The 57,671-nt window shown below is 62.8% G+C and carries 45 protein-coding genes and 2 tRNA genes (2 of these 47 cut by a window edge); 23 read left to right on the plus strand and 24 right to left on the minus strand.

The window, feature by feature from the left end; all coding sequences use genetic code 11:
• Both HIM68_RS14000 and HIM68_RS14005 read right to left on the minus strand, forming a co-directional pair.
• Positions 1-613, minus strand: partial view of an MDR family MFS transporter gene (locus HIM68_RS14000; protein WP_172173512.1) — the 5' end (the start) only. Its footprint begins 836 nt before the window's first position; 613 of the gene's 1,449 nt are visible here — the first part of the coding sequence; its start codon is at positions 611-613; the stop codon falls past the left edge of the window.
• Positions 614-862: 249 nt separating this feature from the next.
• Positions 863-1,735, minus strand: a complete 873-nt coding sequence (locus HIM68_RS14005; RefSeq protein WP_216657147.1) for an endo alpha-1,4 polygalactosaminidase — start codon at positions 1,733-1,735, stop codon at positions 863-865.
• Positions 1,736-1,923: 188 nt separating this feature from the next.
• Here HIM68_RS14005 and HIM68_RS14010 point away from each other — a divergent pair, with 188 nt between their 5' ends.
• Positions 1,924-2,517 carry a CHAP domain-containing protein gene (locus HIM68_RS14010; protein ID WP_172173133.1) on the plus strand — a complete coding sequence of 198 codons (594 nt, stop codon included), beginning with the start codon at positions 1,924-1,926 and terminating at the stop codon, positions 2,515-2,517.
• 82 nt (positions 2,518-2,599) lie between these two features.
• Here the strand turns inward: HIM68_RS14010 and HIM68_RS14015 are convergent.
• The 9 genes from HIM68_RS14015 to dnaA all read right to left on the minus strand — a co-directional run bounded on the left by HIM68_RS14015 (position 2,600) and on the right by dnaA (position 13,878).
• Positions 2,600-2,672 (minus strand) — tRNA-Ala (locus HIM68_RS14015).
• A gap of 171 nt (positions 2,673-2,843) precedes the next feature.
• Positions 2,844-2,917, minus strand: a tRNA-Ile gene (locus HIM68_RS14020).
• A 149-nt stretch (positions 2,918-3,066) separates the two neighbouring features.
• Positions 3,067-3,927: a DUF3566 domain-containing protein gene (locus HIM68_RS19370; protein ID WP_229664213.1), complete on the minus strand. Its 861-nt coding sequence runs from the start codon at positions 3,925-3,927 to the stop codon at positions 3,067-3,069.
• The gene (gene gyrA / locus HIM68_RS14030; RefSeq protein ID WP_139467609.1) at positions 3,924-6,491 is read right to left on the minus strand and encodes a DNA gyrase subunit A; all 2,568 of its coding nucleotides are present in this window, start codon (positions 6,489-6,491) and stop codon (positions 3,924-3,926) included. The genes HIM68_RS19370 and gyrA overlap by 4 nt, the downstream gene beginning before the upstream one ends.
• A gap of 141 nt (positions 6,492-6,632) precedes the next feature.
• Positions 6,633-8,630 (minus strand): DNA topoisomerase (ATP-hydrolyzing) subunit B, encoded by a 1,998-nt coding sequence (gene gyrB / locus HIM68_RS14035; RefSeq protein ID WP_172173135.1) that lies wholly within the window; start codon positions 8,628-8,630, stop codon positions 6,633-6,635.
• Between the two features lie 219 nt (positions 8,631-8,849).
• The gene (locus HIM68_RS14040) at positions 8,850-9,362 is read right to left on the minus strand and encodes a DUF721 domain-containing protein (protein ID WP_101546518.1); all 513 of its coding nucleotides are present in this window, start codon (positions 9,360-9,362) and stop codon (positions 8,850-8,852) included.
• Positions 9,359-10,495 carry a DNA replication/repair protein RecF gene (gene recF, locus HIM68_RS14045; protein WP_172173137.1) on the minus strand — a complete coding sequence of 379 codons (1,137 nt, stop codon included), beginning with the start codon at positions 10,493-10,495 and terminating at the stop codon, positions 9,359-9,361. Before recF ends, HIM68_RS14040 begins: the two co-directional genes overlap by 4 nt.
• Positions 10,496-11,635, minus strand: coding sequence for a DNA polymerase III subunit beta (gene dnaN, locus HIM68_RS14050; protein ID WP_172173149.1), 1,140 nt, complete (start codon positions 11,633-11,635; stop codon positions 10,496-10,498).
• A gap of 557 nt (positions 11,636-12,192) precedes the next feature.
• Entirely contained in the window at positions 12,193-13,878 is a 1,686-nt protein-coding gene (gene dnaA / locus HIM68_RS14055) for a chromosomal replication initiator protein DnaA (protein WP_172173152.1), read from the minus strand.
• Between the two features lie 416 nt (positions 13,879-14,294).
• Between dnaA and rpmH the strand changes: the two genes are divergently transcribed.
• The 8 genes from rpmH to HIM68_RS19055 all read left to right on the plus strand — a co-directional run bounded on the left by rpmH (position 14,295) and on the right by HIM68_RS19055 (position 20,440).
• Positions 14,295-14,432, plus strand: a complete 138-nt coding sequence (gene rpmH / locus HIM68_RS14060; protein WP_039211706.1) for a 50S ribosomal protein L34 — start codon at positions 14,295-14,297, stop codon at positions 14,430-14,432.
• Positions 14,433-14,434: 2 nt separating this feature from the next.
• Entirely contained in the window at positions 14,435-14,800 is a 366-nt protein-coding gene (rnpA, locus tag HIM68_RS14065) for a ribonuclease P protein component (protein ID WP_172173155.1), read from the plus strand.
• Complete coding sequence (yidD, locus tag HIM68_RS18845) at positions 14,784-15,140, plus strand: membrane protein insertion efficiency factor YidD (RefSeq protein ID WP_248283866.1); 357 nt, start codon at positions 14,784-14,786, stop codon at positions 15,138-15,140. The genes rnpA and yidD overlap by 17 nt, the downstream gene beginning before the upstream one ends.
• A gap of 132 nt (positions 15,141-15,272) precedes the next feature.
• Positions 15,273-16,226, plus strand: a complete 954-nt coding sequence (gene yidC / locus HIM68_RS14075) for a membrane protein insertase YidC (protein WP_172173161.1) — start codon at positions 15,273-15,275, stop codon at positions 16,224-16,226.
• 8 nt (positions 16,227-16,234) lie between these two features.
• Entirely contained in the window at positions 16,235-16,792 is a 558-nt protein-coding gene (locus tag HIM68_RS14080; protein ID WP_172173164.1) for a R3H domain-containing nucleic acid-binding protein, read from the plus strand.
• On the plus strand, positions 16,785-17,483 hold the full coding sequence (rsmG, locus tag HIM68_RS14085; RefSeq protein WP_139467601.1) for a 16S rRNA (guanine(527)-N(7))-methyltransferase RsmG: 699 nt from the start codon (positions 16,785-16,787) through the stop codon (positions 17,481-17,483). Before HIM68_RS14080 ends, rsmG begins: the two co-directional genes overlap by 8 nt.
• A gap of 67 nt (positions 17,484-17,550) precedes the next feature.
• A complete protein-coding gene (locus tag HIM68_RS14090; RefSeq protein ID WP_253903970.1) occupies positions 17,551-18,447 on the plus strand; it encodes a ParA family protein in 897 nt (298 codons plus the stop codon).
• Positions 18,448-19,078: 631 nt separating this feature from the next.
• Complete coding sequence (locus tag HIM68_RS19055) at positions 19,079-20,440, plus strand: ParB/RepB/Spo0J family partition protein (RefSeq protein WP_367647542.1); 1,362 nt, start codon at positions 19,079-19,081, stop codon at positions 20,438-20,440.
• A gap of 2,725 nt (positions 20,441-23,165) precedes the next feature.
• Here HIM68_RS19055 and HIM68_RS14100 read toward each other — a convergent pair.
• From HIM68_RS14100 to HIM68_RS14130, 7 genes are all read right to left on the minus strand, one after another.
• Positions 23,166-24,254: an N-acetylmuramoyl-L-alanine amidase gene (locus HIM68_RS14100; protein WP_229664217.1), complete on the minus strand. Its 1,089-nt coding sequence runs from the start codon at positions 24,252-24,254 to the stop codon at positions 23,166-23,168.
• A 152-nt stretch (positions 24,255-24,406) separates the two neighbouring features.
• Entirely contained in the window at positions 24,407-24,724 is a 318-nt protein-coding gene (gene trxA / locus HIM68_RS14105) for a thioredoxin (protein ID WP_039211718.1), read from the minus strand.
• A gap of 123 nt (positions 24,725-24,847) precedes the next feature.
• The gene (gene trxB / locus HIM68_RS14110) at positions 24,848-25,834 is read right to left on the minus strand and encodes a thioredoxin-disulfide reductase (RefSeq protein WP_139467599.1); all 987 of its coding nucleotides are present in this window, start codon (positions 25,832-25,834) and stop codon (positions 24,848-24,850) included.
• 149 nt (positions 25,835-25,983) lie between these two features.
• Positions 25,984-28,413, minus strand: a complete 2,430-nt coding sequence (locus HIM68_RS14115) for a virulence factor MviN (RefSeq protein ID WP_172173167.1) — start codon at positions 28,411-28,413, stop codon at positions 25,984-25,986.
• Between the two features lie 22 nt (positions 28,414-28,435).
• Positions 28,436-30,055 carry a murein biosynthesis integral membrane protein MurJ gene (gene murJ, locus HIM68_RS14120; RefSeq protein ID WP_172173170.1) on the minus strand — a complete coding sequence of 540 codons (1,620 nt, stop codon included), beginning with the start codon at positions 30,053-30,055 and terminating at the stop codon, positions 28,436-28,438.
• Positions 30,056-30,058: 3 nt separating this feature from the next.
• Complete coding sequence (locus HIM68_RS14125; protein ID WP_367647543.1) at positions 30,059-32,371, minus strand: DUF6049 family protein; 2,313 nt, start codon at positions 32,369-32,371, stop codon at positions 30,059-30,061.
• Positions 32,368-32,856, minus strand: coding sequence for an NUDIX domain-containing protein (locus HIM68_RS14130; protein WP_025779589.1), 489 nt, complete (start codon positions 32,854-32,856; stop codon positions 32,368-32,370). The genes HIM68_RS14125 and HIM68_RS14130 overlap by 4 nt, the downstream gene beginning before the upstream one ends.
• Before the next feature lie 140 nt (positions 32,857-32,996).
• On the opposite strand from HIM68_RS14130, the gene HIM68_RS14135 reads away from it, so the two are divergent.
• The 8 genes from HIM68_RS14135 (at position 32,997) to rplI (ending at position 42,366) form a co-directional block, all read left to right on the plus strand.
• Entirely contained in the window at positions 32,997-34,472 is a 1,476-nt protein-coding gene (locus HIM68_RS14135) for a CCA tRNA nucleotidyltransferase (RefSeq protein WP_172173173.1), read from the plus strand.
• A 108-nt stretch (positions 34,473-34,580) separates the two neighbouring features.
• Entirely contained in the window at positions 34,581-36,287 is a 1,707-nt protein-coding gene (locus tag HIM68_RS14140; protein ID WP_172173176.1) for an AMP-binding protein, read from the plus strand.
• A 445-nt stretch (positions 36,288-36,732) separates the two neighbouring features.
• A complete protein-coding gene (locus tag HIM68_RS14145) occupies positions 36,733-39,150 on the plus strand; it encodes a transglycosylase domain-containing protein (protein ID WP_367647544.1) in 2,418 nt (805 codons plus the stop codon).
• A gap of 16 nt (positions 39,151-39,166) precedes the next feature.
• On the plus strand, positions 39,167-40,540 hold the full coding sequence (locus tag HIM68_RS14150) for a glycosyltransferase family 87 protein (RefSeq protein ID WP_216657148.1): 1,374 nt from the start codon (positions 39,167-39,169) through the stop codon (positions 40,538-40,540).
• A gap of 109 nt (positions 40,541-40,649) precedes the next feature.
• Positions 40,650-40,940, plus strand: a complete 291-nt coding sequence (gene rpsF / locus HIM68_RS14155; protein ID WP_025779601.1) for a 30S ribosomal protein S6 — start codon at positions 40,650-40,652, stop codon at positions 40,938-40,940.
• A 34-nt stretch (positions 40,941-40,974) separates the two neighbouring features.
• A complete protein-coding gene (locus tag HIM68_RS14160; protein WP_172173179.1) occupies positions 40,975-41,604 on the plus strand; it encodes a single-stranded DNA-binding protein in 630 nt (209 codons plus the stop codon).
• 47 nt (positions 41,605-41,651) lie between these two features.
• On the plus strand, positions 41,652-41,891 hold the full coding sequence (gene rpsR / locus HIM68_RS14165; protein ID WP_025779604.1) for a 30S ribosomal protein S18: 240 nt from the start codon (positions 41,652-41,654) through the stop codon (positions 41,889-41,891).
• A gap of 16 nt (positions 41,892-41,907) precedes the next feature.
• Positions 41,908-42,366 (plus strand): 50S ribosomal protein L9, encoded by a 459-nt coding sequence (gene rplI, locus HIM68_RS14170; protein WP_101546503.1) that lies wholly within the window; start codon positions 41,908-41,910, stop codon positions 42,364-42,366.
• A 522-nt stretch (positions 42,367-42,888) separates the two neighbouring features.
• On the opposite strand, the gene HIM68_RS14175 is transcribed toward rplI, so the two are convergent.
• The 6 genes from HIM68_RS14175 to HIM68_RS14200 form a co-directional block, all read right to left on the minus strand.
• A complete protein-coding gene (locus tag HIM68_RS14175) occupies positions 42,889-44,229 on the minus strand; it encodes a Dyp-type peroxidase (RefSeq protein ID WP_172173182.1) in 1,341 nt (446 codons plus the stop codon).
• 19 nt (positions 44,230-44,248) lie between these two features.
• Positions 44,249-45,562 (minus strand): iron uptake system protein EfeO, encoded by a 1,314-nt coding sequence (gene efeO, locus HIM68_RS14180; protein ID WP_172173185.1) that lies wholly within the window; start codon positions 45,560-45,562, stop codon positions 44,249-44,251.
• Positions 45,563-45,641: 79 nt separating this feature from the next.
• Positions 45,642-46,589 (minus strand): iron uptake transporter permease EfeU, encoded by a 948-nt coding sequence (gene efeU, locus HIM68_RS14185; RefSeq protein ID WP_172173188.1) that lies wholly within the window; start codon positions 46,587-46,589, stop codon positions 45,642-45,644.
• A gap of 419 nt (positions 46,590-47,008) precedes the next feature.
• Positions 47,009-48,184 (minus strand): acetylornithine deacetylase, encoded by a 1,176-nt coding sequence (gene argE / locus HIM68_RS14190; RefSeq protein WP_367647546.1) that lies wholly within the window; start codon positions 48,182-48,184, stop codon positions 47,009-47,011.
• A 262-nt stretch (positions 48,185-48,446) separates the two neighbouring features.
• Positions 48,447-49,325 (minus strand): bifunctional 2-polyprenyl-6-hydroxyphenol methylase/3-demethylubiquinol 3-O-methyltransferase UbiG, encoded by an 879-nt coding sequence (locus HIM68_RS14195; protein WP_172173194.1) that lies wholly within the window; start codon positions 49,323-49,325, stop codon positions 48,447-48,449.
• A 76-nt stretch (positions 49,326-49,401) separates the two neighbouring features.
• Entirely contained in the window at positions 49,402-49,614 is a 213-nt protein-coding gene (locus tag HIM68_RS14200; RefSeq protein WP_172173197.1) for a hypothetical protein, read from the minus strand.
• Positions 49,615-50,130: 516 nt separating this feature from the next.
• Between HIM68_RS14200 and HIM68_RS14205 the strand changes: the two genes are divergently transcribed.
• The 6 genes from HIM68_RS14205 to dnaB all read left to right on the plus strand — a co-directional run.
• Positions 50,131-51,447, plus strand: a complete 1,317-nt coding sequence (locus HIM68_RS14205; RefSeq protein WP_172173200.1) for a DUF445 domain-containing protein — start codon at positions 50,131-50,133, stop codon at positions 51,445-51,447.
• A gap of 170 nt (positions 51,448-51,617) precedes the next feature.
• Complete coding sequence (locus tag HIM68_RS14210; RefSeq protein WP_172173203.1) at positions 51,618-53,579, plus strand: AarF/ABC1/UbiB kinase family protein; 1,962 nt, start codon at positions 51,618-51,620, stop codon at positions 53,577-53,579.
• Positions 53,580-53,728: 149 nt separating this feature from the next.
• Positions 53,729-54,484 (plus strand): ABC transporter ATP-binding protein, encoded by a 756-nt coding sequence (locus HIM68_RS14215; RefSeq protein ID WP_172173206.1) that lies wholly within the window; start codon positions 53,729-53,731, stop codon positions 54,482-54,484.
• Positions 54,484-55,902 carry an FtsX-like permease family protein gene (locus HIM68_RS14220; RefSeq protein WP_216657149.1) on the plus strand — a complete coding sequence of 473 codons (1,419 nt, stop codon included), beginning with the start codon at positions 54,484-54,486 and terminating at the stop codon, positions 55,900-55,902. The genes HIM68_RS14215 and HIM68_RS14220 overlap by 1 nt, the downstream gene beginning before the upstream one ends.
• A gap of 11 nt (positions 55,903-55,913) precedes the next feature.
• Positions 55,914-57,296 carry an FtsX-like permease family protein gene (locus HIM68_RS14225; RefSeq protein ID WP_172173209.1) on the plus strand — a complete coding sequence of 461 codons (1,383 nt, stop codon included), beginning with the start codon at positions 55,914-55,916 and terminating at the stop codon, positions 57,294-57,296.
• A gap of 217 nt (positions 57,297-57,513) precedes the next feature.
• Positions 57,514-57,671: the beginning of a replicative DNA helicase gene (gene dnaB / locus HIM68_RS14230; RefSeq protein ID WP_039211746.1), read on the plus strand. Its footprint extends 1,180 nt past the window's final position; the window shows 158 of its 1,338 coding nt (coding positions 1-158); it begins with the start codon at positions 57,514-57,516; its stop codon lies off the right edge, out of view.

A 57,671-nucleotide genomic window follows, 5' to 3' on the forward strand; every position in this document is an offset into this window, starting at 1 on the left:
AGACGATGCCGCCGAAGGCGAAGACGGACAGAACGATGGAGATGACATCGATCGGGGCGTGCGTCGACTCGCCGAGGTTGGTCATCCACTTCGCGCCGAGTGCCAGTGCGATGAGCGCGATGGGCAGGATGATGCCGAAGAGCCAGCGCCAGCCCAGCGAATCGAGGACGATGCCCGACATCGTCGGTCCGATGGCCGGGGCCAGCGAGATGACAAGGCCGACTCGACCCATCATCCGACCGCGCGAATGCGCCGGGACCACGTTCATCATCGTGGTCATCAGCAGGGGCATCATGATGCCGGTTCCTGCGGCTTGGACGATCCGTCCGATGAGGAGCAGCAGGAAGCCCTGCGAAACGAGGCAGATGAGCGTGCCCGCAGAGAACAGGATCATCGCGGCCAGGAAGATCTGGCGGGTGGTGAAACGCTGCAGGAGGAAACCGGTCGTCGGAATGACGACGGCCATGGTGAGCATGAAAGCGCTGGTCAGCCACTGGCCGAGCTCCGGAGGGATGTCGAGGGCCTTGTTGAGTTCGGGAATGGCGATGGCCATCGTCGTCTCATTGAGAATGGCCACGAAGGCAGCCACCAACAGCAGCCAGATGACCTTCATACCGGCGGGGTCGATGGTGTCGTTATGCTGTGTCTGCGCGTGTGCGGGTGAGCTGTCGCTGGACAAGACGGTGCTCCGTTCGGATGTGTCTGAGGGGCCCGGGATGTGGGCGGAGGTCGCACGCAGATGCCGAATCGACGCGCAGACGAAAGTGTCAACAGCATCTCAGACTAACGTATTCCCGAATACCTCCGACAGTGGGGAGAACCCGAAATCGCGGCGATCTTCGTCACTGCTCGCTCGGTCTCCTCAGCAGGTGTCGTATCGGTACCCATGATCGCCTGCGGCGACGAGATCGCGGTCGCGCAGGATCATCAGCGGCGGACGATCCGGGACGGTGCAGGCGGCGGCGAAGTCCAGCCCCGCCTCGGCGAGGGTGTCGGGATATTCGATGGCGAGGACACGATCGCCGTAGATCTCGGTGTACGCAGTGCATTCGTCGAAGGCGGCGCATTCCTCGGCCACGGCGAAGTCGAAGCCGAGCTGAGAATGCGCGGTGTCGGCGAGCTCGGCGGCGTTCTTCTGTGCGACCGACAGACCATGGGCGTGGGCACGGTCGACATACGCGGCCGCGAGTTCCAGGGCACCGGTTCGGTCGATGTCGGGGAATCGGTCGGCCGTGTCGAGATTGTCGATCTCCACGGCGTCGAATCCGGATTCGGCGCAGCCGTCGATGACGGGTCCGATGACATCGAGGATCTGGGATCGTCGGTCTGCGGTCGAGGGGTCGAGGATGTGTTCGTCAGGCCAATCCGGGTCGACGACCAGGTCACCGACGGCATCGTGGAGCAGCAGGTCAGCGTGGTCGCGCCAGTCCGCAGCTTCGTCAGGTTGGGTCTGGAAGCCGTTGACGTAGCAGACGGAGTAGGCCCCGGTCAGCGGCGCGGCACTCGCGTCGCGGACGACGATATCGATGCGGCCCCGCGAATCCGGCAGCGAGTCATAGGATCCGCCGAGCTGGTAGTCGAAGGTTCCTGACGTCGGCAGCGAGGGAGCTCCTGAGGTCGGCATCGTCGATGGCGGCGAAGCGTTCGCTGAACAGCCGCCCATTGCCACCGCAATGCCGATGGCGACCGCGGCCGCCATCCACCGCGGTGAAATCGGGCTCAGCAGAGGTCTCATGGAAACACTGTAGACGGAGGCGGCCGGCATCGATGTCGCGGCGGAGTTCACACTCTCTTCGATTCGACGTATCGGATGTTCACTTAAGCGCTGTTAACGTCGGCAGAGGAGACGACCCGTCACCGAGGCGGATCGTCTCCTGGAAAGTCACTACCAGTCACACAGTCAAGCGGAACGAACGGATGAGAATGACTCTGAAGAACGTCACCACGAAGACCATGACAGCTGCGATGATCGCCGGAGCCGCCGTGCTCGGCTCCAGTTCGATCGCCTCCGCCGCCCAGCCGGCGGCACCGCCCGCCGCTTCCGCGGGAGCCGCCTCCGCCGCAGCCGAGAACTCGGCTGCGGACTCCGGCACCGCCTCGGCGAGCCCGGAGGCGGAGAAGAAGTTCTCGAACATCGGAGACTTCCTCAAGCACTACAAGGGCCAGTCGCTGGCGAACTCGCAGGGCGGCTACCAGGGAGAATGCGTCAGCCTCATCTCCCGGGCCCTCGAAGAGGTCCACGGCGTCGACCACGGAGCGTGGGGCAACGCCGTCGACTATCAGGCAGGCGGCTCCGGCGGTGACAAGATGAAGGCGAACGGCTTCACCTGGCACACCGACCAGAAGTTCAAGAACGGCGACATCCTCGTCTGGGGAGACGGCGACAACACCACAGCCTACGGTCACATCGGCATCTACTACGAAGGCCAGGTGTGGCACCAGAACTTCAACGGCGACCGCAGCCTGCACACCTATGACGGCCTCATCGACGGCTACTTGGGCTACTGGCGCGCCTGATAGGTTTTCGCAATGACGAAGGCTCCGAACCACATTGGTTCGGAGCCTTCGTTCTACGAGTGCTGTCTCAAAACTACTCGAGTGGAGGTAAGGGGACTCGAACCCCTAACCCTCTGCTTGCAAAGCAGATGCGCTACCAATTGCGCCATACCCCCGAAACGGGTTCACACCCTCACACCGAGTCGGTGTGTTCGGACCATTCGGCTTGGGCACTCTGGTTCTGGTGCCGCCACCCGAAGAACACTCCCAGTCCCACTAACGTGAGACCGCTGAGAATCCATCTTCTCATGATCCTCCTCGAAAGGAAATCCTGTTGTGACAGGACGTGGGCCTACCTGGACTTGAACCAGGGACCTCTTCGTTATCAGCGAAGCGCTCTAACCGCCTGAGCTATAGGCCCTCATCGGGTGAACCCGAAGTAAAACAATACCCATCGACCGCAGCTAAACACAAATCGACGCCCAGTGACCCCTCTCACACCCTCCCAGAACTACCTGACGGCGGCCCAGCAACCTCGCGCGAGGTTGCTGGGCCGCCGTCAGGTAGCAATTAGTCGTCGGTGAGGGTGAGGCTGAATCCGCCGGCGATGAGGGAGCCGATGTTGTAGATGAAGGCCGCAAGCGTCGACAGCGCCGTCATCAGCACGATGTTGATGACCGCGATGATGAAGCCGGCCGCGACGACTCGGCCGAAGCCGAAGATGCCGACGATCCGCTCGGCCGACTCTGCGCCGGCGAGCTCGCTCATCGTCGATTCGAGGCCGCTCATCACACCGGTCGCCTGCAGCACGACCCACAGGACGATGAAGGCGACGATCGTGGCGATGCCGATCGCCACGGACATGAGGAACGACATCTTCATGACCGACCACGGGTCGACCGCGGAGACGGTGAGGCGGACGGTGCGGGGGCCCTTTTTCTTCTTGCCCTTCCCGCTGTCGACCATGTTCTTCACACCCATCTTCACGCTGCCGGAGCTCGCGCGGACGGTGTTCGCGGCATTTCCCATCACCGAGGTGGCGCCGCGGTTGCCGCCGCCCGATCCCTGGGAGCCCGATCCCTGTGAACCGGAAGTCGGTGCGCCGGATCCCTGCGAACCGGTCTGAGCACCCGATCCCTGAGATCCGGTGTGTGCCGACGGCGTCGAGCCCGCCGAGGGTGCCCGGTTGGGCTTCGGCGAGGCCTTCGGAGCGGGAGGTGCGACGACGGTGGCGTTCTGGCTGTTCGGTCCCGAAGAGCCGCGACCGGGGCCGGATCCCTGTTTCGCGCCGGTTCCCGACCCGGAGTTCGAGCCTGAACCGCTTGCCGCAGCCGACTTGTCGTCCGACTTCGACGATCCGGCCGTCAGACGGGTCGAGCCGCTCGACGTGCGTATGATCTTGCCTGAGCCTGGCTGTTTGCTATCGCTCACTCTTCCACATCCTCGTTGCCGGTCTGAGGCTCTGCGACCTCACCTTCCGGGACTTCGGCATCGTCTTCGCTTTCGATCTCGTCTTCGACCTCGGCTTCGGGCCCACGGGTCACTGCGATAATACGATCTTTCTTATCCGGTTTCGCGAACACCACACCCATGGTGTTGCGTCCCTTCGCCGGAACTTCATCGATGCTCGACCGAACGATCTTACCGCGCTCCATGACCACGAGGACCTCCTCACCGTCTTCGACGATGAGTCCGCCTACCAAGTCTCCGCGCTGTTCGGTGATCTTCGCAACCCGGATTCCCAGACCGCCGCGCCCCTGCAGACGGTACTCGTCGACCGGGGTGCGCTTGGCGAACCCGGCTTCCGTGACGACGAAGACGTAGGTGTCCGGCCGAACGACGTCCATCGTGAGCAGCTCGTCGTCGTCCTTGAACTTCATACCTGTGACGCCACCGGTGACTCGGCCCAGGGGACGGATCGACTCGTCATCGGCGGCGAAGCGGATCGACATGCCCTTGCGCGAGATCAGCAGCAGGTGATCCTCAGCACCGACGATGCGGGCCGAGACCAGCTCATCGGGCTGACCCTTGTATTCGCGCAGGTTTATGGCGATGACACCGCCGGTGCGGTTCGAGTCGTACTCGCTCAGGCGGGTCTTCTTCACCACACCGGAACGAGTGGCGAGGATGAGGAAGTCGGCTACTTCGTAGTCCCGGATCGACAGCACCTGTGCGATCGTCTCACCTGGTTGGAGGGCGAGCAGGTTCGCTACGTGTTGGCCCTTGGCGTCCCGTGAGCCTTCGGGCAGCTCATAGGCCTTCGCCCGGTACACGCGACCGGTGTTCGTGAAGAACAGCAGCCAGTTGTGGGTCGAGGTGACGAAGAACTGTTCGACGACGTCGTCGCCGCGCAGTGCCGCGCCCTTGATGCCCTTGCCGCCACGGTGCTGGGCCCGGTAGAGGTGAGTCTGGGTCCGCTTCGCGTAACCGCCGCGGGTGATCGTGACGACGACCTCTTCCTCGGGGATGAGGTCCTCCATGGACACATCACCGTCGAATCCGGCGAGGATCTTCGTCCGGCGATCGTCACCGTAGCGCTCGACGATCTCGTCGAGTTCCTCGGACACGATCTCACGCTGGCGAGCCGGGGTTGCCAGGATGTGGTTGTACTCGGCGATCTGCTGCTCGATCTTCTCGGCCTCTTCCTGGATCTTCAGTCGCTCCAGTGCGGCCAGTCGGCGCAGCTGCAGGTCGAGGATCGCATTGGCCTGGAGTTCGTCGACCTCGAGCAGCTCCATCAGTCCGCTCCGCGCCTCGTCCGAGGACGGGGAGCGGCGGATCAGGGCGATGACCTCGTCGAGGGCGTCGAGGGCCTTGAGGTAGCCGCGCAGGATATGCGCGCGTTCTTCGGCCTTGCGCAGACGGAACTGCGTGCGACGGACGATCACTTCGATCTGGTGCTTGACCCACAGACGCAGGAAGGAGTCGATGCTCAGCGTGCGCGGCACGCTGTCGACGAGGGCCAGCATGTTCGCGGAGAAGTTCTCCTGCAGCGACGTGTGCTTGTACAGGTTGTTGAGCACGACCTTGGCCACGGCATCGCGCTTGAGCACGATGACCAGGCGCTGACCGGTGCGGCCCGAGGACTCGTCGCGCAGGTCGGCGATGCCGGCGACCTTGCCGTCCTTGACGTAGGAGGCGATCTTCGCAGCCAGGGTGTCCGGGTTGACCATGTACGGCAACTGAGTGACGACGAGGCAGGTCCGGCCCTGGATCTCTTCGACCTCGACGACGGCGCGCTGGGTGATCGATCCGCGACCGGTGCGGTAGGTGTCCTCGATGCCCTTGCGACCGAGGACCGTCGCGCCCATCGGGAAGTCGGGTCCCTTGACGATGCCGAGGAGGGCCTCGAGCGCCTCTTCCTTGCTCGCCTCCGGGTGGGACAGCAGCCACTGTGCGCCCTGGGCGACCTCACGCAGGTTGTGGGGAGGAATGTTCGTGGCCATACCCACGGCGATGCCTGCCGAGCCGTTGACCAGCAGGTTCGGGAACCTGGAGGGCAGGACCATGGGTTCCTGGTTGCGGCCGTCGTAGTTGTCCTGGAAGTCGACGGTGCCTTCTTCGATGTCCCGGACCATCTCCATGGCCAGAGGCGCCATCTTGCACTCGGTATAACGCGGTGCGGCCGCTCCGTCGTCGCCCGGGGAGCCGAAGTTGCCCTGACCGGCCACGAGCGGGTAGCGCATCGTCCACGGCTGCACGAGGCGGACCATGGCATCGTAGATCGCCGTGTCACCGTGCGGATGGTACTGGCCCATCACGTCGCCGACGACGCGCGAGCACTTGGAGAAGTTGCGGTCGGGGCGATACCCGCCGTCGAACATCGCGTAGAGCACGCGGCGGTGGACGGGCTTGAGTCCGTCACGGACGTCGGGCAGGGCACGTCCGACGATCACGCTCATCGCGTAATCGAGGTACGACCTCTGCATCTCGAGGTTGAGATCAACCTGTTCGATCCGGTTGATTTCTGTTCCGATATCGTTCTCGTCGGCCAATGTGGGCTCTTCCCTTGTGTTCGAACCGTGTCCGGCTGGATCTCAGCCGTGTGCGGCGGCGATTGGTGCGTGCAAAGAATGGGGGCGGTGCATCCGGTCTCCCACCCTCACCGAGGCGGCTGCCCCGGTGAGGACGGACGATCAGATATCGAGGAAGCGGACGTCCTTCGCGTTCTCCTGGATGAAGCGGCGACGCGAATCCACGTCATCGCCCATGAGGACGGTGAAGATCTCGTCGGCAACGATCGCATCGTCGAGCGACACCTGCTTGAGCAGCCGGTGGTCGGGATCCATCGTCGTCTCCCACAGCTCCTCGTAGTTCATCTCGCCCAGACCCTTGTAGCGCTGGATCGCGAGATCCTTGGGCAGTCGCTTGCCGGCGGCCCGCCCGGTCTCGAGCAGTCCGTCGCGTTCCTTGTCGGTGTAGGCGAACTGGTGCGGGGCGTTCGACCACTTGATGCGATAGAGCGGCGGGGTGGCGAGGTAGACGTAGCCGTGCTCGATGAGCGGCTTCATGTACCGGAAGATCAGCGTCAGCAGCAGGGTCGTGATGTGCTGACCGTCGACATCGGCGTCGGCCATGAGGACGATCTTGTGATAGCGCAGCTTCTCGAGATCGAACTCCTCACCGATGCCGGTGCCGAAGGCCGTGATCATCGCCTGGACCTCGTTGTTGCCCAGCGCACGGTCGAGTCGAGCCTTTTCGACGTTGAGGATCTTTCCGCGCAGCGGCAGGATAGCCTGAGTGTTCGGATTGCGGCCCTGAGTCGCCGAGCCGCCGGCCGAGTCACCCTCGACGATGAAGACTTCAGAGATCGACGGGTCCTTCGACTGGCAGTCCTTGAGCTTGCCGGGCATACCCGAAGACTCGAGCAGTCCCTTGCGGCGAGTGGCCTCACGAGCCTTGCGAGCGGCCAAGCGGGCCTGGGAGGCCTGCAGCGCCTTGCGCACAACGTCCTTGGCCTGGGCCGGGTTCGACTCGAACCAGTGTCCGAGTTCGTCGCGGACCACGCGCTGGACGAAGCCCTTGACCTCGGAGTTGCCGAGCTTCGTCTTCGTCTGCCCCTCGAACTGGGGATCGCCGAGCTTGACGGAGATGACGGCCGTGAGACCCTCGCGGATGTCATCGCCGGTGAGGTTCGGGTCCTTGTCGCGCAGCAGCTTCTGGTCCTTCGCATACGCATTGACCAGCGAGGTCAGAGCCGTGCGGAAGCCCTCCTCGTGGGTGCCGCCCTCATGGGTGTTGATGACGTTGGCGTAGGTGTGGACGGACTCGTTGTACGACGTCGTCCACTGCATCGCGATCTCGAGCGCGAGAGTCTGTTCGCCCTCTTCGGCTTCGAAGACGATGACATCAGGGTGGACGAGATCGGCCTTCTTCGTCGAGTTGAGGTACTCGACATAGTCGAGCAGACCGTTCGCGTACTCGTAGGTGACGGTGCGCGGCTTCCACTCGGTCGCCTCGTCCTCGTCGATCTGGACATCGCCGTCATCGACTTCGTTGTGGCGCTCATCGGTGAGGCTGATCTTCAGGCCCTTGTTGAGGAAGGCCATCTGCTGGAAGCGCGCACGGAGGTACTCGTAGGAGAAGTCCGTGGTCTCGAAGATCGAGCCGTCCGGCCAGAAGGTCACGGTCGTGCCCGTCTCATCGGTGGTTTCGCCGCGCTGCAGTTCGCCGTTGGGCACACCACGGTCGAAGTCCATCGTCCACACGTAGCCGTCGCGCCTGACCTCGACCTCGAGTCGTTCGGACAATGCGTTGACGACGGTCGAACCCACACCGTGGAGACCGCCTGCCACGGCGTATCCGCCGCCGCCGAACTTACCGCCGGCGTGGAGGATCGTGAGGATCACCTCGACGGTCGGCTTGCCTTCCGTCGGGTGCATCGCCACCGGCATTCCACGGCCGTCATCGGCGACACGGACGCCTCCGTCGGCGAGGATGGTGACCTCGATATGATCGCAGTAGCCGGCCATCGCCTCGTCGACCGAGTTGTCGACGATCTCCTGAACGAGGTGGTGGAGACCACGTTCCGAGGTCGAACCGATGTACATGCCGGGCCGTTTCCGGACTGCCTCGAGACCCTCGAGAACAGTGATGTCGCCGGCATCATAATGAGGCTGATCCTCGGTCGTCATATGACTCCTTGTTCGGATGGTCGCTATCAGCTCCCCATTCTACCGCGCCGCACGCTGAAATGCCCGTAAGCGGCCTGTGAAGGCATATTTCCCGAATTTTCGTGCCGCAGATGTACCCCCGGACAGGTGAGGTAGCGGCTATGGCCGTTTAAGGCCCTCTGTGTTCTTCTCAGAAATACAGGGATTCTTCCCGGAATTTCGCCGAGGCGGCTGCCCACTTCACCCGAATGTGTCCCGGGGTCCGCGGCCGGCCACCGATCGTCGACCGCGTTTGAAGCTGCGTCCCTGTGGCCCCTTGATCTCGATCTCGGTGATCGTCGCCGAACCCAGCCCTTCCTCGAGTCTGCGCAGGATCGTCGGTTTGAGCACCCGCAGCTGGGTCGCCCAGGTCGTCGAGTCTGCGGCGATGACGAGCAGGGGAGGAGAGAAGTCGACGGGCGTCGCGTGCTGGGCCACCTGGGGTCCGACGAGGTCGGGCCACCGGCCGAGCACCTTGCCGATGTCGAGTGAGGACGACCAGCCGCGGTCCGTGATGAGCGACCCGAGCACTGATGACACGGTCTTCGGGTCACGGCCGTCTCGACCCGACCCCGAGTAGACGGCTTCGCCGCGCAGGCGGGAACGGCGACGGCTGCGGACGAACTTCGCTTCGGTCACCTCCATCCGTCGGACTCGGTCGAGGGCTTCGAGCGCGGCGACGGGAGTGGAGTAGTCCCGGTCGATGCCGCTCATGATGCGCCGCTCTGCAGAAGTCGGGACTGGTCGATCCGGATTCCTTCGAGGCCATCGGGCAGATCGGAGTCGACGGCCGCGGTGATGAAGACCTGTTCAGCCGATGTCACTCTGGACGCCAGACGCTGACGCCGACCGGTGTCGAGTTCGGCGAAGACGTCATCGAGGACGAGGATCGGCTGTTCAGCGGCGCTTCCGGCATCGGCGGAGAGCAGGTCCCAACCTGCCAGCTGCATGGCCAGCGCCAGCGACCAGGTCTCTCCGTGAGAGGCGTAGCCCTTCGCCGGATGGGTTCCGATCATCAGGGACAGATCATCGCGACCGGGTCCGTGCAGGGTCAGTCCGCGCTCGATCTCAGTCGTGCGGCGACGATCGAGGGCCGCCAGCAGCAGCTCCTTGCAGTCGGCAGCGGATGCTGCCTGCGAGTAGTCGATGCGCGAATCGTAGGCGATGTGGGCGCCTTGCCGTTCCAGCCGGGCATCGGCTGCGATATAGGCGAAGTTCGTCTGCAGCGGTTCGACGATATCGGCGAGGATCCGCTGTCGCCCGAAGACGAGTTCGGCAGCTGAGTCCGCATAGGCCATGTTCCAGATGTCGAGTGTCGCCTCGAGGCCGGGATCGCGGTCCTCGCGGAGCCGTTTGAGCAGAGCATTGCGCTGTTTGAGTGCCCGTTCGAAGTCCGTGATGATCGAGGCGAAACGTGGATTGCGCGCCACGACGAGCGTGTCGATCCACGACCGGCGTTCGGCCGGTTCACCGCGGACCAGACTGAGATCCTCGGGAGCGAAGACGACGCAGGAGACGAGGCCGAGGATGTCCTTGAGCTTCACCGCATTGCGGTTGACCCGGGCCCGGTTGGCACCTTTGGCCTGGATAGTCACCTCGACGGTGGCATGCCGCTGATCCCGGTTGACCAGTGCGGACACCGTTGCGGCCGGGCGCCCCTCGAGGACGAGCGGAGCGTCGAAGGCCACCCGATGGGAGCGCTGATGAGCGAGGTACCCGATCGCCTCGACGATATTGGTCTTCCCGGTCCCATTGTCGGCCACGAATGTGGTGACTCCGGGTGAGAACTCGAGGTCGAGTTCCGGATACGACCGATAGTCACGCAGGGAGAGTCGGGATATCCACATTCAGATGCGCGTGGGCATGAGCAGATAGCGATAGGACTCGTCGGCAGGACCGTCGAGTTCCTTCTGCCCGGAGATGATGACCGGCTTCATCGGCTGCGTGAAGGAGAAGTTCACGTACGGGCTCTCGACAGCGGCGAGACCTTCGGCGATGTAGTGCGGGTTGAAGCCGACGGTGATCTCGTCGCCCTGGAGGGTGGCTTCGACGGCTTCAGAGGCCTGAGCGTCGTCACCGGTGCCGGCGTGGAGGGTGAGCATGCCGTCGGTGACCTCGAAGCGCAGCGGGGTGTTGCGTTCTGCCACGAGTGAGACGCGGCGAACGGCTTCGCGCAGCACGGCTGTCTCGACGATGGCATGGATCGGAACCGAATCCGGGAACAGCGACCGGACCTTCGGATACTCGCCCTCGATGAGCAGCGAGGTGGTGACTCGACCCGCCGAGGTGAAGGAGATGAGGTCCTTGCCAGCATCGGTGCTCAGGCCGATCGTGACATCGCCGCCGAGGGACTTCGAGACATCGGAGAGCGTGCGTCCGCGCAGCAGAGCCACGGCCGAGACGTCGGGGCGTCCCGGGTTCCAGGTGAACTCGCGAACGGCCAGACGATAGCGGTCGGTGGCGAGCATCGTGACCTTCTCGCCCTCGATCTCGACTCTCACGCTGGTGAGGATCGGCAGGGTGTCGTCCTTCGAGGTCGCGATCGTGACCTGTGAGACGGCGTTCTGGAACTCACCGGCCGAAACGGTGCCCGAGTCGTCGGGGATCTGCGGCAGCGCGGGGTATTCGGCCACAGGCATCGTCATGAGTGAGAAGCGCGAGGATCCGCAGGTCACGTCGACCTTCGCATCGATCTGTTCGAGGGTGACCTCTTGGTTCGGCAGAGCCTTGGAGATGTCGGCGAGCAGACGTCCGGAGACGAGGACCGTTCCTGCGGAGGCGACGTCGGCAACGATCTCGACGCGGGATGAGACTTCGTAGTCGAAGACGGCCAGACGCACTGTGCCGCCGGCTTCGGCGGTGATGAGAATACCGGTGAGGACCGGAGCGGAAGGACGGTTGGGCAGAGTCTTGGTCGCCCAGGCAACAGCGTCAGCGAGAACGTCGCGATTGACTTTGAACTTCAAGGGGGATGCTTCCGCGTTCACTTTACTCCTTCGGGGTGGCCACCCGACCTGCACTGGGCATCTGGCACGAGATTCCGGGTTGCGAGTCACAGGCTCGATACTGCTCGGAAAACTTTACACAGCCTATCCGATTTGTGCCCACCTCAGGAGTGCCGGCCGAAAAGGGATGCCAGGGGTGCTCAGCGAGCGAATCTCGCATTCGAGAATCAGCCGAGACCCTGTGTTCGAATATTCTGCAGGTCCATGACTCTCTCGACCTCGAGCTTGTGAGCTCGAAGCTCATCCACCGCAGCAGTCGGTGGCGGTCGCCCTCTTAAGAGTTGAATTCACTTGGTAGAAGTATCAGCACATGTGGACACTGTGGACAAGTGCCGCTTACCCCAGAGTAATCAAGGGTTCTGAGCCATTATGGGCTTGTGGATGCCATGTGCACCGTGACCGAGGCGTCGGTGGGCGCTTGGGTAAACACAAGCATGTAGTTCACATCTTTCCACCCGTGGAGCAGTTCTGTCCACCGTTCTGTCCCCAAGCTGTGAGCAATTGTCCCCAGGGTTATCCACAGATGTGTATGACGTCTTCTATAGGCGGTGCTGTTGTTTAATGCGGTTTGTGAGTTCGGTGACCTGGGTGTAGACGGCCCGTCGTTCGGCCATCTGAGTTCGAATCTTCTTGTTCGCGTGCATCACGGTGGTGTGATCGCGTCCACCGAACGCCTGTCCGATCTTCGGCAGGGAGAGATCGGTGAGCTCACGGCACAGATACATAGCGATCTGTCTGGCCGTCGTCAGAGTCCTGGACCGGGAGGTTCCGCACAGGTCATCGAGGGTGAGGCTGAAGTAGGCAGCGGTCTGGCCCATGATGTCCGCGGCCGTGACCGCAGGGGTGTCATCGGGGGTGATGAAGTCCTTGAGGACGGTCTCGGCCAAGGAGACGTCGATCTGCTGATCGTTGAGGTTGGCGAATGCCGTGACCCGGATGAGAGCGCCTTCGAGTTCGCGGATGTTCGAGGACACACGGGAGGCGATGTATTCGAGGACATCGTCGGGAACATCGAGCTGCTCGGCTGCGGCCTTGCGGCGCAGAATCGCGAACCGAGTCTCCATATCCGGCGGCTGCACGTCCGTGAGCAGACCCCATTCGAATCGGGAGCGCAACCGCTCTTCGAAGCCCTTGAGCATCTTCGGCGGCTGATCGGAGGTGATGACGACCTGTTTCGCCTCATTGTGCAGAGCGTTGAACGTATGGAAGAACTCTTCGACGGTCGCATCCTTGCCCTGCAGGAACTGGATGTCGTCGATCATGAGGATGTCGACCTCACGGTAGCGGCGCTGGAATGCCGGACGCAGAGCATTCGAGGTCTTCGATGAGCCGATCGTATTGATGAAGTCGTTGACGAACTCTTCGCTGGAGACGTACTTCACTCGGATCTCCGGGAACAGCTGAGTCGCGTAGTAGCCGATCGCATGGAGCAGATGGGTCTTGCCCAATCCCGAGTCCCCATAGATGAACAGAGGATTGTAGGCCTTGGCCGGTGCCTCGGCGACAGCGAAGGCCGCTGCATGGGCGAACCTGTTGGAAGCGCCGATGACGAATGTGTCGAAGGTGTACTTCGGATTGAGCTGAGCGACGCCGGGAGCATCGACGGGCGGGCCCATCGGGGCGGCGGTCGCCTCGGCGATCTTCATCTCACGGTCGGTCATCCCGGAATCGTCGGGAGCCTGCGGCTGCGAGGCGGGCGTCTGCGATGCCGGCGGTGCCGATGCCTGCGCCTGCGGCAACTTAGTATCCGAGGTCTGTGCGGCCGGCTGGCCCTGGTTCGGCTGGGCGGAATCGGGGGTCGAATGATCGACGGGGGCCGGCCGGAGCGGTTCGGCCGCCTCGGTGGGGATGGGTTCCGGCGATTCCGTCGCCGAGGTGGAGGTGGCCGGATCGATGGGAACCTGAGTTCCCGGTGTCGGCTCTCCGATGAGTTCTTCGAAGCGGATCGGCACGTCGAGTTCGGGATCGACGACGAATCCGAACGTCACTTCGAACCCGAGGACCTTGGAGAACTCCCTGGTCAGGGGGCCGAGCAGTCGAGTCTCGATGGTGCGGCGGGTGTGTTCTTCGCGCACGGCGAGAAGGATGAGGGCATTGTCGACGAGGGCCTTCGGCACGGCGAGGGAGAGGAAACCCTTCTGGTGCGACGAGAGGCCCGGGTCCTTTTCCAGGTTTGAGACCACCGTGTGCCAGCGGCTGAAGAGCTCATTCTTGGAATTCGACACCGTCACATTTCCTCAGCTTTCAAAAAAACTCGTTCTGGCGTGATCCACACCTGTGCATGACTTCCACATAGTTTTCCACAGAATGTGGATCAGTGCCGACTCAGCCCAGTGAATCTCCACATTCGTGGATAAGCTTGTGGAAAACTACATGGGTGTGACTTGTGGACGAGGGTTGGTGACGGAAACGCGAACGGCGATGAATTTCGGGCGAGCGTGACGTGAAACATGCAGATCCCGTTTGACCGGTCCGATTCCGCCTCGCTAAGATGGAGTGTCCTGTGTACCGGGCTTCATCCGATTATCCTGATTATCTTTTGGCTCTTATGCACAGGAGTGCTCGGCGGTCGAGACTCGCACCGCCGTTTTTTGTGAGAACGCACCGGCGTTCACCCGCAACCTAGAAATCGGAGACTGAAGTGAGCAAGCGTACATTCCAGCCCAATAACCGTAAGCGCGCCAAGAAGCACGGCTTCCGTCTGCGTATGCGCACCCGCGCGGGCCGCTCGATCCTGGCTGCACGTCGTCGCAAGGGACGTTCCGACATTTCGGCCTGAGCATGCTTGAAGCGGCACATCGGATCCGCAGCGGCGAAGACTTCAGACGAATCTTCAGAGCCGGGGTCCGGGTGCGCACAGAGCATCTCATGGCGCACAGCCTGAGAGACACCGATGATACCCACGCTGCACGCGTGGGTTTCATCGTATCCAAGGCCGTCGGAAATGCCGTGGTGCGCAACCGCACCAAACGCCGCCTGCGCGAGATCATGCGTGCGCGACTCGGAGAGCTGAGAGCAGGAGATCTGTTCGTCATCCGGGCACTGCCGCATGCCGGACGGGCCGACTTCAGCGTTCTATCCGCCGAGGTCGACGAGCTGCTGGTCAAGGCAGAGAAGAAGCTGGAACGTCGTGGACGCCGAGCATGATCTGAAGCATGTCTCCGAGGTGCCCCGCCGGCCGGCAGGTTTCTGGCCGACACTCGGCTGGATCGTCCTGATCGGACCGAGGATGCCGTTCGTCTGGTTCATCCGCGCCTATCGGATCGTGATCTCACCTCTCTACGGCCAAGTGTGTCGCTACTATCCCAGCTGCTCCATGTACGGTCTCGAGGCGTTCGAGATACACGGAGTTCTCAAGGGCGTGGTGTTAACTGGGTGGCGCATACTGCGGTGCAATCCGTGGTCGCACGGAGGTGTCGACCATGTGCCGGGCTCGGCGCGGGAGGCCAGGTCGAAGACCATCCACCGCGGTCAGGCACACACCTGAATATATTGAACTTGCAGTCCGCGCACGAGCGTGAAGAAGCGGACTGCCTTGGGGCACACGTCGTGTCGCGCAGACCTGTGAACAATGGCAAAATGAACTTCGCGCAAGAATCGGTGTAACGAGGAGAACTGAATGGACTGGATGGACAAGCTGCTCTACCCGCTGCAGTGGGTAGTTGCTTGGATCCTCGCGATCTTCCACGAGATCTTCACCGCAATCGGTCTCCCGGCCGACAGCGGTTGGACCTGGGTGCTTTCGATCGCCGGACTGACCGTGGTCATCCGTGCTCTCCTCATCCCTCTCTTCGTCTACCAGATCAAGTCGCAGCGCAAGATGCAGCTGCTGCAGCCGGAGATCCAGCGCCTGCAGGCGAAGTACAAGGGCAAGAAGGACCAGTACTCCCGCCAGGCCATGGCCGAAGAGCAGATGGCGCTGTTCCGTGACAACAAGACGAGCCCGTGGGCATCATGTCTGCCGCTGCTCGTGCAGATGCCGATCTTCTTCTCGCTCTTCCGCGTCATCCACAACATGCCGAAGGTCGCCTCCGGTGACATCGGAGCCATCGGCGGTTTCACACAGCAGTTGGCGATCCAGGCCGAGAACTCCTCGATCTTCGGCATCCACCTCTCCGAGACATTCACAAGCCCGGGATTCGCAGTCAAGCTGCTGACCGGTGTGCTCATCGTCGTCATGGCCGCCACCATGTTCATCACCCAGAAGCAGATGATGGCGAAGAACATGTCGGAGTCGGCGATGGCCAACCCGATGATGCAGTCGCAGAAGATGCTGCTCTACGTGATGCCTCTCGTCTTCGGCATCGGCGGCATCTACTTCCCGCTCGGTGTCCTCATCTACTGGCTGGTCTCGAACACCTGGACGATGGCCCAGCAGCACATGGTCATCCGCAACATGCCCGCTCCTGGCTCGAAGGCCGAGAAGGAGATGCTTGAGCGCAAGGCTCGCAAGGGCAAGACTCTGAAGCAGGATGAGCTGAAGGGATCGACCGTCACTGAGGAGGCCCCGAAGAAGAGCGGCCAGCGGCAGCAGCCCGTGAGTAAGAACCGTAAGAAGAACAAGAAGCGCTGAGGACAGACATGACCGAAGAGAAGATCGACGAGACCTCCGAACAGACACCGGAAGAGACTCCGGAGGAGACCTCGCCGAAGCCGAGCCGTGCCGAACTCCTCGAAGAAGAGGGCGAGATCGCCGCGGACTACCTCGAAGAGCTGATGGATCTGGCCGACATCGACGGCGATATCGATATCGACGTCGCCGACGGCCGTGCGCAGCTGTCCATCGTCTGCGAGGACGACGAGGACTCTAACCTGAGCACCCTGGTCGGCCGCGAGGGCCGCACCCTCGGTGCGCTGCAGGAACTCAGTCGTCTGGCGGTGCAGACCCAGACCGGTCAGCGCTCGTGGCTGATGCTCGATATCGACGGTTTCCGCAACAGCCGTCGCGAAGAGCTGATCAAGAAGGCCAAGCGCGCGATCGCCGAAGTCAAGGACGGCGGCGAGGAGTTCGCGTTCAAGCCGATGAACAGCTTCGAGCGCAAGATCATCCATGACCAAGCAGCTCGTGCCGGCCTGGTCTCGGAGTCCGAGGGTGAGGGCGACGGTCGTCACGTCGTCATCCGGCTCGCCGATGACTGATCAGCCCGAGAACGACCCCGAGCTTTCGACCGAGGCAGAGCTCTCGACCGAGTCGACGACAGCGGAGATCGAGACGCCTCCGGCTGGCACTGAAGAGTACTTCGGTACGGCTTACCCTGCCGCGCAGCGGTATGCCGAGCACCTGGCCACGACCGGAATCGAGTGGGGTCTCATCGGACCGCGCGAGGTCGATCGACTGTGGACCCGGCATATTCTCAACTGCGCTGTGGTTGCCGAACACATCAATGATGATGATGTCGTCGGTGATGTCGGCAGCGGTGCCGGATTGCCAGGTATTCCGATCGCACTGATGCGCCCCGAGGCGAAGATCGTCCTCATCGAGCCGATGGAACGCCGCGTCGAATGGCTGACCATGGTCGTCGACGATCTGGGCCTGAAGAATGTGCGAATCGTGCGAGCACGCGTCGAGGAACTCGTCGACGAGGAGATGTTCACGGTCGTCACCGCACGCGCTGTCAAGGCGATGACGACTCTCATCGAATGGACCCGCGAGGTGATCAGCCCCGGGGGCCGGATCCTCGCCCTCAAAGGAGCTTCCGTTGAAGGCGAGCTGGTCAAAGCGAAGAAACTGATCAAGCGGTATCGACTGTCCCAACCTCAGATCCACGTCGTTGATGGCGGCGGCATCCTCGAGGTCCCGAGTCGTGTCGTCGAGATCGTCAAGAAATAGTACGAAGTAGAGTTGGTCTAGGCTGGATGAGAGCCTTGTGAAACCGATGGATGATGGAGTGCGCCCTATGCCGATCATGGATGAGTCGTCTCCCATTGGTGCCGCGATTGCACGGGACAACCGGCGAGCGGATCGACTGTCGCAGACAACCTTTCCACGGCCGGACTCGACCCGTATCTTCACGATCGCGAACCAGAAGGGTGGCGTCGGAAAGACCACGACGGCGGTGAACATCGCAGCGGCCCTGGCCAATCAGGGGCTCAATGTGCTGCTCATCGACATCGATCCGCAGGGAAACGCGAGCACCGCCCTGGGCATCGACCACTATTCCGAGGTCACGAGCATCTATGACGTCCTCATCGATGACGTTCCCATGCGCGAGGCGGTGGCGCAGTGTCCGGACTTCGGCACTCTCAAATGCGTACCGGCCACCATCGATCTCGCCGGCGCGGAGATCGAACTCGTGTCTCTCGTCGCACGTGAACAGCGACTGCAGCGTGCCTTGGGCATCTACCTCAAGGAGGAGGAAGCAGCGGGAGACCGCGTCGACTACATCATCATCGACTGCCCGCCCAGCCTCGGTCTGCTGACGGTGAACGCTTTCGTGGCCGCTCGCGAGGTCCTCATCCCGATCCAGTGTGAATACTACGCACTCGAGGGCCTCAGCCAGCTGCTGAAGAACATCCAGCTCATCCAGAAGCACCTCAATCCCGAATTGGCGATCACGACGATTCTGCTGACGATGTATGACGGACGGACGAACCTCAGTGCTCAGGTCGCTGAGGATGTGCGCACTCACTTCCCGGAGCAGGTCCTCGGTACTGCCATTCCGCGTTCGGTGAGGATCTCCGAAGCACCGAGCTATGGCCAGACCGTGATCTCATATGACCCACATTCCAGCGGTGCCCTGTCCTATCGGGAAGCCGCCGAAGAAATTGCGAATCGAGGAGTAAGTCGTGGCTGAACGCAAAAAGAGGGGCCTGGGACGCGGGCTCGGAGCATTGATTCCCGACGCGAACTCCAATGATCGTCCGGTCGATGTCTTCTTCTCCGGCGGGAACTCGGAAGACGGCAAACGCGAGAGCGAGACGAAGACGTCACGCACTGCGCGCACGGACCCAGCGGCGTCGATGCAGTCGTCCCGACGACGCAAGCCGAAGACATCCGGGACGACTCGATCGCCGTCCACGACTTCCGGGGCAGATACTGAGACTGAGGCGGCTGCCTCGAAGACAGCATCTTCGAAGGCCGGGTCGGCGAAGGCCGGGTCGGCGAAATCGGGAACGGCCAAGGCTGCGTCGTCCACGTCGTCCAAGAACTCTGGTTCCAAGCCCGCGGGTTCGAAGTCGACCGCCACTAAGTCGACTACGTCTAAGTCGACAGGGACGAAGACGACAGCCTCCAAGACGACGGGAACGAAAGCATCGACGGCGAAGTCGAACGCATCGAAGGCGAGTGCTCCGAAGGCAACCGGGAGCGGTTCCTCCAAAACTTCCGCTGCCGCCGAATCGACGTCGACAAAGTCGAAGGCTGGGTCTTCTGCTCAGCCGCGGTCGGGTTCCACCTCTGCATCCCCAGTTGAAAGCCCAGAGAAGGTGTCTGCAGCGCCGAAGAAGACGACTCGGAAAACCTCATCCCCCGATGCGGTTTCTGATGCAGCAACGGGCTCAGCCGATGTCGAGACTGCGGCGGCGAGTTCGTCTGGTGAATCCACTTCGGTTCAAGTGGCTGACAATGAGGCTGTTGACACGAGTTCTGACCTCGTCAATGACTCTCAGGTCCCAGAGGCCACTTCTGCGGCTGCATCGGCATCGTCGGCCGAGGATGATGTTCGAGAAACGCATCCCGGCGTATACACGTCATCTGGGCGAAGCCATGCTGACAACGAGGCGGATGAAGAAGGCCAGTCCGGACTCAGCGGAGTTGACGAGGACGTTGCTACTATGAATGTAGTCGAATCAGAGGCAATGGAGGCCCAAGACGAGCGCCGTCCAGCGGCGGCCTCGGAATCAGAACCTTCGACAGGTTCCGAATCCGACAACCCGAAGAGCAGTTCAGCTTCACTCGAACAGTCGGGTGACTCCGACACCGTGGAGACCGCTGATGAGGGCGATCTCGACGATTTCGAAGGCGTCGAGTCGATTCCGGATACCGAATTCGGTGAGATCGATGTCGATCTCATCGATGCGAACCCCAGGCAGCCGCGAACGGTCTTTGATGAAGATCTGCTGGCGGAACTGGTCCACAGCATTCGTGAGATCGGTGTCCTTCAGCCTGTCGTAGTCAGGCAGAAGCCGAGCGACCGCTCGCGCTTCGAGCTCATCATGGGTGAGAGGCGTCTTCGCGCGACGAAGGACGCTGGGCTGTCGACGATTCCGACAATCATCCGGTATGTCGAAGATACAGACCTTCTCCGTGACGCGCTTTTGGAGAACCTGCATCGTGCAGAGCTCAATCCGCTTGAAGAGGCAGCGGCTTATGGCCAGCTGCTCGAGGACTTCGGGTGTACGCAGGAAGAACTCTCCGAGCGCATCGGGCGTTCTCGTCCTCAGATCTCCAATACCCTGCGTCTGCTGCGTCTTCCTCCTCTGGTGCAGAGACGGGTCGCTGCCGGCGTCATCTCGGCCGGTCACGCTCGAGCGATTCTCGGCCTGCGCGATCCGGAGCATATGGAAGTGCTGGCGCAGCGGATCGTTGCTGAGGGCCTGTCCGTCAGGGCATCGGAAGAAGCTGTCGTGCTGCTCAACCGAGGCGACTCCATCAATGTTTCACGTGCAACGACGAAGGTGTCCCCTGAGTTCCTTGCTGTAGCTGAACGTTTGGGCGATCGACTCGATACCAAGGTGAACATCTCCGTTGGCAAACGCAAGGGTAAGCTGAGTGTGGAGTTCGCGAACCAAGAGGACCTCGACCGTATTCTCGGTCTCTTGGGTATCTCGAACGAGGGCGCGCTCTGAACGGCCTGCTCTAGGCGAAGATGGGCTTCTGGGCGTTCGCCCCCAAGCCCATTTCTGTTATGCGGGACTTGGTTCAGGCCGTCGCAACTATTCAACGGGCCGGTATCCACCATTTCGCTATTGACGGTATCGAGCCACTTTCTCGCTTGTGCAATGGCGTTATCACCGTTTCACGTGGAACGACGCAACTGTAGATTCGCCGTCGACTCTCCACCCGTTGAACGCGGGTGTTGGTTGAATTCGACCTCCTTTTGGCAATCAGGCGAGATGCATTCAGAAGATGTCTAGTATGAAGGACCACAGGGGTGGGTCTTGCAGCTGCTATGTGTGCCCTGCTGAGCCAGCATGTTCGGCTGTCAAGAGGTGGACTCCAGGAATCGATATCCTCATTGGTGTCGGCAGGTGGCCCGATACCGTGGGATGTGGTTTTCATTGCGTTTGGAACTTGCCTGAAGTCTTGTTTCACGTGAAACAGACCGGCGCTTTGGCCGTGCAACAGGCAGCGCGGCTTTCCACAACCACATCTGGACCCTACTGAGCCTCCTTAGATTCAAACGCGGTATGTTGGTTCTCAAGCGTCTTCGTCACTCCCCGAAGACGCACGGGCTGAATCTCTGTTTCACGTGAAACCATGTTTGATGCGTCCGGGAGTCTCGGGTGACTAGGTAGGTGAAGTGCGATCTGGAACGCTGCTAGGGCCGTGATCGCATCAATCGGCTGACGGTGAATCGAGTGGTGATGTGGGATTCTCAGCCCACGCATGTCTCTTCTTGAGAGAACCCATGTCGGAAACATTGAGAGGCATTCAAAGTTCCCCTTCCGCTTCCGCCAGCTCCTTTTCCAGCTGTTGGAGTGCCGTTAGCAGGCAGAGTATGGGCCACTGTAGCGGCATATTCGGGTTGCGCGGGATAGAGAATCAGCGGGAATACGGATCCGACGGGGGTTGGATATGATCCAGCAAGGTGTTCGCGGGTATAGAGCACCAGGGCAACGTACGAGTGGTGTTTCACGTGAAACAGCTGTCAGTCGAATGGCATTCATCAAATGGCACCGTGTCTTCGGGCTCGTTTGTTCAGACCAACACTTCTACAGTTGCCGCGTGCGGTTTAGTGGCGAATCAATAGCTGACCACCGGTGGTCACCGCTCCACAAGGCACTGAAATACGTCAACGGCATCTTTCCTCGGGGGCCCACGTAGCTTCTATTCACAGGAGTAGATGAGACCAAATGGGAGGATTCGTTGAACTCAGGGGCTGTGACTTGGCTTGTACTTTCAACGATCTTCACGGAACCAGTGCTCTTCGTCTTGTGACGAATTGGATATATGGCGATGTTTCACGTGGAACTTCGTTTCAACCGATTAAGATGCAACGAGCTGCCTCTCAAAGTGCACGGAAAGAAGTAGTCGGCACCAGCATTATTGTTACAACGTTGTGGTTGCCCATTCTTTGCCGGTGTCGAGTGTGTCGTAATTTCCCAAAGTTGGCATCATGCGAGCGCCGGTGTTGTTTCGCTTTGTGTTGCGTGGGAAGGCGTCGTATGGCTCGTGCGTCCTCAGTCCACTTGGCACGTGCGTGCTCAGTCGACTATCGGTGCGTTTACGAGATGATCACTCCCTACCGGTGATCTGCTCACGACTAGTTTCCGGTGTAGCGTGCGTTTCACGTGAAACACGTGCTGGCGAATACCGTCGCACGTCTGGTTCGCGCATCTGCTCGACGCGAAGATAGCTGTTCTCCGCGTATTGAGGCGTATGCGGGTGGGATAGAACTTCTGTTTGTTTCAGTCTGCTGGGCTGAGGCGGGAACTAGATCATGTTCTGCGCACAGGTCATATCCCCAACTCAGGGGGTCATCGTCGAAACTACCGCCTCTTCGCTTCATTGTTTCACGTGAAACAACCGAGCACTGATAAGAGACGCGCTGCTACTGAACACTCGTCTTTGAGCTGAACGAACAGCCCTATTAGTACTGGATGTAATGAGTATAGGGTCGGGGATTCTCAACGCCCCGATACCTGATATTTCGATGTGCCGAACGCGAGTACTGTCGATTACCTCTTCTGACTGGTCCAGCGAATCGCCCGTTCGAAGTGATGTCGCTGGCGGCGTGATTTGAGCCGTTGCCACCGCAATTGCTTGAGCAGTAAAAGGGCGGGCTAGTTCGACGCCATCAGGATGCTGTGGTGTCAGCCGGGGCTTGTGGGTGTTGTTATTGTCGTCATTGGTGTTGCGCCATCGGAGAGCTCGTATGGTTTCACGTGAAACGGCGGACCTGGATTAGCCTCTTTTGTCGTCGGGTGAGAGCAACTCAGTTCGTGTGTATGGTCATTGCGAGGGTACACGAGGTCGCGGCCGAGAGTTTGAATTCGCAGGCAGTCGTCCAGATGGCTTCGCTCTTCAAAGGAGGTCCATTGTGGCTGGGGCGCTGCGTCGGTTGATGCCTGCCTAGTATGCCGTTTCACATGAAACCTAGCTCGCCCGCCCATGCTGCGAGGTCGGGTGCGTTCGGTACGCGCGCTGCGTCGGGGTAGGGGGTCGACCGTTATCCGTGGTATGTGTTGTCTCTGAGCTGCATCGACCCGTCTTCGGCGCTTGAAGAGAGCGCCTGTTCTCTGTGGTTAGTCGTCTGTGCTTTGTCTCCAGAGGGCCAAGACTGAGGCGAGAAGAGCCGTGCTCCTATTCAAGAAGCACGGCTCTGGAGGCAGCGATGTTGAAGCTGGGTGACTAGTTCAGCGCCTTGATGGCATCGAGACTGAGTGTGCCGGTCTGCGGATCTTTGTCCTCAAGAATGTAGAGGCGCTGGAGCGCAGCGGCTATGCCGTCGGCGATCGCGTCCCTGACGTGCGGGTCCTTGAGATTCTCGAGATCGTCAGGGTTGGTGAGGTAACCGCTGACGACATGCACCTTCGGAGTCTTCAGTCGCTTGAGTGATGACCACGTGCGCGCATGCGTGCGGCAGTCCAGCATTCCGGTCCGTGCGACCAATTCGCCTTGGATGAGCTCCGCCAGCTTCTGCCCCGTGGGCGAGTTGAGGTCCGCCTGACGTTCATGACCGAAGTAGAAGGTTGCCAGTCCGTTGGCATCCTTGGATTTGCTGACATCTGCCGTGACGGTGATGACCGCAGATGCGCCGAGTGTATCTGCGCGATTGACCTCGACAGCATCGCCTTCGAGGAGAAGAGCCCCCGCTCCGATGGCTTCCAAACGACCGACAAGGCGACTTGCTATGTCTGAAGTGATCTGACGTTCGAGGGCAGATTGCTCGTCAGTCATCGGCAACGTTTGGAAATCTACAACTGTAGTTGCCGCCTCGATGACAAAAGTGCGGCCGACGAGGGATGTGCCCGAGGCTGCCACACGTGCACGTTCCTGAAGCGCGAAGAGATTGCCGGTGTCCTGGTTGCGGTCGATCGCGTTGAGTCCGCGCAGAGTCTGTGGTCCCGTGACACCGTCGACCTTCGTACCCAAACTCATCTGCAGTTCCTTGACCGCTGCCTCGGTCAGAGACGCGTACTCGGAATCGATACGACCTGGATAGAACCCCAGGCCGGCGAGTTTGGTCTGGAGGTCGACGACATCATCGCCTGTCAGCACCCTGACGGGGTCGAATCGGAGCACACGGTCACCCAACTGATATCGGGCCTGTTCCAGCGCAGAAAACGTCTCAGGACCCAACACACCGTCGCAGAGGATCCCTCGATCCTGCTGGAACTGGCGGACACCCAGCTCAAAGGCTCGATCGAAGTCCGCGGTCTCGGTATCACCGACATGGAGCCCCAAACGTGCCATCTGAGCTTTGATATTGGGCAGCATCTCGGAAATGTCGCCACGCGAATAGCGCGGTAAGTTCGTGTTCGTCAATGCGTTGCCAATCGTAGGTGATGCGTTTCGAGGGTCAGTGTTCAGCGGCGCTCAGAAATGCCTAAGGCGCCCGTTGATACTACAACAGGCGCCTTAGAACTCGATCAGATGAAGTCGGAGAGCTCATCCTCGAGAGCGGGCTTCGGACGTGCGCCGATGATGGTCTTGGCGACTTCGCCGTCCTTGAAGACGTAGAGCGCCGGAATCGAGGTGATTCCATAGGTGCTTGCGGTCTCGAGATTCTCGTCAGTGTTGACCTTGACCACGTTGAGCTTGTCTCCGTGCTCTTCGGCGATCTGGTCGACGATGGGGCTGACCATACGGCAGGGGCCGCACCAAGGAGCCCAGAAATCGACGAGTACGGGCTTGTCGGACTTCAGTACGTTCTCTTCGAACGTGGCATCAGTGACTTCTGTCGACATGAGTAACCTTCCTTCACAACGAATGTCTCTATCAGAACAGTGGAGCTGGATCTTTCATTCCCGGGCCTATTCGCTCGGCCCGCTGTGCTGTCAAGCGCAGCGATACGAGCGGGCGTTTCGGGATCAGGAAGCGACTGAGGCTTCGGCCACTGCTGCCTCCGCCATGGCGGGCTTTGAAGCAGCCTCAAGATCACCGAGGTAATGTTCGGCGTCGAGGGCGGCCGAGCAGCCCGAACCGGCAGCAGTGATGGCCTGGCGATAGACCGAGTCGATGACGTCGCCTGCTGCGAAGACGCCCTCGACAGACGTCTTCGAGGTGCGACCGTCGACGCTGAGGTACCCGTCGGCGCGCATCTCAAGCTGATCGGCGAACAGGCTTGTGCGCGGGTCGGAACCGATAGCCACGAACATGCCGGTCACCGGCAGTTCTGAGGTCTCCCCAGTCACCGTGTTGCGGATGGTCAGCCCGGTGAGGGAATCTTCACCGTGGACTTCGGCGACCTCGGAGTCGAGGAGGAACTCGAGCTTCTCATCGGCGTTCGCGCGGTCCTGCATGGCCTGCGAAGCACGCATCTCCTGCCGACGGTGGACCAGCGTGACCTTGGACGCGAAACGGGTGAGGAAGGTGGCCTCCTCGAGTGCGGAGTCGCCGCCGCCGATGACAGCGATGTGCTGGTCACGGAAGAAGAATCCGTCACAGGTGGCGCACCAGCTGACTCCGTGCCCGGAGAGCTTCTTCTCGTTGGGCAGTCCGAGCTCGCGGTACGCCGAGCCGGTTGCCAGGATCACGGCCTTGGCTGTGTAGCGCGCCCCCAGAGCGGTCTCGATCTCGTGAGCACCCGGGTTGAGTTTGAGGGTCTCGACATCGTCGTAGATGACCTCGGCACCGAACTTCTCAGCCTGCTCTCGCATGCTCTCCATGAGTTCGGGCCCCTGCACACCGGCGGGGAATCCAGGGAAGTTCTCGACGTCGGTGGTGTTCATCAGTTCGCCGCCTGCGGTCACCGATCCTGCGATGACGACCGGCGAGAGGTTCGCACGGGCCGCGTAGACGGCCGCGGTGTAGCCGGCTGGCCCCGATCCGATGATCACCAGTTGAGTATCAGTCATGTGAAAAGTTCCCTGCTTCTATCTGCTGTGCTCAGCGCGCCGCGGAGTGCCGCGCGAATTGACGTTCGTATCTATAACGGTACGGTGCCGCGGACTATTCCGCACCCGAATCCTGTCCGGCATCAAGGTACGAGGAACTGCTGGTCGGTTCAGAAGAACTTCACAGAGCTGATGGTGGCCTTATAGCCGCCATCGGTCTGCGGAAGTTCAGTGACCCAGAGGATGAGCTTGTCCGTCTCGACGTCTTCATCGAACTCCACGGTGACGGCGCCGTCGGCATCGAAGACGCCTTCGCCGATGACCTTCGCGTCCTCGGGGTCGTCCCCGTCACGGATCTCGAACTTGCCTCCGGAGTTCCCCGACGCCACCTTCACCTTGCTGATGGTGGACTCGTCCTCAAACTCGAAGAGCAGACCGACACCGGATTTGAGATTGCCGAAGCTCGCCGAGTTGTACCGGTCGGTGTTCCAGGATCCTTCGGCCTTGGGAATGACGTTCTCGGTTTCACTGTCGTGTTCCGATCCGTCGCCTTCGGGGTCGAGGGATTCGACCGTCTTGATCTTCGGAGGATCGGCTTTCGGAGTCTTCTTCTCTTCCTTCTTCGTCGGTTGCTCGCTCGCTGCGGACGTCTCGGAGACCGGAGTGGACTCCTCGTCTCCCGAGTTGAAGCCGACGATGACGATGCCGAGCACGATTGCGGCAACGACCGCGAGGCCGAGAACCAGCCACAGGAAGGGTTTCCGAGTGGCGGCTGGATCCCGCTCGTCGGGGCCTGCTCCACCCGAACCGCTGCCAGCACCGCCGGAAGCCGCGCTGCCGCCAGCACCACCGGTGCCGGCACCCCCTGCCGTGGCACCTGCTGTCCCGGCAGCCTTGTTTCGGTTCTTCACAGACCCAGCCTGGGCTGCACCGGTCGAATCGCTGTGCTGTTGGCGCGGTTTCCCGGCCTTGCGCTCAGCAGGGCGCACAGATTCGGAGCCCTCAGCCGCCTCGGCGCGGGACTCACCACCGGTGTTCCGGTTGTCGACTGCACTGCGATCGTCAACGGAGTCCGGGGACAGCCGGCGCATCTCCTTCGGCGGTGCGGCAGCATTGGCTTCCTGCTGACGGGCAGTCGAACTCGCCTCGAAGGCGGCAAGCCGCCTGCGCGCTTCGTCTTCCTTGGCCTTCGCGATCCGCCGTTCGCGTTCATACTCGCGTCGCTGATGCTCGCGCTGCTGTTCATTGGTTTCGAACATGCCGCCGAGGAACCAGGAACCGTCGTCCTCGTCCTCGCCGTCCATGATCACGCGAGTATCGTTCTCATCGCCTTCGTCGTCGTTCTCGGGAACGATCTCAAGTGCCTGAGTGTCAGGATCCGAATCGTCTTCCCGGCTCATGATCGGGGTCGTGAGGTTCTCGTCGTATTCGTGCTCCGCATACTCCGAATACTCCGAGTACGTCTGCTCCGGTTGCCATTCCTCCCAGTCCTGAGCGGCGCTGTCGAGTTGTTCCTTCGCAATCGGGAAGCTCGAGGCCTCGCGCATCTGCATCCTGTCGGCATACCGGCCCGTGGTGCTTCCGACCACTCCGGCCGCCAGTCCCCGCGTTCCCGGACGAGTGATTCCGATGCGCACCAGGGCGGCCTGCACCTGATCTTCGCTGGCGCTGGTCGAACCGCCGGGACCGGGCCCGATGGTCTTCGAACGTGGAGCGGGCAGGCTGGTGGCCTCATCGAAGCTGCGCGGCGACTGATCGAACAGATTCTCGTTCTCCGCCACCGGAGCGCGATTGACGTAGCGCAGCAGTTCCGGGTCCCACTTGTCGATATAGCCGAGAACCTCGGCGACCGAACCCGGACCGGGATCCGAACCTGTGATGATTCCACTGACGAAATCATCGAGTCTGTCAGGGACCTCGGGGTTGAGCGCCTGCGCCCGGGCGATCCGGGCGTTCTCTTTCTCCGCAGGTGGAATGCCGTCGAATGCCTCTTCGCCGGGCCAGTATCCGGTCAGAGCCGTGTAGAAGAGCTGGACGAGCGCGAGGGCGTCTCGACGTGAGGCCTTTGTCGGCGTGTAGTCCTTCTGCTCGACGAGCCCGGTGTCCAGCGCCAGTGCCGCATCGATGCCGATGCCTGCGATGACCACCGCACCCTTCGACGTCAGACCGACCAGACTCGGACGCAGGAACATGTGGAACAGTCCCCGCCTGGCGGAGGTCACTAGCGCCGAGCCGACCTCGCCGATGAGTGCGCAGGCGGCGTCGACGGGCAACGGCGAACGGGGCAGGATCTGGTTGAACGGCGTCACCGCGATGCGCTTGATGACGATGTAGTCCAGTCCGTTGGAATGGCCGACGTCGAGGGTCGGGGCGATGCGCGGGTCACCGAGTATCGACACACGACGGGCGGCTTCGAGGACGTCGTTGGAACCGTCGGCATCGGCGACGAGGATGAGCACGGGTTCATCGAGGATCGCATCGAGTCCGGTACAGACGGCACCGACCTCGGGCTTTTCGGGAAGCCATCGGCGGTCGACTGTCGATACGACATAACGGCCGGCCACCACCATGCCGGGTTCGATATCGATCAGGGCGACCACCTCCGGTGGGGATTGACGGGGCTCAGGCTGTTTTCCTTAGTTTTCCAGCTACCACGCCAATAATCGAATGCAACTCTCTGACTCTGAGCAAATAACAAGCTCCGATGAAGAACAGGAGCATCACGGTGCCGACGGCAGCCGTGGTGATGAACGCCTGCCAGCGTCCTGCCAAGGCGAAGTCCGGGAAGAAGTAGAGCAGACCGAACCCAGCGCCTGCGGCGACGATCGCAGCGAGTAGGAACTTCATGTGCGAGGTGAGGATTCCGCGCAGGTCGATGGCGCCGAGGCGCTTCTTCAGGACCGCAAACGAGATGATCATCGCTATCAGATAGCCGAGGCTCATGACGAGACCGATGATCGCCACCGTCACCGACTTCGGGAAGATCGATACCGAGAGCACGGCCAGGGACTGGAAGATGATCTGCGGCAGCTGGATGAGGAACGGGGTCTTCGCATCCCCGTAGGCGTAGAACACCCGCTGCGCGAGATAGTTCGCGCTGAAGGGAACGAGGCCGAAGACCATCGTGATGATGACCAGACCGATGGCCATGGCCTGTTCGCGACCAGGACCGGCAATGATCATCGCCACCGGTGAGGCGAGGACGACGAGGGCGGCGAGGGCGAAGGTGTTGACCATCCCGACCATCCGCACACCCATCGAGAAGTCGCCGACGACAGCCTCGGTGTCCTCCTCGGCCGCGTTCTTGGCCAGAGAGGTGAACAGCGCCGTGGCCAGGGACACCGCGATGAGCGAATGCGGGAGCATGAACACGAGGTAGGCGTTCGTATAAGCGGCGTTCGAGGCGTTTCCGTCGCCGGGGATCGACGCCCCCGAGGCGACGCGGGAGATGATGAGGAAGCCGATCTGGCCGATGAGCATGGCTGCGAACGTCCAGAAGGCGACCTTGCCTGCCGAGCCGAGACCGACTCCCCGGAATCCGAACGTCGGCTTGTACCTGAAGCCGATGCGCTTGAGCGGCCAGATGAGGATGAGCGCCTGAGCCGCGACGCCGAGGGTCGCCGTTCCGGCGATGAGGGCGATCTTGTCCGGGGTCCAGGTGTCGAGCCCGTGCGGAGACGCATTGTTCGTGCCGAAGATGAGGATGAAGACGGCAAGTCCTGCGATAGCGACGACGTTGTTGAGCACCGGTGCCCACATATAGGGACCGAACGACGACTTCGCATTGAGCACCTGGCCCAGCAGCGTGTAGAGGCCGTAGAAGAACAGCTGCGGCAGACACCAGAAGGCGAAAGCCGTAGCCAGCGCCATCTGCTCCTCGCTCCACCCCGAAGAATAGAGCCAGACGAGCAGCGGGGCAGCAGCGGTGGCGATGATGCTCACACCGGCAAGGAGCAGGAACGACAGCGTCAACAGTCGGTTCGTGAAGTCGGCACCGCCGTCTTCCCGTTTGGAGGCACGCACGATCTGCGGGACGAGGACAGCATTGACCACACCGCCGGCCAGCAGCATGTAAAGGGTGTTCGGCACCTTGTTGGCTATATCGAAGGCATCGGCCTGGACCGCCGTGACTCCGATCGCCATGGCCAGCATCGAGGCTTTGACGAAACCGAGCACACGCGAGGTCATGGTGCCGGCGGTCATGATCGCCGAGGACCGGGCCAGGGATGAGAAGCTGGACACGCTCTACCTCTTTTCGGGGTCGTCGGTCTTGGCGCGGGCCATCGCATCGGCCAGCTGCTGTTCGGGGATCTTCGGTCGCCCCCGAGAAATGGTCTTGATCAAGCCGATCACGAACACCACGGCCAGGGCCAATCCGATCACAGCGGTGCCGATGTTCTCCCAATCGGCGCGGACCCGAACCATGAGTGATTCCTGCTTGGGCAGGACCACCTCGTCGGCGGTGACCATCTCGATCGTCGTCGGCACATCGGCGTTGGCGAGGCCCTCGACGGGCACGTCCACACGCATCGTCTCCGCGGCAGGCACCTTCACGGTCTCCGTCTCCTGCGCCCGCAGCTGCGGAGTGTTCGGCTTCATCCGGATCCTCAACGTCGCCTCGGCGGGGGAATCATTGACGATCGTGACCGGAATCGTCGTCTTCTCGCCGGTGACGAGGAGGACGGACGAGCCCTTGCGCAGGTGCAGGCTGTCCATGAGGTTCTCGCTCTGCTCGCGGGCCTGACCGGCGCAGATGTTCGCGTTCCGGCCCAGGGTCCACGCCGCCGAGGTGCAGGTGAGGAGTTCGCGGTCGAGCCGGATATCGGCGCTGTCACGGTCACTGAAGACGCTGTTGAAGTCCGCTTGGTTCGCCCGGGTCATGGCCAGCGATTCCACGGCCCTCTTGCGGATGTGCGGAGCGTCGGCCTCCGTCCGAAGCAGCCCGCGCGCCTCGGAACCGGAATCGAGGATCTTGTCGACTCCGGTGGGAGCGATCCACGGTGCCGAGCTCAGTTCCTCGACGGTCTGCTCCCAATTCGCCGAGGCGGCCGCGCGTGGGAGCGGAACGAACAGGCTGCGAGTGCGGTAGGGCGCCTCGGATTGGATCACCGCGGACTCCGCGACGAGCTCCGACAGTGCCCCGGCCGGGTTGTCCTCGGCGATCGCCTCGGCGCTCATGTCCGTGAGCTTCGTATCCGAGATGAGAGTGTCGATCGTCGACTCCCCGTCATCGGTGATCGTCGTCTGAGAATGCGCATCATCGTGGATGCCGGTGATCGAGGGCTGCTGACCATCGCTGAGGATCGCGGTGGAATTTCCGGACTTCTTCAGTGCCCGCAGCCCGTTCTTCGTCGCACTTCCGGCAACCGGCCAAGCGATGTCCGTGCGGGCATCGGGGAAGACGTCCTTGACGATCTCGCGCTGCTTCTGAGCGAAGGAGCTCAGTCGGTCTATCTTCGTCCCGCGCAGAGCACTGAGATCGGGATCGCCATAGGGCAGAGCGACGACCGTGTGCTTCTGTGCCGCCTCCACGAAGTCCTGATACCAGGAATCGAGGCGTTTGCGCTGCTTCTCTGCGGCTTCGAGTTCGGCACCGCTGGAATCGGCGTCATCGTTCTCCGGTGCTCCGACCGGTGGCGACTGAGTCTCCTCACCGCTTCCCCCGTCGGGCTCTTCGGTCTCCTCCGGTGCGTCGGCGGGAGTCGGTTCGGCGATCGCGGCTTCGAAGGAAGCGATGATTCGGGGGTCGATCGCCAGAGCGAGCTCTTTGTGTTCCAGCAGCTTTGCGATCGTGTCGAGCGAACCGCCTTCGGCGATGGCGGCATCGAGCCGGTCGGAAGGGATGAGCCCGCCCTCGGAATGGCCGGGCAGAGTGACGGGAGCGAGCAGGCTGATCTTCGTCTGATCGAACTCCGGATCCGGGTACCACGTGGTGAAGCCGAGCGCAGAGGCTCGCAGACCGGTGTCGTCGCCGAGCTGAACCGCCAGCCCCCGCGGGCCCCAGGAACTCACGGGTGAGGACTTGCTCAGGTCGAGGTCATCGGCGGGCACGCGGAAGGTGAATTCCGCGGAGGTGCCGGGATCGATGGTGTCGTCGAACGAGGTGTCGAGGGTGATTCCCGAGCTGTCATCGGAATCGGCGTCCTTGTCCTTCTTCGCCTTCTTCCTTGCTTCGGTTCCATCATGTTCGAGATCGGCGACGGTGCGGTGCTGTGCCTGTCCCTGCTTCCAGGAGGTCAGGCGGGATTCGGAATCGAGCTTGCGAGTCGACATCTGCAGGCTCAGGCTCGGCTTCTCGACCGCCTTCTTCGTCGTGTTCGAGATCGTTCCCCGCACGGTCAGCGTGCCCTTGTCATCGATCCACGGAGTCACCTCGTCGAGGGTGATCGAGACCTCATCCTTCTTCGCATCGGTGTCCGCGTCGGTATTCGCATCGGTGCTGGCTGCGGCCGGGGCGGCATCGAGCAGCGGATATGCGAAAACCGGCCCTGCGAGCAGCAGGAGCGTGCTCAGCAGGGCGGTGAGGAATCGCAGTCGGCGGATGGGAATGGGTTTCACTGCTCCAGTCGGGACACCATCGGTCGGGCGGCGGCGACGATTCGGCGCTCATTGGCGAACGACAGTCGCGAACGCAGGTCATTGAAGGGCACCCACGCCGCATCGATCGCTTCTTGGTCAGGATCATTATCCACTGTCAGAGTCCCCGACTGTGCACGCAGCAGGAAATGGTGGACGAGTTTGTGGATCCGGATTCCGGTCACGGTGAACCAGTAGTCGACGGTTCCGAGCGGGCAGATGATCTGCCCCGCGATCCCGGTCTCCTCTTCGACCTCACGGCGGGCCGCCTCGGCGGGGGTCTCCGTTCCTTCGAGATGCCCCTTGGGGAGGCACCATTCGATCCGGCCGGCGCGATTGATGCGCGCGATGACGGCCACGGTCAGCAACGGGTGAGAGAAGTCGACAACGATGCCACCGGCGGAGATCTCCTCCACTGTGGTGCGGCGGGACGTGCGGGGTCCCGGCTTGGGCATCGGTGTGGTCATTCTCCTACCTTAGTAGGCGAAGCTTGGAAGTTTCGTGTCATCTGCTCCCGGTAGGCTTATGGAGATCGGAACTCACGCCTGGACGCGGGAGACGAGTTCCCATGGGCAAGAGCAGAGATCTGAAGAATTGAAGGAGCTCGGTGGATCCGCAGACCGCGCACAACCGACTGCACGACAAGCTCGACGAACTCGAGCACATCCTCGGCCCGCTGGGTCAGAGGTTCTCCTCAGCCGGTTTCGAACTCGCCCTCGTCGGCGGTTCCGTCCGTGACGCGCTGCTCGGTCGCCCCATGCCCGACCTTGACTTCACCACCGATGCCCACCCCGACGACATCCTCGGACTGATCTCCGATTGGGTCGACACACATTGGGACATCGGACGCGAATTCGGCACCATCGGGGCCGTGAAGTCCGGTGTGCAGATCGAGATCACGACCTACCGCGCAGAAGCCTATGAAGAGGACTCGCGCAAACCTGTGGTCGCCTTCGGCACGGACCTCGACGCCGACCTCGTCCGCCGCGACTTCACGATCGGGGCGATGGCGATCCGGCTGCCCTCGAAGACGTTCGTCGACCCGCATCATGGATTCGACGACCTCATCGCCGGTCGCATCCGCACCCCCGGGGCCGCCGCGGACTCGTTCTCCGATGATCCGCTGCGGATGATGCGCGCGGCCCGGTTCACCTCTCAGCTCGGGCTCGACCCAGTGCCTGAGGTGGAAGAGGCGATGACGGCGATGGCCGATCGGATCGAGATCATCTCCGCCGAACGCATCCAGGTCGAACTCGTCAAGCTCATCACCGGCATCGATCCGGTCGCCGGAATCGACCTGCTCGTGCGCACCGGAATCGCCGACCATGTCCTCCCCGAGGTGTCCGGACTGCAGCTCGAGACCGATGAGCACCATCGGCACAAGGACGTCTACCAGCATTCGCTGACCGTGCTGCGTCAGGCAGTCGAACTCGAGAGCCGATATGCCGCGGCTCAAGAGGAGGCCGGAATGGCCGACGATGATCCGCAGCGCCTGCGCGTGCCGGACTTCGTCGTGCGTTTCGCCGCGCTCATGCACGATGTCGGCAAACCCGCCACTCGGCGCTTCCAGCCCGGCGGTGCCGTGACGTTCTACCATCACGACGCGGTCGGTGCGAAGCTCACGGCCAAGCGGATGAAGGCGCTGCGCTTCGACAAGGACACGACGAAGGCGGTCGGCCGCCTCGTCGAACTGCATCTGCGCTTCTACGGCTACGGCGATGCCGGGTGGACGGATTCGGCGGTGCGCCGCTATGTCACCGACGCGGGACGGCTGCTTTCGCGGCTGCACATTCTCACCCGTGCGGACGTGACCACCCGGAACAAGCGGAAGGCCGATCGGCTCGCGTTCGCCTATGACGACCTGGAAGAGCGCATCGAGTCCCTGGCGAAACAGGAAAAACTCGATTCGATCCGCCCGGACCTCGACGGCAAGCAGATCATGGCGATCCTCGATATCGAACCATCACCGCTGGTGGGCAAGGCGTACAAGCATCTGCTCGAGCTGCGGATGGAGCACGGGCCGCTCGGACGCGAACGCGCCGAGGCGGAGTTGCGCTCCTGGTGGGAATCCCACGGTCAGTGACCGACCCCCGCCTGCTCACCGGCTGATCAGTGCTGATAGCTTCGTAATCGTTTAGATTTGTGTGTGACGTCACATGATGTGACGGTGGCGAAAGGTGAGGAGACCACAATGACAGTGACCGAGGAGTTCCGCGCTGCCCGAGACAAGCTGATCGAGCTCCGCAGCGATTACGAGGCCGCGCGCGAACAGTTCGAATGGCCGCGTCTCACGCACTTCAACTTCGCACTCGACTGGTTCGACAAGATCGCCGAGAACAACGACAAGCCGGCTCTGTGGATCGTCGAACAGGACGGAACTGAGGGCAAGTGGAGCTTCGCGGAGCTCTCCGCGCGGTCGAACCAGGTGGCGAATCACTTCCGCCGCGCCGGGATCAAGCGCGGCGACCATGTCATGGTCATGCTCAACAACCAGGTCGAGCTGTGGGAGACGATGCTCGCCGGCATCAAGCTCGGTGCCGTGCTCATGCCGGCCACCACGCAGCTGGGCCCCATCGATCTCACCGACCGTGCCGAGCGCGGTCAGGCCGAGTTCGTCGTCGCCGGCGCCGAGGATGCCGCGAAGTTCGATGACGTCGATGTCGAAGTCGTCCGCATCGTCGTCGGCGGCGAGCCCACCCGCCAGCAGGACTACAGCTACTCCGATGCCGATGATGAGAGCACCGAGTTCGACCCTCAGGGCAGCTCGCGCGCCGATGACCTGATGCTCCTCTACTTCACCTCGGGCACCACCTCGAAGGCGAAGATGGTGGCCCACACCCATGTCTCCTACCCGGTCGGTCATCTCTCGACGATGTACTGGATGGGACTGACACCCGGCGACGTCCACCTCAATGTCGCATCGCCCGGCTGGGCCAAGCACGCCTGGTCGAACATCTTCACCCCGTGGATCGCCGAAGCCTGCGTCTTCCTCTACAACTACTCGCGCTTCGACGCCAACGCCCTCATAGAGACCATGGACCGCGTGGGAGTGACGAGCTTCTGCGCCCCGCCGACAGTGTGGCGCATGCTCATCCAGGCCGACCTCAGCCACCTGAAGAATCCCCCGACGAAAGCTCTCGGTGCCGGTGAACCCCTCAACCCCGAGATCATCGACCGCGTTCACAGCGAATGGGGTGTGCTCATCCGCGACGGCTTCGGTCAGACCGAGTCGACCCTGCAGATCGGCAACTCGCCCGATCAGGAGCTCAAATACGGTTCGATGGGCAAGGCCCTGCCCGGATTCGACGTCGTGCTCATCGACCCGGCGACCGGTGAGGAAGGCGACGAGGGCGAGATCTGCCTGCGCCTCGATCCTCGCCCCGTCGGATTGACCACCGGATACTGGAGCAACCCGGAGAAGACCGCAGAGGCCTTCGAAGGCGGTGTCTATCACACCGGCGATGTGGCCTCCCGTGACGAGGACGGATACATCACCTACGTCGGTCGCGCCGATGACGTGTTCAAGGCCAGCGACTACCGGCTCTCCCCCTTCGAGCTCGAAAGCGTGCTCATCGAACACGAGGCCGTCGCCGAGGCGGCCGTCGTGCCCTCGCCGGATCCTGTGCGACTGGCTGTGCCCAAGGCGTATGTCGTGGTGTCGAGCAAGTTCGAGGCCGATGCCGAGACGGCCCGGTCGATCCTCGCCTACTGCCGTGAGAATCTGGCTCCGTACAAGCGCATCCGCCGACTCGAGTTCGCCGAGCTGCCGAAGACGATCTCCGGAAAGATCCGTCGAGTCGAGCTGCGCGCCCGCGAAGACCAGCTGCATCCGTTCAGCGGCGAACCCGTCGTCGAGGGCAACGAGTACGCCGACACGGACTTCGACCTTAAGAGCTGAGCGGTGCCGCGACTCTCGTTCAAGCGGCCCAGCACTTTTCAGCCCGTATACCTGTGGCTAAGTGCTGGGCGGCTTGAACGAGGCGTCGCGGCTGGCGGTACCTGCGGAAAAGTGCGGGCACGCTTGAACGAGAAGGTACGCGCGCATGGTCGAGGTGCCCTGGCTGGCGACGCCGAGCACTGATCTGCGGGCAGACGTTTGAATGTGAGCAAACACGCACTCGTCATGGTTGATTCTTCCGTAGTCAAGTAAAATGCCTGGTGAGATGCCGAATGCGGGGTTACTCTGAGAACGGTTCGGTAACCTGGCGTGTCTGCAGGGCGTCAGGCTCAGCACTTTTTCATCCTCTACTAATGAATGCGTGCGAGACTGATTGGCGTCTTTGACCTTTTTCGGACCTCGTCGCCACGCATTGCGGCAGGCTGACTGACCTGGAGGACCTTGGGTGGCTAAGGGACAACACACAGCCAAGAACATCGGCAGGAATACGAAGAACCTGCTCAACTACCCGCGAGCGGGTGTGAGTGGATGGACCCGTTTCCTGCCGAGCATCCGCGTACTCGTCGTCGGCGGGCTCAGCCTCGTCATCGCCCTGTGCGTGGCGTTCGCCATCGGCTATGCCGCAACGGACATCCCCGAGCCGAACCTCGAGGCCACCGGTCAGACCTCGACGATCTACTACAGCGACGGTAAGACGCCGATCGGTCAGTACAAGGTCGAGGACCGCAAGTCAGTGGAGATCGACGAGATCTCCGAACCCATGCAGAAGGCCGCGATCGCCGCCGAGGACACCTCGTTCTACGAGAACCGCGGCATCTCGATCAAGGGTCTCTCCCGCGCTGTCGTCGGCGTGGCCACGAATAAGTACGCGGGTGGCGGTTCGACGATCACCCAGCAGTACGTGAAGAACTTCTACCTCACGAACGAGCATTCGCTTGATCGCAAGGTCAAGGAGATGTTCATCTCGCTCAAGATCGACCAGCAGCAGTCGAAGGACGAGATCCTCGCGAACTACCTCAACACCATCTACCTCGGCCGTCGTTCCTACGGCATCGAAGTGGCATCTCAGAACTATTTCGACAAGCCGGCCTCGGAGCTCAATGTCAGCGAGTCCGCTCTGCTTGCCGCGATGATCCAGCGCCCGGGTGCCGCCGATCCTTCGGACAACCCCGAGGCCTATCAGGACCGCTTCGACTACGTGGTCAAGAACATGGTCGACGAAGGCTTCATCACCGAGGAGCAGGCCGCCAAGGTCGAGATGCCCGAAGTGAAGAAGCAGAACAAGGAATCCTCGCTGTCCGGGCAGAAGGGCTACATGTGGGATTTCGTCCGTCGTGAAGCCCTGCGCAAGCTCGATATCGATGAGGCTCAGCTCGACCGCGGTGGCTACAACATCGTCACCACCTTCGACAAGGATCGTATGAAGGCAGCCGAGCAGGCCATCAAGACGCTTCCCCAGGACCAGCCTGAAGGAATGCAGGCCGGACTCGTCTCGATCGACCCCGACAACGGCGGAATCGAAGCTTTCTACGGTGGTAAGAACTACCTCGATCAGGCGTTCAATGCCTCGACCCAGAGCCATGTGCAGGCCGGATCGACGTTCAAGCCATTCGCGCTCGTCGCAGGTCTGGAGAACGGTGTCAGGCTGACCGATTCCTATCCCGGTGCCAGCCCGACGGTGCTCAACAACGACGGCACGCCGTGGCCGGTGCGCAACTTCGGCGGCTCGAGCTATGGCCCGGTGAGCCTGCTCAAGGCGACGCAGTCCTCGATCAATACAGCCTATGCGGCACTCAACGTGCAGGTCGGGCCCGACAAGACTGTCGACGTCGCCGAACGTGCGGGTCTGAGCGAGAACTGCACCGACAAGGAGATGAAGACCGGGGATACCGGCGGCTGCTCGATCGGTCTGACCCCGAACCCCTCCAATGTGCTCGGTACGCCCAGCGTCAAGCCCATCGACATGGCTTCGGCGTACGCGACCTTTGCGGCAAACGGCGTGCACCACGAGACGCACTCGATCAAGAAGGTCACGAAGGGTGCCGAGGACGAGGAAGTGTACAAGGCCGAAACCAAGGGCAAGCGCGTCTTCGACAAGGCAGTTGGTGCCGAGACCTCGTACGCCCTGAGCCAGGTCGTTCAGGGTGGTTCGGGCAGCTACGCCCAGAACCTCGGTCGTCCTGCTGCCGGCAAGACCGGTACGACGAACGAGAACAAGGCCGCATGGTTCTCCGGTTACACACCGAACCTCGCCACCTCGGTCGTGCTCTATCGTGAGGTCGACGGAAAGTCCGTGTCTATCGGCTCCTTCGGCGGTCGCGGTGAGGTCACCGGTGGTTCGTTCCCCGTTCAGGTGTGGACCGACTACATGCAGAAGGCCCTCCAGGGTGAGAAGGTCGAACAGTTCCCGGCTCGCGGCGAGCTTCCCGATAAGCCGAAGCCGAAGAACTCCAACCCGGCCCCGGCTCCGAAGCCCGAGCCGAAAGCACCGTCGGGCAGCAACGACGGCAGCGACGGGGACAAGGAGAAGGAAGAGCCGAAGGCTCCGATCGAGACTCCGAAGGACGACGAGGACAAGAACAAGGACTCCGACGGCGACGAGAAGGGCAAGGAAGAAGGCTCGAAGGACGGCTCCGACGAGGGTTCGAAGGACCCCGACGGTAAGGACAGTGGGTCCGATGACGGCGGCGGTGGTGACACCGGTGGCGGCAACGGTTCCAACAAAGGCTCCGGCGGCGGTGGCGACACCGGTGGCAACGGTACCGACAAGGGCTCTGGCGACGGTGGCGACACTGGCGGTGGAGACACCGGAAACGGCAGCAGTGAAGATGGTGGATTGGGCATCGATGACATCACCGGCTGACCGGTAACCTCGAGTCATGCCCTCGAAGTCCAGCACCCGGATCGCCGAGCCGCTGCTCGGCGGTCCGGTCGGCATTCACCTCGGTGCTGCCGGTCGCCGGTTCCGCAGCGCGCAGGCCTCTGCGCTGGCTGCGGTCCTCGGCGTCACCACCTTCCTCGCTTTGGCTCTGCAGAGCCCGTGTCTGAGCTCGGGATACGAACAGCCGGCCGCCTCGGCGAGGATGTGCGCAGGGCCGCTGTCCACGGCCTTTCTCGGTGACACCAACCCCGAAGTGCTCGGGCGCGCACACGGCGGAGCGGCGGCCCTGGCTCCGCTGGAAGCTCGCCTGGTCGACCTGTTCCAGCTGTTCACCAACGACGTCTCCCTCTTCATGGTCGTCGTGCTCCTGCTCAACACCGCAGGGATCGCTGCTCTCGGCGCCGGACTCCTCGTCCTCGCCCGCTTCCGGGGGTGGCTGGTCGCGGTATTCGCCTCCCCGCTCATCCTCTTCACCCTCGGCTCCACTCTCGACCCGATTGCCCTCGCGCTGGCGGTGTGGGCGATGGTCATCTTCTTCGGAACCCCACCGCTGCGCCCGCGCGGGTGGTTGGCCGGTGTGCTGCTGGGCATCGCGACGTTCATCAACCCACTCGCCCTCCTCGTGATCCTCGCCCTGACCGTCACCGGGCCGAACCCGGCACGGGGACTGAAGGCGCGCAATCCGCGGATGATGCTCGCCGCGGCCACGGTCACCTCGGCGGTGCTGCTCGTCGTCGATCTCAGCGCGATCGACCGGATCATCCACTGGTACTCCGATGCCGTCGACGGCGGATCCTTCGCGTCGATTCTGCTCATGGCCGAACTCGGCGACGTGTCCGTCTGGGCCCCGCTGTGGATCATCGTCAGCGCCGGAGTGGTCCTCGCCGTCACCGTCTCCCTCTACATGGTCCGCCGCACGGGTGTCGACCCGGCCGTAGCCGCATGCCTGCTCATCGGCGGCTGCCTGCTGCTTGCGCCGGGACTCATGCCCTGGGACAGCCTGTGGCTGCTGCCCTTCATCGCCCTGTCCGTCCGCCGCTGGTGGGTGCTCATCGTCTGGACCCTCGCCGAGGCGGTCTTCGCCGTCGCCGTCCAACTCGGTGATGTGTCGGGATTCGAAGTCGATGAGGGACTCGACTCCACCTTCGTCGCCCTGTTCACCCTGCTGCGACTGTTGGCTCTCGTCCTCGTCGTGATCATGGCCGGTGAGAACCTCTACCGGCGAGGTATCCGCGGTCGCATGGCTGCGTCGGCGCCGCCTCGGCGAGAAGAGATCGACGATCCTGGCGACGCACTGGAACATCGGGCTGCTGGACGTAAGGAAGAGCACGAATCCGGACATGACAGTCAGCGCACCGGTCGATTAGACTAGTGAGGTCTGTTCCCATTTCGTGACGATCACGAGACGGGGAGCGGGCGTGCATATACCCTCCTGCCATGGACCGACCATGGCCGCAAAGACCAGAGGAGGTGGGTGACATATGCGTAAGTACGAGCTCATGCTCATTCTTGATAACGACCTCGAAGAGCGGACGCTGGCTGACACCGTGAACAACCTGATCAAGGTTGTCCCGGCTGAGAACGGCACCGTCGACAACGTGGATATCTGGGGACGTCGTCGCTTCGCGTACGAGATCCAGAAGAAGTCCGAAGGCTACTACGTCGTGGTTGATTTCCACGCCGAGCCTGCAACGACCAAGGAACTCGATCGTCAGCTCGGACTCAACGAGTCCGTTCTGCGTACGAAGATCCTCCGCCCGGACGCCAAGTAAGGCATCTTAAGCTACCTCGCTTCTAGGAGATTCAATGGCAGGCGAAACAGTCATCACGGTCGTCGGGAACCTCACCAGCGATCCCGAACTGCGCTTCACACCGAACGGTGCGGCAGTCGCTAACTTCACCGTGGCCTCGACGCCGCGTATCTTCGACCGTCAGGCCAACGAGTTCAAGGACGGAGAGACTCTCTTCCTCCGCTGCTCGGTGTGGCGTGAAATGGGAGAGAACGTCGCCGAATCTCTGCAGCGCGGTACTCGGGTCATCGTTCAGGGCCGACTGAAGTCCCGGTCCTTCGAAACCAAGGAAGGCGAGAAGCGCACGGTCATGGAGCTGGATGTCGACGAAGTCGGCCCCAGCCTGCGACGCGCCACCGCCCAGGTCTCGAAGAACAGCCCCAGCGGCGGAGGAAACTTCGGCGGTGGCGGCGGCAACTTCGGTGGCGGCAGCCAGGGCGGAGGCGGCCAGCAGGGCGGCTTCGGCAACCAGCAGTCCTCCGGCTGGGGCAACAATCCTCAGCAGGGCGGCCAGCAGGGCGGTCAGCGCCAGGGCTACAGCCAGGGCGGCAACAACGCACCCGCCAATGACCCGTGGGCATCATCGAACCCGCAGAGCGGCAACGGCGGCTGGGGCAACCCCGGCGCCGATGAACCCCCGTTCTGATCCACGTCTTCACGACATTTCGAGACATTCGTTAACAGGAGATACTCATGGCAAAGCCAGAGATCCGGAAGCCTATCAAGAAGAAGGCTAATCCGCTCAAGAAGGGCGAAGCGGCGAACATCCACTACAAGGACACCGCTACGCTCCGTAAGTTCATTTCCGACCGCGGCAAGATCCGTGCACGTCGCGTCACTGGTGTGACCGTGCAGGAACAGCGCGTCATCGCAAAGGCCGTCAAGAACGCCCGCGAGATGGCACTTCTGCCCTACTCGAGCTCAGCTCGCTGATCGGAGGGAAAGAATAATGCCTAACCGCAAAGTGATTCTGAACCAGGAAGTCGACGGCCTCGGTGCCGCCGGCGACGTCGTCGAGGTTCGTGCCGGATACGCACGCAACCTGCTTCTGCCTCGTGGCTGGGCTTCGGCCTGGTCCGCCGGCGCTGAGAAGCACATCGAGTCTCTGCGCAAGGCCCGTCAGGCCAAGCAGATCGCTGATCACGACGAAGCCATCAAGGTCAAGGGCGAACTCGAGTCGACTACGGCTCGCATCGACATGAAGGCCGGCAAGAACGGTCGCCTCTTCGGCGCCGTCACCCCTGCCCTCGTGGCCGAGGCCCTGCAGACCGCGACCGGACGCGAGTTCGATCGCCGTCAGGTCGCCTTGACCGGTCACGTCAAGACCCCCGGCAGCTACAACGCTGTTGTGCGCGTCGGCGACGAGATCACCGCGAAGATCAAGTTCGAGGTCATCGGCAAGGCCTGATCAAGGCCTTGTCCGGGCGTCCCAGTTCGGATGATTCGGACGTGGTGAGGGCCTGAACGGCCCCACCGCACCACCGCCGAGGCGGCACCTGAGTTCAGGTGCCGCCTCGGCGTTTTTCGTGGGGTTGGGATTCGGCTGTCGGAGCTGTGAGGGTGCGGCCGGCGGCGGCTCGCTGCTGATACCTGCTCACGGTGGGCACTGACTCACGGTGGGCACTGAGTTGCGGACGGCGTCCGGGGGCTGCGGACTGCACTGGAGGGCAGTCGAGCATCCATCCGGGTTCTCGGCAAAACGACGTGTCGCACCTAGAACCTCGCGACAGCTACATAACATCCCGTTGCACCTGTGCGTTGTGCGGCTGCCGGTGACAGATGCATTTGCAGTCGTAGGTTGTGCCGCTTGCGGTGACGGATGCTCGTGGGTCGCAGATGGAGGACATGACGCTTGCGGTGCGCAACATCGCTGGCGGTGTGGGATGCTGCGATGCGGCCCGGACGTTGCGGGACGATGGGAAGGGATGGGTCAGGTGAAGAGCTTCTGGCCGATCATCGTGTCTCCGGTGCCGATTCCGGGCGGGATGGCGAACAGCGCCGAGGCCTGATGCTGCAGGTACTCGGTGAGCAGGTCCTTCTGTGCCATGGTCTTGAGGATCGGGTAGAAATTCGTCCGCGGGTCCCGCACATAGGCGATGAAGAACAGACCCGCATCGAGGCGGCCGAGCGAATCATTGCCATCGGTGAAGTTGTATCCTCGACGCAGCATCTTCGCCCCCTTGTGGTGCTCGGGAGCGACGATGGCGATATGCGACCGCGCATCGATCGCCGGTGCACCTTCGCCGTTCTTCGCAGAGAAGTCGATGGGGGTGAACTCTTCATCCGCGGTGGGTTCTGCCACGGACTGCGGGGCGCCATAGCGTTTGTCGCGGCCGATGATGTCTTCCTGTTCAGCCAAGGACACTCGGTCCCAGATCTCCAAGTACATGTGGATCTTGCGAGCCATGAAGTAGGTGCCACCGGCCAGCCAGCCATCGGAAGCCGGATCATCACCAGACTGTACCCACAGGTGCTTGTCGAGTTCGCCGTCGGCGTCCTCGCTCTTGATGTTGTTCGTCCCGTCCTTGAACCCGAACAGGTTGCGCGGCGTCTCCTGCTCTGTCGACGTCGACGAGGTGCGGCCGTAGCCGATCTGCCCCCACTTGAGCTTCGCAGTGCCGAAAGCGATGCGAGTGAGGTTGCGGATCGCATGGACGGCGACCTGCGGATCGTTCGCGCAGGCTTGGACGAGCAGATCACCGTTGCTCTCGGAGGCATGGATGGCTTCATTCGCGAACTTCGGCACACCGTCCTTGAGCACCTGCGGCATCTTGCCCTTCAGGCCGAAACGATCCTTGCCCGACTCATCGACGAACAAGGTGGCACCGAAGCCGAAGGTGATCGTCAGCCCGCTGGCCGGATACCCCCACACCTCACCGGAATCCTTCGGCGGCAGTTCGGTATTCGCGTCCGGAGCGCCACCGACCAGGTCACCGGCACTCATCTGTTCCGCCGCCACCGTCCAATCCTCGAGGAGGCTGATGAGCGCTTGACGGTCCGAGGTCGTGACATCGAAGGCCACCGTGTACATATTGTCCTGAGCGGGAGTGAGGATGCCCTGCTGCTTCTCAGCCCGGAAGGGATAGCTGAGATGGACGGCGGACTGCTTCTTCTCCTGCGTTCCGCGCACGGCATAACCGACCGCACCGCCCCCGACACCAGCGATGCCGAGAGCACCTGCGGCCCCACCGAGGGCAAAGAGCCGACGCCTCGGAATCCCGCGCACCTTGCCTTCGGTGGATCCCGCCTCGGTGGGTTCGTCATGGCTCATTCGCGTACTCCGACAGACTTCAGCGCAGGATGGTGCCGCTGACCTGCGACAGGGGTTCGCTCAGAGCGTTGACGGCATCCGAGAGCTCTTGCTGGGCTTTGGTGTAGTCGGTGTCCTTCGGAGCTTCGCCGGCGTCCTTCTGCACTGTCGCGACCTTCGAATAGTCCTTGTAGAGGATATTGCCCTCATCGTCCTTGCCGGTCTGGTACTTCTTGAGCACCGTCTTCACACCGTCGAGGTTCGTTGTGATCTTCTTCGCGAGCTCGGGATCCTGGGCTTCGACGAGCTTTTCGACATTGCCGTAGGCCACCTCGGCGCCTTCGATATTCGCGTGGAAGTCAAAGAGGTCGGTGTGTGAGAAGGTCTCCTCTTCGCCGCCGATCTTCGACAGTGCGACCTCTTCGAGCAGCGCGGATGCACCCGTGGCGACATCGGAGAGTTTGAGTTCGAACGTGCCGCTGGCGCCGTCGACCTTGCCGTAGACGAGGTCGTAGAGGGTCTTCGTGTCCTCGTTGAGTTTGTCTGCGACCTTCTTCCGTTCGGCCCCGGACTCGAACTTATAGCCTTCGGACTTGTCCGTGAACAGATCGGCTTCGATCCGGTGCCAACCGGTCCAGTCGGCCAACACCTCGGGGTCGTTGGGCTTCTTCCCGGCATCAGCCGAGAGGTCCTGGACTCGGGCGTCGAGCGCACCGTCGAGGTCTCCGGCCTCTTTGATGCCGAAGGACTCGGCGGTCGGTTCGATGCGTTCATAGTGCTGACGCGCCAACGGATAGAGGGCCTTCGCCTTCTCGGTATCACCCGAGGTGTAAGCATCGGTGAAGTCCTTCGTGGCATCGACGAGCTGACCGACCTGGTCCTTGACGTAGCCGGTGTAGTTCGTGATCGCCTTGTCCTCGGCGGCTTGGGTGTCGCTGTCGACGGAGACTTCTTCGCCCTTCGTGACGGCGAACTCCGCCAAGCCCACGAAATCGCCGACCATATTCGGCTTGCACGCCGTGTAGTACGTGCCTTCTTCGAGTGCTGTGGTCACCGTGGTCGTCGTGCCTGGGCCGATGTTCTCCTTCTCGGATTCGATCTGGAGTTTGTTCTCGGCGAGGATCTCGAACTCGTTCGGCTTCGTGCCGTTGTTCGTCACGGAGAAGCTCACCTTGCCCGAAGGCAGTGTGGCGGGGCTGACCTCACAGGTGTCATCGGTGATGGTCACCGTGACAGTGTCGCCGGAGGCAGCGGCATCGTCCTTCTTGTTCTGCGGATTGTCGGTGCAGGCTGCCAGCGACAGGGCGAGCAGAGTGACCGTGGGCAGAGCGATGAGAGCGGAATGGCGATTCATGGATGTCCTTGCAGATGAGACTGGTGAATGAGGATGGTGCTCTGGTGCGGCCGGGCCGCACCCGGGGCGGTGTGGCAGATCAGGGATGGGGCGTGGTCGCCGATGATCTCGCCTCGACCGCCGCCGAGGTGGGGCCCGCCTCGGCGAGGGTGTGCCCTTCCGTCGGGGCGGGGGTCGTCCCGCCCTTTTTGCGGGGTGACTTCCCGTGGACCTGGCGGTAGAAGATGATGGCCACGGGAACGATGTAGATGATCCAGCCGATGGTCTGGAGCACCGTGGGTTGGACGTTGACCTGGAAGATCGCCTGTCCGAGGACGTAGAGCCAGTAGATCGGCGACGTGGGTTCCGGCAGCAGGTGGCTGACGTCCCACGCATGGTTCATGATTCCGGGAAGGACCCCAGCCTCCTGCAGATCGCTGATGCCGTACGCGAAGATTCCTGCGGCGACGAGGATGAGGAAATAGCCGGTGACAGAGAAGAACAGCTTCATGTTGATCTTGCGCGAACCGCGGTAGATGAGCCAGCCGAGGATGAGCGAGAGCAGCAGCCCGGTGACGACGCCGGCGGTGGTGGCGATGACGTTGTTCTCCACCGAGGAGCGGACCGTGGCCCAGATGAACAGCGCGGATTCCGCGCCTTCCCTGCCGACGGCGAGCACGGCGAGCCAGACGAGACCCCAGCCGGACGAGCGCTTGTCCAACGAGGCGGCCATCGACGATTCGAGTTCACCTTTGAGTGCGCGTGCGTGCTTGCCCATCCAGAAGATCATTCCGGTCACCAGGGCAACGGTGATGATGGAGAGCACGCCGCCGATGATCTCCTGCGCCTGATAGGTCAGGGTCTTCGGCCCCCAGGTCAGCAGGGCGCCGATGCCGAAGGGAATGAGCGCGGCGAGACCGACGCCGAGCCAGAGTTTGGGCAAGACGTCTCGGCGACCGGTCTTGACCAGGTAGCCCACGAGGATGCCGATGACCAAGGTGGCCTCGAGACCTTCGCGCAAGGCGATGAGGAGGTTCGCGACGAACATCTGACTCACTCTCGTCAGTTCGTCGAGGCGGGTGTTCGGGCCGTCTCGAAAGGGGATGAACGAATTTAGCCTAACCTAAGGTCGGCTGATTCAGTGTACATCTACTTTTGGGGTGCAGAGGACGCAGGAAGGTCTAGAATCGGCGGGTCGCTAGGGTCAGTTGTCGCAGTCGGAGCGGACGCAGCTGTGGTCGTGTTCGACGCGAGCGTACGCGGTCCCGGCATTGTGACGTGCTGCTTGTGCCTCACCGCGGCAACCGCATAACCTCCCGTTCGACCGGTGCGTTATGCGGCTCCTGGTGAGGGACGCTCCTGTAATAGTAGGTTGTGCCGCTTGCAGTGGGGGATGCTCGTGCCCGAACACGTAGGGAGCGCAGGTAGCGGTGTGGGGTGTTTCAGGTAGTGCGCAACCCGATCGGCTCAGCTCTCGGAGAGGTCGGAGATGAGGGCGTCGATGAACGACTCGCAGGCGGCGATCTGGTCGAGTTCGATGAACTCGTCGGGTGCGTGAGCCTGGGCGATGTCTCCGGGACCGCAGACGACGGTCGGGATGCTGGCTTCGGAGAACAGCCCCGCCTCGGTGCCGTACGTGACCTTGTCATCGGTGGCGATAGCGCCCCAGTTCGCGGCGAGCGAGACGATGTCCGCATCGGCCGGAGTCTCGCAGCCGGGAGCTTCGGCTTCGATCGTGAAGTCGACACCGGCGGTCTCGTTCTCGGCCGCCATGGCTCGACCGAGGCGTTCGGCTTCGGCGCGGAAGCGTTCGATGAGGGCCTCGCGGTCCACGGAACCGAGCGATCGGAACTCGAACTGGACGGTCGCCTCGGCGGGGATGGTGTTCACCGCGATGCCGCCGGTGAACGTGTTCGCCGTGACCGAGGTGAAGGGCACGACATAGGCCTCGTCGAAGGGCCCTTCGGTGCGGAACTCGGCTGCGACGGCGTGAACGAAGGCGACGAATTCGGAGGCATAGGCGATGGCATTGACGCCTTCGGGGGTGAGCGAGGAGTGGGCGGCGACGCCATGGAAGTCGACGCGGAAGACGTTCATCGATTTGTGGCCGCGGATGGCGCGCATGCTCGAGGGCTCGCCGACGATGCAGCCGCGGGGCGCCAGGCCCTCCTCGGTGATGGCCTCGACGAGGGAGATGGCGCCCACGCAGCCGATCTCTTCGTCATAGGAGAAAGCAAGGTGGATGGGTTCGCTGAGTTTCGCGGATTTGAGCGCTTCGAGGCGGGAGAGAATGACGCCGATGAAGGACTTCATGTCGGCGCTGCCGCGGGCAAAGTACTTACCGTCGCGGACCTCCGGGGTGAACGGGTCCGAGGACCAGTCCTGGCCGTCGACGGGGACGACGTCGGTGTGCCCGGACAGGACGATGCCTCCTGTGGTCGTTCCGTCGGCTGCGGGGATGGTTGCGAGCAGGTTCGCCTTCGTTCCCTCCGGGTTCGGGATCCGGCGTGATTCGATGCCGGCGGCCTGGAGGCGGGCTTCGACGTGGTCGATGAGCGGGAGGTTCGTGCCCAGGCTCGTCGTATCGAAGGTGATGAGATTCGTGATCTCGGTGATGGTGGCCTCGGCGGGTGTCGCTGGCACGACTGCTCCTGACTCTCGGATGCGGGTTGTCTCGGTTCGGTCAGATCGCTGCATCTGCGGGAGGGCCGCGGTGGTCCCAAAGGGATGAGTGCACGTCTCCACCGGGTGGTGGCGGTGTCAGCGAGGGCGCGGCCCCGGGCAGGACAGCGGTGACCAGACGACTTCACTCTACGGGGCGGACGCGTGCCGTGTGGGACCGGCCCAGTGGGTGGGCACTGCTCAGCATTGAGCGCGCAGCTTTTGAACTATGAGCGTCCCATATTCAGGCCCCGGCGAGGACGAGAAGTGCCTCGTTCCGCGCATCGAGCCCGTCGTCGGGGATTTCGGCGGACATCTCTTCGCGCATGACCGCTCTCTTCACTGGATCCATAGTCAGCTGAGCCGAGTAGGTGAAGACCATCGACAGCCAGTCGTGCCTCGAATAATGGAGGTCTTCGACGAAAGTGGTCTTATTCGGGGTGAAACCGGCGTCCTGCAGTTTTGTGAGCGCCGGATGTTCGACGGGTTCGAGCTCCCGCGTGGACTCAGCTGTACTGCTGCCCGCCCTCGCCTCTTGGCTCGCTTCGGTGCCCCGGCTCGCTCTCGAACCGAGACTCGCGGTCCTGCCGTCGGCATGAAAGCGAGCGATGACCGCATCGAGCCGGGTCTTCAGCTCACTGATGGGTTCGATATCGTTCCAAGCCAGAGCCAGAATTCCACCGGGGCGGAGCACCGTGCGAACTTTCGGCAGAGCAACCAGAGGATCGACCCAGTGGAAGGACTGACCGAAGCTGACGAGATCGAAGGTCCGGCCCTGTGGGTCCCATTTCTCGAACGCCGAGACTTCCACATCGAGACCTTTGGCCCGAGCGACCGCAGCCATTTCGTCATCTGGTTCGACGGCGAGGATCTCGGCGCCTGCTGACCGGAGCTGGGACGCGAGTATGCCGGTGCCGGAACCGACATCGAGGATGCGTGGGGCGTCCGCGGTTCGATCGCCGGTGGACGGCAGTGAGGAATCCGTTTGGGAGTCGGCGCTCGCCCCGGCCGCTTGCATGATCGCTGAGAGGAGCGCGGCAGGGTACTTCGGTCGGAAGGCGTCGTAGTCCTGGGCCACCTCGCCGAAGGATTCTGCACGTTCTCGATTTTCGAAGTGTTCCATCCACGTAGCCTAACGTTCCACGGTCGGGCAGGGCCGCCTCGGCGAGGGGATGGAAATCCATCCGCACCGGATCAGATCAGATGGAGATCGTCTCCGGTTCGGGGAAATCCGTGAAACTCTGATCCTCGTCGATCGGCGCCAGCTCGAGATAGCTGGGATAATCGTCGTCAATGAAGAGCAGCAGCATCGCCCCTGGTGAACCGGCTGTGAGGACGGTGCGATCCGACCAGTCCCCGTCTCCGCCCTGATCGTTGCGGTGCTCATCGTCGATGCGATCCTGCGGACGCATTCCCACGCTTGGACAAGTTCCACAGTCGCAATGGCTAGTGACCATCACCTCGCCGAGGCGGCCCTCCCAGATCTGACGTTGTTCGTTCGAGATCGGCTCGGGTGGATCCCAACCCTGCCGCTGCTCAGGAGTGAGGTCGGCATAATCTGCTTCGTCGGGAGACGGCCTCGCCGAGCGGATCATGCACAGTGCGACGCTATGTTCCCGGGCGTTCAGCGGGCGGATCATGGTCAAATCCTAGCTCGGGTACCTGGTCGAAAGGCTCATCCCTCATGAGTCGTGGCGTCTCCACCCGGTGCACCGGGGGGTTATGAGAGGGAAGGGGTGGATAGCGAGCAACGCGGCGAAGTAAGAGTAACGGTGGGTGATGCTCGCCGGAGTAACGGTGAGGGATGCTCGCGAGAGATAGGGCGGCCCGAGCGGCGGGGCTCTCCGCGGAATTCCCAGGTGCGAACCCGCCTGCGGATGCGTGTGGAGGGGCAGGGTTTCGCTAAAGTCGTGGAGCAGGGGGTAACGATGTCGATCGAGAAGACACCATCCGTACCGCGCTTCGGCGCCGGCAGCGGAAACGGCGGGCCGGCCGAGCTCACGCCGGAGGATCAAGAGCGCGCTCGCGGGCTGAAGAAGATGCGTACGCTCGCGCTCTCGCTGCTCATCCTCGCCACGCTCATCTTCCTCTCCACCCACCTCTTCACCGACAACACCGGCGTCTGGGGGTTCGTCTCCCGTGCCTCGGAGGCCGCGATGATCGGCGCCATCGCCGACTGGTTCGCTGTCACCGCGCTGTTCCGCCACCCTCTCGGGCTGCCGATTCCGCACACCGCGATCATCCCGCGCAAGAAGGACACCCTCGGAGCGAGCCTGTCGGCCTTCGTCGCCGCGAACTTCCTCCACGCCGAGGCGGTGTCGACGAAGATCCGATCCGCCGAGATCTCCCATCGAGCCGGGAAATGGCTGGCCAAGCCCGCCAACCGAGATATCGTCGTCGACCGTGCTGCAGGGGGCCTCGAATATGTGCTCGCGCGCATCGATGACGACTCCATCAAGGCGCTGACCAGGAACGTCATCATTCCTCGCCTCGTGGCCACCCGAAAGACACCGGTGCTCGCTCAGCTGCTTCGTCAGATCGTGCTCGACGGGGCTCACCACAGACTCGTCGACCTCATCGTCGCGGAGGCCTACAGCTGGCTGGGTGACAATCCGCAGGTCATCGATGAGATCGTCCACAACCGGGCACCGTCCTGGGTCCCCGATTTCGTCAACGAACAGCTGGCCAACCGCCTGCAGCGCGAAGTGCTCGGCTGGGTCGCCGACGTCCGCGACAACGAATACCACAAGGCCCGACAGGCGCTGGATGCGTGGCTTGTCGACCTCTCCGACGACCTCGAATCAGACTCATCCCTGTCCCAGCGGGCCGAAGAGATCTTCAACGACCTGCTCAGTCAGGACGGCGTCGTCGACTCCGTCCTCGAGATCTGGGGTTCGCTCAAACAGCTGCTGCGCGAGGCCATCATCGACGAAGGCGGCGAAGTCCGCGCCCGCATCTGGCAGCTCATCGGCGAATTCGCCGAACGGCTGCAGGCGGACTCGGAATTCTCCCGCCGCATCGATGACCGGATCGCCACCACCGCCGGTGATCTGGCCGAAAGCTTCGGCCCCGAGATCGCCAGCGTCATCTCCGACACCATCGAGCGCTGGGATGCGAAGGAAGCCGCCGAACGCATCGAGCTCTACGTCGGCCGCGACCTCCAGTACATCCGCATCAACGGCACCGTCATCGGCGCGCTGGTCGGTCTCGTGATCCACACCGTCATCGTGCTCCTGCCGGGGTGAGACCGCCAGGGTGAGGCGCTGAAGCGCCCTCAGCCACTGAGGGTTCAGCGCTTTCGGCCCCGAGCACCTGGTCGAAGGGGACCATCGCAGGGGAAGTTGTGTCGAAACTCTGTCAAGGATGACGCGCGGGCTGTACTCTGAAATGACCGAGCAGAACCGGAAAGGATCCGATGCTCACAGTCGCAGCGCTGCTCTCCATCGTCATCCTGGGCTCCGTCTTGGGTCTGCTCTCGCGCCGACTCCTCGGCCCCGACGTCGGACTGCTCAGATCGATCCTCGTCGGAATGCTCGTCTTCTCATCCGGCGGCGCCTTCATCACGCACGTGGCCCGACTCAACGGCATCTTCTCTCCCGAGGTCTCCTATGCGAGCCTCGACCAGGTCCAGCTGCTGATCTTCGCCGGTTTCATGTGTCTGGCGATCCTCGCACTGAGCACGATCGTCCTGTTCGTCCTCGAAGTCATCATGCCCACCGGAACGCTGCCCGGCGCCCGCGGCGCAGTGATCGGGATTCGCGGCTGGACCCGACGGACCGGCCGGATATTCACCGTCATCCGAGCAGCGATGAGCTCGGGCCTGCATCGGTCGTTGACCTCGGGACTCAAACCCGATGACACCAGGTTCGCCGCCTCGCTCGTCGTCTTCCTCAATTCGGCAGGTACGACCTTCGTCAAACTCGGCCAGTTCCTCTCCACCCGCACCGACATCCTCCCGCCGACACTGACCTCCGCACTGGGAACCCTGCAGGCCGATGCCGAACGGCTGCCCTTCGCGCAAGTCAAAGACGTCATCGCCGCTGAGCTCGGAGCCGACTGGGAAGAAGCGTTCGCCTCCGTCGACCCCACTCCGCTGGCCGCCGCGTCGTTGGCGCAGGTCCACCGTGCGGTGCTCGAAACCGGCACCGAGGTGGCCATCAAGGTCAGGAGGCCGCGTGCCGTGGCCGCGGTGAGCGTTGACAGCGACATCCTCCTCAGGCTGTCGGCGCAGCTGCTCAAACGCTACGAATGGGCCCGCGCGATGGGACTCGGCGATTTGGCGCACGGATTCGTCGAATCCCTCGACGAGGAGCTCGACTACCGGGTCGAAGCCCGCAACCTCGACATGGCCGCCGCTTCCCTCGGCTCACGAGACGGGGTGGGCGTCCCCGCAGTCCAACACGAGCTCTCCGGTGCGTCGATCCTCGTCACCGACTTCATTCCCGGGCGCACCCTCGGACAGGCGGCACTCGAGGGATACCCCCGCCTCGGCGACAGGGAGCGGAGCGCTGCGGCCCGGAGACTGTGCCTGTCGACCATCCGGTCCATCCTCGTGACGGGGATCTTCCACGCCGACCTGCACCCGGGAAACATCATGATCACCGAGGATGGCGACCTCGTCTTCCTCGACTTCGGGGCGATCGGCATCCTCGACGACGAATCCCGCAACGCCTTGGCCCTCATCCTCCACGCCGTCGTCGTCGACGATGCGGCGACCGCCGCCGATGCGATCCTGCTGGCCTTCGACGCACAGGAGAACGTCGACGTCGACCTGCTCCGGCGCGACATCGGCCGCATCATCACCGTGCTGCGTGTACACGGACGCATCGACAGCGCGATGTTCCGGCAGCTTCTCGCCGTCCTCGGCGACCACGGAATCGGAGTCCCCGGGGACCTGGCAGCGGCGCTGCGCACCCTGGCATCGATCGAGGAGTCCGTCACCGGCCTCGACCCGCAGCAGACCCTGCTGAGCATTGTCCGCCGGGAGCTGCCCGCGATCACCGCGGCGGTGATCTCACCTGAGAGGATGAGCGCGAAATCCGTTGGCGCCGCCGGCGTTGCCGCGCTCACCGCCCGACGCCTGCCCGGACGTGTCGAGCAGGTGAGCAGGGAGATGGCTGCAGGCCGATTCAGTGTGCGACCGCAGCTGTTCACCTCCGACGCCGAACGCTCCTGGCTGCGCGGAGTTCTCAGCGAGTTCACGGCGGTGCTCCTCGCCTGCACGGCAGTGATCGCCGCGATCCTCCTGTTCGGAATGGACGGCGGACTGAAGATCTCGACGGACCTGACGATGTACCAGGGGCTGGGTGCTCTCTTCGTCTTTGCCGGAACGATGATCGCCCTGCGTGCCGTCATCCGTCTGTTCCTCAAGAAATGAGGCGGCCACCCCGGAGGCGACCGAATCCATCGCAGGAGCTTTCACGGACCTCCGCGCAGGGGTTTCCGTCAACAGAGGTTGGGAAATCCCGCCCCGGCTGACGGGCTGACCGCATAGTGCCAAGGCCCATTGGGCGAAAACATGGAGACATGACTTCTTCACAGCATCCTGCCGCAGCGCAGCAGCCCGTCCACCAGCACCCCGCCATCATCACCGCCGGAAACGTCACCAAGCACTTCAACCAGACGTACGCTCTCGCCGGAGTCGACCTCACGATCGGCCTCGGCGAATCCCTGGCCATCATGGGACCCTCCGGCTCCGGTAAGACCACCCTCCTGCACTGCCTGGCCGGCATCATCAGCCCCGACAGCGGCCGCATCCGACTCTCGCCGACCGACCGCAGCGCCGCCGCCGAGATCACCTCCCTCAAGGAATCCGGCCGCACCGCTCTGCGCCGCGAGGTCTTCGGCTTCGTCTTCCAACAGGGACTGCTCCTGCCCGAGCTCACCGCCGTCGACAACGTCGCGCTCGCCGCCATGCTCGCAGGCATGAACCGCTCGGACGCCACCCAGCACGCCCGGGCCTGGCTCGACCGTCTTGGTCTGAGCGAGCACGGACACAAGCGGATCGGACAGCTCTCCGGAGGTCAGGCGCAACGGGTGGCAATTGCCCGCGCCCAGGTCACCCAGCCCGTCGTCACCTTCGCCGACGAACCGACCGGCGCCCTCGACTCCCGAACCTCGAACGAGGTTCTCACCGAGCTGCTGGGCTCCACCGTCGGCCGCGGCTCCACCCTGGTCGTCGTCACCCACGATGAGAACGTCGCCGCCCGCTGCTCCCGTGTCGTCCGACTCGCCGACGGTCGCATCGTCGCCGATTCGGCAATGCAGGAAGCCGCCCAGTGATGAACATCCTTCCCCTCCTCCTGTCCAAACAGTCCCTGACCTCGACGACGTCGCGGCTCGTCGGGATCGCCTTCTTCTCCTGCGCGACGATCTTCCTCACCGTGGCCGCCGGCGCCTGGGCATTCATCGACCGCCCCGAGGTCTCCGGATACGCCGAGGTGGCCGAGCTGTACCAGCTCCTCGCCGTCCTCGCCACGGTCTTCCTCATCGTGCCCGCGACGAGCCTCGGGGTCGCCTCGGCGAAATTGAGCGCCCGCCGTCAGGACGAACGACTCTCGACCCTGTCCCTGCTCGGGGCGCAACGCGGCACGATCCGCCTCATCGCCGTCGCCGAACCCTTCATCCCCGCCTCGCTGGGCATCCTCGCCGGAATCGGCGGCTACCTGCTGGTCGCCTGGCCGCTGAGTTTCATCACGTTCGTCGGCGAACCTTTGGGCTACCAGGCACTGCTCATGCCGGTCTGGCTGCTCGCCGCGGTCATCGTGGGCCTCCTGGCGGTCTGCCTGATCGCCTCGCTCATCGGCCTGCGCAAGATCCAGGTCTCCCCGCTGGGCGTGCGCACCCGGTCGCTGCCCCGGAGATTCCCCCTGGCCCGCATCATCACGGCCATCGTGCTCATCCTCATCGTGGCCATCGCGACCTATGTCTCCACCCAGATGGAGCTGCCGATGGCGGTGACGATCATGTACAGCATCGCCACGATCGGCATCACCCTCCTGCTCATCAGCGTCCTCGGCGTCCTGTGCATCCGCGTCCACGCCGGCATCGCCGGCAGAATCGCCCGCCGTCCCGCCTCGGTGATGGCGGCGGGAATGATCGCCGACGCCCCCGGACAGTACTGGCGCCGGGTCGCCGGGCTGGCGATGATCACCTTCATCGCCGTCGTCGGCGGGGCGGGAACAGCGATGATGCGCAGCGGTCAGGAGAACTTCTCCGCCGAGGACCGCGCGGTCATGGGTCCGTACGTCCACCTCGGCGACGATATCTTCACCGGACTCATCCTCACCCTGGTCATCGCCTTCGTCCTCGTCATCGTCTCGGCCACGATCAACCAGGCCGCAGACATCCTGGACCGGGCCACGACCTACCGCGAGCTCCACGCCGCCGGAATGACCCAGCAGATGATGCACCGGGTGACCGTCAACGCCGTGATGTCGCCGATCCTGCTGGTCACCGTCGTCTCCCTGTTCCTCGGCGGAATCCTCGCCTGGCTCATGGCTTCGGTGAGCGACCTCAGCGATCCGTTCACCATCGGAACCGTTGCCGCCGTCCTCGTGGCCGGGGTTGCGATGGTGTGGCTGGGGCTGCAGGTCACCCGCCCGCTCGTCCGCCGGGTCACCGAGATCGATCCCCACAACCGCACCCTCGCCGAGGCGGCACCCGAGAACCGGGCCACCGCCGAGGCGACCATGGCCTGAGAGGAGACCCGATGTCTACGTCCTTCGCAGCAGTTCCCCTCGTCCTCGGACGGAGATCGCTGACCTCGGCGAGCTCCGTGCTCGTGGCCGCCGCGTTCTTCGCGTGTGCCACGCTGTTCCTCACCGTGGCGGCGGGGACCTGGATGTTCTTCCAGATCCCACCGAGCCCCGATCCCGCGGACGAGGGCCTCGACATCATGTACAAGACCCTCGCGGCCCTGGCCACGGCTCTGCTGATCATCCCCGCCTCCACCCTGGCATCGGCCTCGGCGACCCTGTCGGCACGTCGCCAGGACGAAAGGCTGTCGACGATGTCGCTGCTCGGGGCCCGACGCTCCCAGATCACTGCGCTCGCCGTGGCCGAACCGCTGATCCCGGCCCTGGCCGGCATCATCCTCGGGGTGCTCGGGTATCTCGGATTGGCGCTGCCGGTCAGCTTCATCCACTTCATGGGCGAACCCATCGGGTACGCGAACATGCTCATGCCCGCGTGGCTCATCCTCGTCGTGGTCGTCTTCCTCGCCCTGGTCTGCGCGGGCTCGGCCCTGCTGGGTCTGCGCAAGGTCGCGGTCTCTCCGTTGGGCGTGCGGACGAAGAGTCTGGAGCGGAAGCTCCCCGTGGCCAAGATCATCGTCACGGTGCTCGTGATCTGCCTGCTGCCGGTCGTGTACGCGCTCACCCAGAGCGGCGGTCTCGGCGTGGGGATCGTGCTCGGCGCGGTGGTCGGATTCTTCGCTCTCGGGCTGGTCGTCGTCGACCTCCTCGGCGGGCTCCTCGTCCGCTGGTTCGCTCACCTGTCCGGTCGGCGGGCCGCCACCCCGGAGCGCCTCATCGCGGCTCGCCTGGTCTCCGACGAACCCAAACGGTTCTGGCGACGCGTTTCCGGACTCGCGATGGCTTCGTTCACCGCGGCCGTCTGCGGGTCGGGGGTGGCGCTGATGCAGCTCGGCCTCGACGCCGCCGAGGACGACCCGGCAACGATGGGCACTTCCGATATCAACCTCTTCCACGACATGTTCACCGGGGTGCTGCTCGTCATGGGCATCGCGATCGTGCTCATCGCCGTGTCCGCGGTGATCAACCAGGTCGCCGATATCTATGACCGTGCCGACACCTTCTCCGACCTCTATGCCGCGGGCGCCGATACCCGGCTGCTGCACCGAGCGCTGGTGCGGGCCGTCATGGCCCCAGCGATCTGGGTGTCCCTGCTGGCAGGAGGGCTCGGGCTGCTGCTCGTCCTGCCCCTGGCCGGAGCCGCGCTCGTGTTCAAGCCGGTCACCTTCCTCACGATCCTGCTCACAGTGGTCGTCGGCATCGGCATCATCCGCGTCGGGCTGCAGCTGACGAAGCCGATTCTGCACTCCGTGTCCACAGCCGGGAGGGCGCGGGAATAGGTCACCTGTCGATGCTGTGACCTGCACCGTCGCCGAGGCGGCTGCCCGCCCAGGGTCGGCCGCCTCGGTTTCGCGTCAGTGGCGTCTCCTACGATGGTCGGCACCGGTTCGGCGGAAGTGGTCGGGCCGGTGGGACCCTCCTCGGGTCTCCGGGTACAGTTGGAGCGCACCATCTGCGGGTGCGTGTCGACGCGGCTGTGTAGGAAGAGGAACTGAAGTGAGCAACGACCAGGGCTATGACGGTCTGAGGACCCCTCCGCAGGACGTCGAAGCCGAGCAGAGCGTGCTCGGTGCGATGCTTCTGTCGAAGGACGCCATCGCCGACTGCGTCGAGACGATGAAGGGCGACGACTTCTACAAGCCCGCTCACGAAAC

This window comes from Brevibacterium sp. CT2-23B (assembly GCF_013168765.1).
Lineage (GTDB): Bacteria > Actinomycetota > Actinomycetes > Actinomycetales > Brevibacteriaceae > Brevibacterium > Brevibacterium sediminis.

What these genes read in the sequence shown, in the direction of transcription:
- HIM68_RS14215 (WP_172173206.1), top strand. Translation starts at nt 53,729, where the DNA reads ATGACTTCTTCACAGCATCCTGCCGCAGCGCAGCAGCCCGTCCACCAG.
- HIM68_RS14175 (WP_172173182.1), bottom strand. Translation starts at nt 44,229, where the DNA reads ATGAGCCATGACGAACCCACCGAGGCGGGATCCACCGAAGGCAAGGTG.
- HIM68_RS14150 (WP_216657148.1), top strand. Translation starts at nt 39,167, where the DNA reads ATGCCCTCGAAGTCCAGCACCCGGATCGCCGAGCCGCTGCTCGGCGGT.
- HIM68_RS14210 (WP_172173203.1), top strand. Translation starts at nt 51,618, where the DNA reads ATGCTCACAGTCGCAGCGCTGCTCTCCATCGTCATCCTGGGCTCCGTC.
- efeU (WP_172173188.1), bottom strand. Translation starts at nt 46,589, where the DNA reads ATGTTCGTCGCGAACCTCCTCATCGCCTTGCGCGAAGGTCTCGAGGCC.
- HIM68_RS14220 (WP_216657149.1), top strand. Translation starts at nt 54,484, where the DNA reads ATGAACATCCTTCCCCTCCTCCTGTCCAAACAGTCCCTGACCTCGACG.
- HIM68_RS14225 (WP_172173209.1), top strand. Translation starts at nt 55,914, where the DNA reads ATGTCTACGTCCTTCGCAGCAGTTCCCCTCGTCCTCGGACGGAGATCG.
- rnpA (WP_172173155.1), top strand. Translation starts at nt 14,435, where the DNA reads ATGCTTGAAGCGGCACATCGGATCCGCAGCGGCGAAGACTTCAGACGA.
- HIM68_RS14080 (WP_172173164.1), top strand. Translation starts at nt 16,235, where the DNA reads ATGACCGAAGAGAAGATCGACGAGACCTCCGAACAGACACCGGAAGAG.
- gyrB (WP_172173135.1), bottom strand. Translation starts at nt 8,630, where the DNA reads ATGACGACCGAGGATCAGCCTCATTATGATGCCGGCGACATCACTGTT.
- rplI (WP_101546503.1), top strand. Translation starts at nt 41,908, where the DNA reads ATGCCTAACCGCAAAGTGATTCTGAACCAGGAAGTCGACGGCCTCGGT.
- HIM68_RS14005 (WP_216657147.1), bottom strand. Translation starts at nt 1,735, where the DNA reads ATGAGACCTCTGCTGAGCCCGATTTCACCGCGGTGGATGGCGGCCGCG.
- HIM68_RS14040 (WP_101546518.1), bottom strand. Translation starts at nt 9,362, where the DNA reads ATGAGCGGCATCGACCGGGACTACTCCACTCCCGTCGCCGCGCTCGAA.
- HIM68_RS14130 (WP_025779589.1), bottom strand. Translation starts at nt 32,856, where the DNA reads ATGACCACACCGATGCCCAAGCCGGGACCCCGCACGTCCCGCCGCACC.
- rsmG (WP_139467601.1), top strand. Translation starts at nt 16,785, where the DNA reads ATGACTGATCAGCCCGAGAACGACCCCGAGCTTTCGACCGAGGCAGAG.
- trxB (WP_139467599.1), bottom strand. Translation starts at nt 25,834, where the DNA reads ATGACTGATACTCAACTGGTGATCATCGGATCGGGGCCAGCCGGCTAC.
- rpsR (WP_025779604.1), top strand. Translation starts at nt 41,652, where the DNA reads ATGGCAAAGCCAGAGATCCGGAAGCCTATCAAGAAGAAGGCTAATCCG.
- recF (WP_172173137.1), bottom strand. Translation starts at nt 10,495, where the DNA reads ATGTGGATATCCCGACTCTCCCTGCGTGACTATCGGTCGTATCCGGAA.
- rpsF (WP_025779601.1), top strand. Translation starts at nt 40,650, where the DNA reads ATGCGTAAGTACGAGCTCATGCTCATTCTTGATAACGACCTCGAAGAG.
- efeO (WP_172173185.1), bottom strand. Translation starts at nt 45,562, where the DNA reads ATGAATCGCCATTCCGCTCTCATCGCTCTGCCCACGGTCACTCTGCTC.
- HIM68_RS14160 (WP_172173179.1), top strand. Translation starts at nt 40,975, where the DNA reads ATGGCAGGCGAAACAGTCATCACGGTCGTCGGGAACCTCACCAGCGAT.
- trxA (WP_039211718.1), bottom strand. Translation starts at nt 24,724, where the DNA reads ATGTCGACAGAAGTCACTGATGCCACGTTCGAAGAGAACGTACTGAAG.
- HIM68_RS14200 (WP_172173197.1), bottom strand. Translation starts at nt 49,614, where the DNA reads ATGCGTCCGCAGGATCGCATCGACGATGAGCACCGCAACGATCAGGGC.
- HIM68_RS14195 (WP_172173194.1), bottom strand. Translation starts at nt 49,325, where the DNA reads ATGGAACACTTCGAAAATCGAGAACGTGCAGAATCCTTCGGCGAGGTG.
- HIM68_RS14100 (WP_229664217.1), bottom strand. Translation starts at nt 24,254, where the DNA reads ATGCTGCCCAATATCAAAGCTCAGATGGCACGTTTGGGGCTCCATGTC.
- HIM68_RS14140 (WP_172173176.1), top strand. Translation starts at nt 34,581, where the DNA reads ATGACAGTGACCGAGGAGTTCCGCGCTGCCCGAGACAAGCTGATCGAG.
- HIM68_RS14090 (WP_253903970.1), top strand. Translation starts at nt 17,551, where the DNA reads ATGCCGATCATGGATGAGTCGTCTCCCATTGGTGCCGCGATTGCACGG.
- yidC (WP_172173161.1), top strand. Translation starts at nt 15,273, where the DNA reads ATGGACTGGATGGACAAGCTGCTCTACCCGCTGCAGTGGGTAGTTGCT.
- HIM68_RS14205 (WP_172173200.1), top strand. Translation starts at nt 50,131, where the DNA reads ATGTCGATCGAGAAGACACCATCCGTACCGCGCTTCGGCGCCGGCAGC.
- HIM68_RS14010 (WP_172173133.1), top strand. Translation starts at nt 1,924, where the DNA reads ATGACTCTGAAGAACGTCACCACGAAGACCATGACAGCTGCGATGATC.